Source organism: Pseudomonas sp. S1(2024) (assembly GCF_046557535.1).
Window position 1 is genome coordinate 1 of sequence record NZ_JBKGFP010000111.1, and the last position, 51,542, is coordinate 51,542.

The 51,542-nt window shown below is 61.8% G+C and carries 38 protein-coding genes and 1 riboswitch; of the genes, 25 read left to right on the forward strand and 13 right to left on the reverse strand.

Going from position 1 to position 51,542, the window contains the following annotated elements:
- Positions 1-35: 35 nt before the first annotated feature.
- The 5 genes from dbpA to ACLCGK_RS29085 all read right to left on the reverse strand — a co-directional run bounded on the left by dbpA (position 36) and on the right by ACLCGK_RS29085 (position 7,637).
- Entirely contained in the window at positions 36-1,373 is a 1,338-nt protein-coding gene (gene dbpA / locus ACLCGK_RS29065; protein ID WP_230396947.1) for an ATP-dependent RNA helicase DbpA, read from the reverse strand.
- Positions 1,374-1,485: 112 nt separating this feature from the next.
- On the reverse strand, positions 1,486-2,913 hold the full coding sequence (gene mdtD, locus ACLCGK_RS29070; RefSeq protein ID WP_182328874.1) for a multidrug transporter subunit MdtD: 1,428 nt from the start codon (positions 2,911-2,913) through the stop codon (positions 1,486-1,488).
- Between the two features lie 127 nt (positions 2,914-3,040).
- The gene (locus tag ACLCGK_RS29075; protein ID WP_410951873.1) at positions 3,041-4,360 is read right to left on the reverse strand and encodes a TldD/PmbA family protein; all 1,320 of its coding nucleotides are present in this window, start codon (positions 4,358-4,360) and stop codon (positions 3,041-3,043) included.
- Positions 4,360-5,802: a TldD/PmbA family protein gene (locus tag ACLCGK_RS29080; RefSeq protein WP_410951872.1), complete on the reverse strand. Its 1,443-nt coding sequence runs from the start codon at positions 5,800-5,802 to the stop codon at positions 4,360-4,362. Before ACLCGK_RS29080 ends, ACLCGK_RS29075 begins: the two co-directional genes overlap by 1 nt.
- A gap of 32 nt (positions 5,803-5,834) precedes the next feature.
- Positions 5,835-7,637: an acyl-CoA dehydrogenase gene (locus ACLCGK_RS29085; protein WP_410951871.1), complete on the reverse strand. Its 1,803-nt coding sequence runs from the start codon at positions 7,635-7,637 to the stop codon at positions 5,835-5,837.
- 373 nt (positions 7,638-8,010) lie between these two features.
- Between ACLCGK_RS29085 and ACLCGK_RS29090 the strand changes: the two genes are divergently transcribed.
- From ACLCGK_RS29090 to ACLCGK_RS29100, 3 genes are all read left to right on the forward strand, one after another.
- The gene (locus ACLCGK_RS29090; RefSeq protein WP_410952225.1) at positions 8,011-8,574 is read left to right on the forward strand and encodes a hypothetical protein; all 564 of its coding nucleotides are present in this window, start codon (positions 8,011-8,013) and stop codon (positions 8,572-8,574) included.
- Between the two features lie 105 nt (positions 8,575-8,679).
- On the forward strand, positions 8,680-9,117 hold the full coding sequence (locus ACLCGK_RS29095; RefSeq protein WP_039612463.1) for a hypothetical protein: 438 nt from the start codon (positions 8,680-8,682) through the stop codon (positions 9,115-9,117).
- Positions 9,118-9,385: 268 nt separating this feature from the next.
- Complete coding sequence (locus ACLCGK_RS29100) at positions 9,386-9,637, forward strand: DUF3077 domain-containing protein (protein WP_410952228.1); 252 nt, start codon at positions 9,386-9,388, stop codon at positions 9,635-9,637.
- A 101-nt stretch (positions 9,638-9,738) separates the two neighbouring features.
- Here ACLCGK_RS29100 and putA read toward each other — a convergent pair whose 3' ends face one another.
- Both putA and ACLCGK_RS29110 read right to left on the reverse strand, forming a co-directional pair.
- Positions 9,739-13,692 (reverse strand): trifunctional transcriptional regulator/proline dehydrogenase/L-glutamate gamma-semialdehyde dehydrogenase, encoded by a 3,954-nt coding sequence (putA, locus tag ACLCGK_RS29105; RefSeq protein WP_015272041.1) that lies wholly within the window; start codon positions 13,690-13,692, stop codon positions 9,739-9,741.
- A gap of 94 nt (positions 13,693-13,786) precedes the next feature.
- Entirely contained in the window at positions 13,787-13,975 is a 189-nt protein-coding gene (locus ACLCGK_RS29110; RefSeq protein WP_143493363.1) for a hypothetical protein, read from the reverse strand.
- 74 nt (positions 13,976-14,049) lie between these two features.
- Between ACLCGK_RS29110 and putP the strand changes: the two genes are divergently transcribed.
- The 9 genes from putP to ACLCGK_RS29155 all read left to right on the forward strand — a co-directional run bounded on the left by putP (position 14,050) and on the right by ACLCGK_RS29155 (position 24,912).
- Positions 14,050-15,528, forward strand: a complete 1,479-nt coding sequence (gene putP, locus ACLCGK_RS29115; RefSeq protein WP_410952226.1) for a sodium/proline symporter PutP — start codon at positions 14,050-14,052, stop codon at positions 15,526-15,528.
- A 185-nt stretch (positions 15,529-15,713) separates the two neighbouring features.
- Positions 15,714-16,550 (forward strand): 23S rRNA (adenine(2030)-N(6))-methyltransferase RlmJ, encoded by an 837-nt coding sequence (locus ACLCGK_RS29120; protein WP_410952227.1) that lies wholly within the window; start codon positions 15,714-15,716, stop codon positions 16,548-16,550.
- A 220-nt stretch (positions 16,551-16,770) separates the two neighbouring features.
- Positions 16,771-18,528, forward strand: coding sequence for a carbamoyltransferase (locus ACLCGK_RS29125; protein ID WP_247846638.1), 1,758 nt, complete (start codon positions 16,771-16,773; stop codon positions 18,526-18,528).
- The gene (locus tag ACLCGK_RS29130) at positions 18,512-19,642 is read left to right on the forward strand and encodes a glycosyltransferase (RefSeq protein WP_410952229.1); all 1,131 of its coding nucleotides are present in this window, start codon (positions 18,512-18,514) and stop codon (positions 19,640-19,642) included. The genes ACLCGK_RS29125 and ACLCGK_RS29130 overlap by 17 nt, the downstream gene beginning before the upstream one ends.
- Positions 19,642-20,538 (forward strand): antimicrobial resistance protein Mig-14, encoded by an 897-nt coding sequence (locus ACLCGK_RS29135; protein ID WP_410952230.1) that lies wholly within the window; start codon positions 19,642-19,644, stop codon positions 20,536-20,538. The genes ACLCGK_RS29130 and ACLCGK_RS29135 overlap by 1 nt, the downstream gene beginning before the upstream one ends.
- The gene (locus ACLCGK_RS29140; protein ID WP_410952231.1) at positions 20,535-21,938 is read left to right on the forward strand and encodes a PIG-L deacetylase family protein; all 1,404 of its coding nucleotides are present in this window, start codon (positions 20,535-20,537) and stop codon (positions 21,936-21,938) included. Before ACLCGK_RS29135 ends, ACLCGK_RS29140 begins: the two co-directional genes overlap by 4 nt.
- Positions 21,939-21,986: 48 nt before the next feature.
- Positions 21,987-22,943: a glycosyltransferase gene (locus ACLCGK_RS29145; protein ID WP_015272035.1), complete on the forward strand. Its 957-nt coding sequence runs from the start codon at positions 21,987-21,989 to the stop codon at positions 22,941-22,943.
- A 66-nt stretch (positions 22,944-23,009) separates the two neighbouring features.
- On the forward strand, positions 23,010-23,783 hold the full coding sequence (locus tag ACLCGK_RS29150; RefSeq protein ID WP_023663307.1) for a glycosyltransferase family 2 protein: 774 nt from the start codon (positions 23,010-23,012) through the stop codon (positions 23,781-23,783).
- Between the two features lie 37 nt (positions 23,784-23,820).
- A complete protein-coding gene (locus tag ACLCGK_RS29155) occupies positions 23,821-24,912 on the forward strand; it encodes a glycosyltransferase (RefSeq protein ID WP_013974476.1) in 1,092 nt (363 codons plus the stop codon).
- A gap of 3 nt (positions 24,913-24,915) precedes the next feature.
- On the opposite strand, the gene ACLCGK_RS29160 is transcribed toward ACLCGK_RS29155, so the two are convergent.
- Positions 24,916-25,521 (reverse strand): toluene tolerance protein, encoded by a 606-nt coding sequence (locus tag ACLCGK_RS29160; protein WP_410952232.1) that lies wholly within the window; start codon positions 25,519-25,521, stop codon positions 24,916-24,918.
- Between the two features lie 100 nt (positions 25,522-25,621).
- Between ACLCGK_RS29160 and ACLCGK_RS29165 the strand changes: the two genes are divergently transcribed.
- The 3 genes from ACLCGK_RS29165 to hldE all read left to right on the forward strand — a co-directional run bounded on the left by ACLCGK_RS29165 (position 25,622) and on the right by hldE (position 30,173).
- Positions 25,622-26,797, forward strand: coding sequence for an O-antigen ligase family protein (locus ACLCGK_RS29165; protein WP_410952233.1), 1,176 nt, complete (start codon positions 25,622-25,624; stop codon positions 26,795-26,797).
- 15 nt (positions 26,798-26,812) lie between these two features.
- A complete protein-coding gene (msbA, locus tag ACLCGK_RS29170; RefSeq protein WP_013974473.1) occupies positions 26,813-28,621 on the forward strand; it encodes a lipid A export permease/ATP-binding protein MsbA in 1,809 nt (602 codons plus the stop codon).
- A 130-nt stretch (positions 28,622-28,751) separates the two neighbouring features.
- Positions 28,752-30,173, forward strand: coding sequence for a bifunctional D-glycero-beta-D-manno-heptose-7-phosphate kinase/D-glycero-beta-D-manno-heptose 1-phosphate adenylyltransferase HldE (gene hldE / locus ACLCGK_RS29175; RefSeq protein WP_013974472.1), 1,422 nt, complete (start codon positions 28,752-28,754; stop codon positions 30,171-30,173).
- Between the two features lie 128 nt (positions 30,174-30,301).
- On the opposite strand, the gene ACLCGK_RS29180 is transcribed toward hldE, so the two are convergent.
- The 4 genes from ACLCGK_RS29180 to ACLCGK_RS29195 form a co-directional block, all read right to left on the reverse strand.
- Positions 30,302-31,270, reverse strand: a complete 969-nt coding sequence (locus ACLCGK_RS29180; protein ID WP_410952234.1) for a metal ABC transporter ATPase — start codon at positions 31,268-31,270, stop codon at positions 30,302-30,304.
- A 50-nt stretch (positions 31,271-31,320) separates the two neighbouring features.
- Positions 31,321-32,133, reverse strand: coding sequence for an aldo/keto reductase (locus ACLCGK_RS29185; protein WP_410952235.1), 813 nt, complete (start codon positions 32,131-32,133; stop codon positions 31,321-31,323).
- On the reverse strand, positions 32,130-33,305 hold the full coding sequence (locus ACLCGK_RS29190) for an NAD(P)/FAD-dependent oxidoreductase (protein WP_410952236.1): 1,176 nt from the start codon (positions 33,303-33,305) through the stop codon (positions 32,130-32,132). Before ACLCGK_RS29190 ends, ACLCGK_RS29185 begins: the two co-directional genes overlap by 4 nt.
- Before the next feature lie 161 nt (positions 33,306-33,466).
- Positions 33,467-33,799 carry a DMT family transporter gene (locus ACLCGK_RS29195; protein WP_008095055.1) on the reverse strand — a complete coding sequence of 111 codons (333 nt, stop codon included), beginning with the start codon at positions 33,797-33,799 and terminating at the stop codon, positions 33,467-33,469.
- 87 nt (positions 33,800-33,886) lie between these two features.
- Between ACLCGK_RS29195 and ACLCGK_RS29200 the strand changes: the two genes are divergently transcribed.
- The 9 genes from ACLCGK_RS29200 to ACLCGK_RS29240 all read left to right on the forward strand — a co-directional run bounded on the left by ACLCGK_RS29200 (position 33,887) and on the right by ACLCGK_RS29240 (position 47,661).
- Positions 33,887-34,777 carry a LysR family transcriptional regulator gene (locus ACLCGK_RS29200; RefSeq protein WP_013974467.1) on the forward strand — a complete coding sequence of 297 codons (891 nt, stop codon included), beginning with the start codon at positions 33,887-33,889 and terminating at the stop codon, positions 34,775-34,777.
- Between the two features lie 11 nt (positions 34,778-34,788).
- A complete protein-coding gene (gene waaA / locus ACLCGK_RS29205; protein ID WP_410952237.1) occupies positions 34,789-36,060 on the forward strand; it encodes a lipid IV(A) 3-deoxy-D-manno-octulosonic acid transferase in 1,272 nt (423 codons plus the stop codon).
- 238 nt (positions 36,061-36,298) lie between these two features.
- Positions 36,299-38,446: a type I secretion system permease/ATPase gene (locus tag ACLCGK_RS29210; RefSeq protein WP_410952238.1), complete on the forward strand. Its 2,148-nt coding sequence runs from the start codon at positions 36,299-36,301 to the stop codon at positions 38,444-38,446.
- Positions 38,443-39,861, forward strand: coding sequence for an HlyD family type I secretion periplasmic adaptor subunit (locus ACLCGK_RS29215; protein ID WP_410952239.1), 1,419 nt, complete (start codon positions 38,443-38,445; stop codon positions 39,859-39,861). The genes ACLCGK_RS29210 and ACLCGK_RS29215 overlap by 4 nt, the downstream gene beginning before the upstream one ends.
- 2 nt (positions 39,862-39,863) lie before the next feature.
- Positions 39,864-40,142, forward strand: a complete 279-nt coding sequence (locus ACLCGK_RS29220; RefSeq protein ID WP_410952240.1) for a hypothetical protein — start codon at positions 39,864-39,866, stop codon at positions 40,140-40,142.
- A 264-nt stretch (positions 40,143-40,406) separates the two neighbouring features.
- Entirely contained in the window at positions 40,407-41,210 is an 804-nt protein-coding gene (locus ACLCGK_RS29225) for a hypothetical protein (RefSeq protein WP_410952241.1), read from the forward strand.
- Positions 41,207-41,374, forward strand: a complete 168-nt coding sequence (locus tag ACLCGK_RS29230) for a hypothetical protein (RefSeq protein ID WP_232880758.1) — start codon at positions 41,207-41,209, stop codon at positions 41,372-41,374. Before ACLCGK_RS29225 ends, ACLCGK_RS29230 begins: the two co-directional genes overlap by 4 nt.
- A gap of 99 nt (positions 41,375-41,473) precedes the next feature.
- Positions 41,474-42,238, forward strand: coding sequence for a hypothetical protein (locus ACLCGK_RS29235; RefSeq protein ID WP_410952242.1), 765 nt, complete (start codon positions 41,474-41,476; stop codon positions 42,236-42,238).
- A gap of 671 nt (positions 42,239-42,909) precedes the next feature.
- Complete coding sequence (locus ACLCGK_RS29240; protein ID WP_410952258.1) at positions 42,910-47,661, forward strand: S8 family serine peptidase; 4,752 nt, start codon at positions 42,910-42,912, stop codon at positions 47,659-47,661.
- Positions 47,662-47,776: 115 nt separating this feature from the next.
- Here the strand turns inward: ACLCGK_RS29240 and ACLCGK_RS29245 are convergent, their stop codons facing one another.
- Positions 47,777-49,213 (reverse strand): TolC family outer membrane protein, encoded by a 1,437-nt coding sequence (locus ACLCGK_RS29245; RefSeq protein WP_003258125.1) that lies wholly within the window; start codon positions 49,211-49,213, stop codon positions 47,777-47,779.
- Positions 49,214-49,373: 160 nt separating this feature from the next.
- Positions 49,374-49,480, forward strand: a riboswitch (TPP riboswitch).
- Between the two features lie 153 nt (positions 49,481-49,633).
- Here ACLCGK_RS29245 and thiC point away from each other — a divergent pair.
- On the forward strand, positions 49,634-51,514 hold the full coding sequence (gene thiC, locus ACLCGK_RS29250; protein WP_015272025.1) for a phosphomethylpyrimidine synthase ThiC: 1,881 nt from the start codon (positions 49,634-49,636) through the stop codon (positions 51,512-51,514).
- The last annotated feature ends 28 nt before the right edge of the window (positions 51,515-51,542 follow it).

Here is a 51,542-nt window from a genome sequence, read left to right on the forward strand (position 1 = left end):
TCGCGAAAGGGCCGCAAAGCGGCCCCAAAATTAGGTCAGACGATGCGGACTTTCAGGGAGCGCCCCTTGATCTTGCCGCTGTTCAAGCGCTGCATGGCCTGCTTGGCCAGCGGCCGTTCGACGGCCACGAACGCCTGGAAATCGAAGATCGCAATCTTGCCCACCTGCTTGCCGGGGATGCCGGCATCACCGGTCAGCGCCCCGAGGATGTCACCCGGACGCAGCTTGTCCTTGCGCCCGGCGGCGATGCACAGGGTGCTCATAAGCGGCAGCAGCGGTTCGCCACCCTTGTGCTTCAGGCTGTCCAGCTGGTCCCAGCGCAGCGGGCTCTTCTGCAGGTCTTCGATGGCCTGGGCGCGGTGGCCTTCGGCCGGTGCCACCAGGCTGACCGCAATGCCTTTCTCGCCAGCACGGCCGGTGCGGCCGACACGGTGCACATGGATTTCCGCATCACGTGCCAGTTCGACGTTGATGACCATGTCCAGGCCATCGATGTCCAGGCCGCGGGCGGCCACATCGGTAGCCACCAGCACCGAGCTGCTGCGGTTGGCGAACATGGTCAGCACCTGGTCGCGGTCGCGCTGCTCCAGGTCGCCATGCAGGGCCTGGGCAACGATGCCCTTGGCGGTCAGGTGGGCGACCACATCCTCGCACTGCTGCTTGGTGAAGCAGAACGCCACGCAGGACTGCGGGCGGTAGTGGCCGAGCACGCGGGTGACCGCCTCGAGGCGCTGTTGCGGGTCGATCTCGATGAAGCGCTGCTCGATCTGATTGTCGGCATGCAGGCTCTCGACCTTGACCTGTTGCGGGTTGCGCATGAAGTCGGCGGCCAGTTGCTTGATGCCGGCCGGGTAGGTGGCCGAGAACAGCAGGGTCTGGCGGCGCGACGGGGTCTTGCCGATGATGCTGGCGATGGCATCGAAGAAGCCCATGTCGAGCATGCGGTCGGCCTCGTCCAGCACCAGGGTGTTCAGCCCGTCGAGCACCAGGGTGCCCTTGTCCAGGTGCTGCTGGATGCGCCCTGGGGTGCCGACGATGATGTGTGCGCCGTGCTCCAGCGAAGCGATCTGCGGGCCCAACGAAACGCCGCCGCACAGGGTCAGGATCTTGATGTTGTCCTCGGCGCGGGCCAGGCGGCGCAGCTCCTTGGCCACCTGGTCGGCGAGCTCGCGGGTAGGGCACAGCACCAGCGCCTGGCAACCGAAGTAGCGCGGGTTGATCGGGTTGAGCAGGCCGATGCCGAAGGCGGCGGTCTTGCCGCTGCCGGTCTTGGCCTGGGCGATCAGGTCCTGCCCCTTGAGGATGACCGGCAGGCTCTGGGCCTGGATCGGTGTCATCGAGGCATAGCCGAGGGCGTCCAGGTTGGCCAGCATGGCAGTGGACAGCGGCAAGGTGGCAAAGGCGGTGGATTCGGTGGTCACGAGGCGGGCCTGCGGTGCGAAGCGAAAAATGCCGCATAGTCTACCAGCCTCATGGCCATTCGCCCTACGACTCCATGTGTTCTTCCGGACGACGGGCACGCCTTCCGTCCGTCGGCGACAGCTGCAGGAATATCGCCGCCGCCAGCATGGCCATCACGCCGATGGTGACGAAGGTCAGCTGGAATGCACCCAAGGTGGTTTCTACACCGTCGGCGTTTCCGGCTGCGGTAAAGCCGCCGAGCAATGCCCCCGCACATGCCACGCCCAGGCTCAGGGCCAGCTGCGCGACCACCGACAGCAGGCTGTTGCCGCTGCTGGCGCTGGCGTCGTCGAGGTCGATCAGGGTCACCGTGTTCATCGCGGTGAACTGCATCGAGTTGACTGCCCCGAGCAGGCCCAGCTGAATCAGCAGCACGGCATAGGGCGTCTGCTCGTCGACCAGCCCGAGGCTGGCCAGCAGCAGGCCCAGCAGCAGGGTGTTGCCGGTGAGGATGATGCGGTAGCCAAAGCGTTCGATCAGTGGTCGGGCAATGGACTTGGCCAGCATCGCCGCAGCCGCCAGCGGGATCATGCTCATGCCGGCCTGGGCCGGCGAGTAGCCCAGCGCCACTTGCAGCAGCAACGGCACAAGGAACGGCAGCGCGCCGCTGCCCAGGCGGGCGAACAGGTTACCGAGAATACCGATGGCAAAGGTGCGCACGCGGAACAGGCTGGGTGAGAACAACGGCTCCGGGTCGCGCCCGGCGCGCAGCCAGTAGGCCGCCAGGCAGGCCATGCCGGCGAACAGCAGCAACATCACCCGCAGGTGCGGCAGGTGCAGTTCGCCCAGGCCTTCCATGGCGATGGTGATCAATACCATCGCTGCGCCAAACAGCAGGAACCCGGGGCCGTCGAACGTGGTGCGCTCGGCGCCGCGCAGGTCGGGGATGAACTTCCAAACGGCGTAGCAGCCGATCAGGCCGACCGGCAGGTTGAGCAGGAAGATCCAGTGCCAGCTCAGTATTTCCACCAACCAGCCGCCAACCGTAGGGCCCAGTAGCGGCCCGAGCAGGCCGGGGATGGTGATGAAGCTCATGATGCGCACCAGCTCGGTGCGCGGGTAGGCACGTAGGACTACCAAGCGCCCGACCGGCAGCATCAGCGCACCGCCCAGCCCTTGCACGACACGGGCAAAGATCAGGAACCCGAGGCTGTTGGCGGCGGCGCACAGCAGCGAGCCGAAGCTGAACAGCAGGATGGCGCTGAAGAAGATGCGCTTGGTGCCGAAGCGGTCGGCGATCCAGCCTGAGGCGGGGATCAGCAGGGCCACGGTGAGCATGTAGGCGATGATCACGCCCTGCATGCGCAGCGGGTCTTCGGCCAGCGACCGGGCCATGGCTGGCAGCGCGGTGTTGAGGATGGTGCCGTCCAGGGACTGCATGAAAAAGGCGATGGCCACCACCCAAGGGATCCAGCGGGCGGTGACAGGGTCCAGCGGGGTGCGTTCGGGCATGACTTCCTCGTTCGTCAGTGCCGGCCCTTTCGCGGGCACGCCCGCTCCCACAGGTATCGCACCGCATCCGATGATGGTGCAATACCTGTGGGAGCGGGCATGCCCGCGAAGAGGCCGGTAATGCCTATCACAGTGTCAGGGTCAGGCCTTTGACCAGTGCCCCCGGCAAATGACTCGACCCGGTACTGCGCTGTCCATAGGTACTGGTCGACAGAATCATCTCGCGCTCCTGCGTCAGGTCCTCCAGTTGGCTACCTAGCAAGCTGTACAGGCTGTCATCGAAGCGCATGGTGCTCACCGGGCCCTGGATCTGCCCGTTCTCCACCCAGAAGGTGGCGAAGCGGGTCAGCCCGGTCATGCGTGCCGCCGGCAGGTCGGAATAGTTCAGGTACCACAGGTTGCTGATGTACAGCCCGGTACCGAGCCGCTCCAGAATCTGCTCGCTCGGCAGGCTACCTGCTGCCAGGCTCAGCGCACACGGTGACTCGCAACTATCGGCGCCATTGGCCAGCAGCTCGAATTCGGCCGCACTGCGCGCACTGATCAATCGCTGCCGGGCCTCGCCTTGCTGGATCAACGGCACATCCAGGCGCGGCGAGCCTTCATCGGAAAATGCAGGGCTCAGCGAACCGCTGACCTGCTCGGTGAAACTCACCAGTGGGCTCAGCCGCGCATCGCCGTTGTACAGGCGCTGCAGGGCACTGTTGCCAGTGGCCAGGGCCTGTGCGGAAAAACCGCCCCAGCACAGCATGCCGGCTATTTCGTCCATGGCCGCCGGGGCCAGGTAGGCGCGGTAGCTGCCAGGCTTCAGCGTGACGGCAGGGCGGCCAAGGAAACCCAGCTGTTCCCGCGCCTGGCGCAGGCGTGCGGTGAAGTCGTCGGCGCTCCACACTTGCCCGGCATAATTGGCCTTCACCGCCTCGCCGTTTTCGTGGAACAGGCTCCAGTCGAAGTTGAAGCTGTTGGCCTGGTGCCAGCCGAAGGCCCCGAACGAGCTGGCGAAGCCCCGGCAGATGGGGCCGGCGGCGTAGATGCCGACAAGGTCCAGGTCGCCGGCTTCGCGCTCGAGCAAGGTCAGCACATCGCTCAGTTCGGGCAGCGGCTGCTCCTGCTGGCTGTGGCTGTGCCAGGCGCTTTCGTCCAGGCGCAGGTACGGATCGACCGCCAGCAGTGGCAAGGTCTGGCGCAGTTGCTCCAGGGCCGTGAACAGACGCTGGCTATCCAGTTGCGTGTCACCACTCAAGGTCACCTGTTGCTCTGCCTGGCGGCCATCGCGGATCAGCCGCAGTTGCGCGCCGGCCTGGTTCACGGTGCCGGCCTGGCGCACCTTGGCATGGTTGAAACGCACGAATTGCGATTGTTCGGCGCTGTAGCCGAGGGTGAACTGTTCGCCCGTCTGCAGGGCTTTGCGCACATCCCCGACCAGGGTTTCGAAAGCGTGTTTCATCAGGCGTCTCCTCCGAATACGTCGATCTGGCGGAACACGCAGGCCGGCGAGGCATGCCCCACCCGTACCACCTGGTTGGGTTCGCCCTTGCCGCAGTTGGGCGTGCCCAGCACCTGGAAGGTACTGCTGTCGCCGACCGCCGCCAGGTTGCGCCAGAACTGCGCGGAGATACCACGGTAGTTGGGGTTCTTGACGATGCCCTTGAGCTCGCCGTTTTCGATCAGTTGGCCCCATTCACAGCCGAACTGGAACTTGTTGCGAGCATCATCAATGGACCAGGAACGGTTGGTGCGCATCAGGATGCCGTGCTCGATGCCTTTCACCAGCTGATCCAGGCTCTGGTCGCCCGGCTCGATGTTGAGGTTGGCCATGCGGTCGATCGGCGCACGGTTCCAGCCGCAGGCACGGCTGTTAGCCACGCCGTCGAGGCCGGAGCGGAACTGCGACAGCGCACCACCCAGCGGGCGCAGCAGCAGGCCATCGCGGATCAGGAACTGCTTGCTGGCCTGGGTGCCGTCATCATCGAAGCTGTAGCTGGCCAGCTCTTCGCCGATGGTCGGGTCGAAGGTCACGTTGAGCAGCGCGGAGCCGTACTGCAGGTGGCCGAAGTCATCGGCTTTGACGAAGCTGGTGCCTGCGTAGTTGCGTTCGTCGCCGAGAATGCGGTCCATCTCCAGCGGGTGGCCGATGGATTCGTGAATCTGCAGCATCATCTGGTCCGGCATCAACAGCAGGTCGCGCGGGCCGCTGGGGGTGTTCGGCGCCAGCAGCAGTTGCAGCGCCTCGTCGGCCACCCGGCGGGCAGCACCGACCAGGCCGCAGCGCTCGATGACCTCGAAGCCGCCCTGCTGGCCGAAGTTGTCGCGGCCCAGGCTGCGGCTCTGGCTGTCCTGGCCGTCGCTGGCGGTCACCCCCAGGCCCGGGAACAGGAAGCGCTGGGCGTGGCGTAGCTCGGCGCCGACCGAGTTCAGGTAGGTCTGCTCGACCAGGCTCAGGCCCAGGCTGGCCTGCCAGTCCACCAGGCGGCTGTCCTTGGGCACGCTGGCCGATTCGGCAGCGAGCAGGCCAAGGCAGTCGGCAAGGTTGGGCACGGGTTGGTCGAAGTTGGGCGAAATGTGGTCGTGGCGTGCGCTGGTCACCGGTTGCTCGCGCAGGTCCAGCAGGTTGTATCGGGCGATCTGCCGGGCCAGCGCCTCGGCCCGCTCCAGGGCGCGCTGCAGGCCGGCCTGGGACAGGTCGGCGGTGGCGGCATAGGCTTCCACGCCATTCACACGCACGGTGAGCATGGCGCCCTCGTCCTGGCTGAAGAAGGGTGGTTCCGCGACGTTGCGGCGAACCGACAGCGCCTGGTGCGACTGTTTCACATGGCGCAGGGAAAACAGCTCGGCCGTACTGCGCAGCGTGGCAAAGCGCTGGCGCAGCAGGGCGCTGGTATCGAACATGTGGAAGCCTCCGTGTACACGGTGGCTCCCCCTTAGAACCACTCGTCCTGCATGGCGAGGCAAGTGTCGTCGCGCGCCTCGAGCAATGCCAGCTCATTATGGCAGCCAGGTACCTCCCAGGTCAGGAAATAACGCGCTGCCTGCAGCTTGCCGAGGTAGAAGTCGCGGTCGGTGGGTTTGCCCTTGAGCAGGCCGAGTTCGGCATGGATCGCCTGTTCCAGCCAGCGCCAGCCAATCACGCAGTGGCCGAAGGCCTTGAGGTAGAGGGCCGAGTTGGCCAGGGCGCCGGCGACTTTGCCCTCGGCCAGGTCACCCAGCAACGCCAGCGTCACACCTTGCAGGCGGTTGACCAGTTGCTCCAGCGGCTGGCGCAGTGGGTCGAGGTTCGCATGGTGGCTGGCGCGCTCGCCGGTGGCAGCGATCGACCGGATCAACTGCTTGAGGCCGGCGCCATTGTTCTGCGCCAGCTTGCGGCCCAGCAGGTCGAGCGACTGGATGCCCTCGGTGCCTTCATGGATCGGGTTCAGGCGGTTGTCGCGGTAGTACTGTTCAACCGGGTACTCGCGGGTGTAGCCGTGGCCCCCGAGGATCTGGATCGCCAGTTCATTGGCCTTGAGGCAGAACGTCGAGGGCCAGGATTTGACGATCGGGGTCAGCAGGTCGAGCAGCTCCTGCGCCTGCTTGCGGGCGCTGTCGTCGCTGGCAGTCTGGGTGTCGTCGAACAGGCGCGCGGCATACAGGCCTAGGTCGAAGGCGCCCTCTACGTAGGCCTTCTGTGCCAGCAGCATGCGTTTCACATCGCTGTGCTCGATGATCGGCACTGCGGGGCTGTGCGGGTCTTTGTTGTCCGGCAACCGACCCTGCGGGCGCTGACGGGCGTATTCCAGCGAATACAGGTAGCCGGCGTAACCGAGCATCACTGCGCCCATGCCGACACCGATGCGTGCCTCGTTCATCATCTGGAACATGCAGGCCAGGCCCTGGTGCGGCTGGCCGACCAGATAGCCGACGCACTGGCCGTTGTCGCCGAAATTCAGCGCGGTGGAGGTGGTGCCGCGCCAGCCCATCTTGTGGAACAACCCGGCCAGCAGCACATCGTTGCGCGGGCCACGGCTGCCATCTTCGCTGACCAGATACTTGGGCACGATGAACAGCGAGATGCCCTTCACGCCGGGCGGAGCATCCGGAAGCTTGGCCAGAACCATATGCACGATGTTCTCCGACAGCTCGTGATCTCCGCCGGAAATGAAAATCTTGTTGCCCTTGAGCCGGTAGCTGCCGTCACCGGCAGGCTCGGCGCGGGTACGGATATCGGCCAGTGAAGAGCCCGCATGGGGTTCGGTCAGGGCCATGGTGCCGAAGTAGCGGCCTTCGATCATCGGTTGCAGGAACAGGCGCTTCTGTTCATCGCTACCGAAGCTCTCGATCAGGTTGGCCGCGCCCATGGTCAGGAACGGGTAGGCCGTGGTGCCAGCGTTGGCCGCCTGGAAGTGGGCGAAGCAGGCCTGCGAAACCAGGCTCGGCAGCTGCATGCCGCCGGCTTCGAAGTCGCGGTTGGCGTTGAGAAAGCCGGCTTTGAGAAAGACGTCGACGGCGGGTTTCACTTCGGGGATCAGTTCGGCGCGGCCATCCACGTAGCGCGGCTCGTTTTCGTCGGCCTTGCGGTTGTGCGGGGCGAAAAATTTCTCTGCGATGGTGCGGGCAGTTGATAGCGCCGCATCGAAGGTTTCGCGGCTGTGCTCGGCGAAGCGCGGGCGCTGAGTCAGGGCCTCGGCGTCGAGGACTTCGTAGAGTTCGAAGGCGAGGTTGCGGGGGCTGAGCAGGGTCTCGGGCATGGTCGCGGTCCAGAGGCGGGATGCTGCGAGTGTAGGAGGGTGGTGGGGTGGGGGACAGGTTAATAGGTTTGGGTGATATGGGTTGAGAACTCCGGGATGCCTGGTGGTTGGTCGAACAGATCACGCGGGGTGGGGGCAGTTGTTGTTTTGCCTGTTCGGGCCCTTTCGCGGGTAAACCCGCTCCCACAAGTACTGCGCAGCCCCAGCCATCAACGCTGCACCTGTAGGAGCGGGTTTACCCGCGAAAGGGCCGGAGCAGGCGCAGGAAAATGTAGAGACGTTTCCCACAAGTCAGAGTGGAACTGGACTACTGCGGATCGAATGCCATTTGGCCTTGAATGTGTGCTTTGGTGTTCGCAATGAGGCTTTTCTGATGAGTGATGTCCACAAGAACGACTTGACTGATTTCGAGGGCAAGCAACTTCCCTTCTTCGTAGTCTCGCCCCTGAAGTTTGGCGTAATGACCTTCTTCACCCTTGGTTTTTACTGGCTGTATTGCTTTTATCAGAGCTGGAAGCTGCATGGAGTGAGGACAGGAGAAAAGGTCAGCCCATTCTGGCGAAGCGCTTTTGCAGTGTTCTTCATCTACCCGTTATTGAAAAGGGTGAATGATCATATTCGCGAGTCAGGCAGAACCTACCCTTGGTCCATTCTGGGGCTCGCGCTGGGCTACTACGGTATGTGTGCTGCCTGGGTGGCTGCCAGTGTGATTCTGGATGATCAGTTGTGGGCGGCGTATTTTGCGGGTGTAGTCATTCAAGCAGCTTGGTTGGTCATTCTGGTGCCCATGCAGAAAGGCGCCAATTTCAGCGCGGGGGATGAGGCAGGAGTGGCCAACAGCCGTTTCACGCTGGCCAATTGGTTGTGGATGCTGCTGGCTGCCGTAATTACAGCAGCGCAGCTGTTTGCTTTGATCGCACTTTCGTCCATGGCTTGAGCAGCGTCGCAGCAGAATTTGCCGGGGCCGCTTTGCGGCCCTTTCGCGGCGAAAGGCCGCCCCTGCGAAGCTCGGTATTCCGGCGCGGTTCGAAGAGGGAGCATATTGAAGAACTCGAACTTGAGCTGGCATGCGATCGCTTTCCTGTTTTGGGGAGGCATGGACGCGTTCTACATCTGCCTTTATGTTTTCCGCAGTACGGAGCGAGGTGCCATACCTTTCTGGACGGATTTCAAGGACGCATTGAGCAACATGCAGATCTGGGGAGGAGGGCTAGAGCTAATCGTCTGGCTAGGCCTGATTCTGCAGCTTTCGTTGATAGCGACCTGCGGGTTGTTTCTAATGCGTTGCCGGTTGGCTGTCTATTTGGCGATGGTGCAGATCCCCTTTCGCATCTTTTTTATCGTTCCGTCGATATCCATAATCCTGTTGTTGCCGATGCTGGCTTCCAGTATCAGTAACTCGGTGTGGATTGGGCTGATGCTGACTTCGGAGGCTGGGAAAGGCTGGTGCCTATTGTGGCTCTGGCGAAAGCGCGGGTAACGGTGTGCGCCGGGTTTTTTGGATTTTTCTACCGGTCTGTCAACCCATGCACAGCTGCCACCCTCTTGTTTGACAGCAGGTGGTGATAGTTCCTGATCCACCCCTGAACGCAGATTCACTCGAAGATCCTAATCTAGGTCGCGAACTTCGCACTGAGGCTTAATGATGTGTCGCCTGAGCCGGCCCTTTCGCGGGCATGCCCGCTCCCACCGGTACGGTGCAAGTCATGAAGCTTGTGGTGATCCTGTGGGAGCGGGCGCGCCCGCGAATAGGCCCGGCCAGGCACTCGAGAATTATCAGGGGATTGAACAATGACAACAGAAGACACCCAATCCGCATCGAGCCTGGCATCCCGTGCAGGGACGCCCGTGAGCAGTCGTCGGAGTTGATGGGTTATGTCCGCGAATTGACCATTACCGGGCTGATGGATGAGAAGCCGATGATGATCTGGGCTGCCCATTACCTGAGTGCGATGGCCAAGGCACTGATGGATGATGCTGAGTTGGGGATGAAGCAGTGAGGGTTTGGCTTCAGGTTGAATGAACACCTGTCAGCCCAACCCCAGCCCCCATAAAAAAAGGAGAGCCGAAGCTCTCCTTTTTTCGTTAACAACCCTCAACCTCAGCCAATGGTCATCAGGCTGGCATTACCACCGGCAGCAGCAGTGTTCACACTCACTGCCCGCTCGATCACCAGGCGCTCCAGCGCAATCTGGTGGTCGCCGCTGGACAGCCCGTGCACACCCACGATCGCCCCGGCACGCTTGGCCACCTGCTGGCACACGCCGCGCAGCTGGTCCGAGTCGCCATGGTGGATCACGGCGTCGAACGCCACTTCATCCTTGTTCCAGTCCGCCACCAATTTGACCTTGGCCTGCAACTCTCGCGGCAGGCGGGCACGCAGGGCCTTGCCCGGCTCGCCATCCGCCCATACCGCCGAGCTGCCAACGGCCAGCACTGCGGCGAACTGCGCCAGCAGGTCAGCTTCGTTGTCGGCCAGGCACAGCACGTGCTCACGCGGCAGGATGGTGTAGCTGTTGCGCTCGCCGGTCGGGCCTGGCAACAGGCGGGCGATGCCGCTCTGCGACTGGCTGGCGAACTGGCTGCACAGCGTGGCAAGGTCGGTCAGCTGGTTGCTCTCAGCCCATGCCTTCAGGCCGTGCAGCGGCTTGATCAGCTGTTCGTGCAGGGCGCGGTCAGGCTTGCCTTCGCCGTCCTGCTGCTGGAAGTGGCGGCCAATCGCGTCGGCCGGGCGGGTCGACAGCAGGCGGTACAGGTACAGCGGGCCGCCGGCTTTCGGGCCGGTGCCGGACAGGCCTTCACCACCGAACGGCTGCACACCCACCACTGCACCGACGATGTTGCGGTTGACGTACATGTTGCCGGCGTTGGCGGTTTCCACCACCTTGGCGATGGTCTCGTCGATGCGGGTGTGCACGCCGAGGGTCAGGCCGTAGCCGGAGTTGTTGATCTGCTCGATCAGCTGGTCCAGGTTGCGACGGTTGTAGCGCACCACGTGCAGCACCGGGCCGAAGATTTCACGCTTGAGCTCGTCAAAGCTTTCCAGCTCGATCAGGGTCGGCATGACGAAGGTGCCGCGCTTGAGCTCCGCAGCATCGGCAATGGCCACCTGGTAGACCGAGCGACCTTTCTCGCGCATGCCCTGGATGTGCTTCTCGATGCCGGCTTTGGCTTCGGCGTCGATCACCGGGCCAATGTCCACGGCCAGGCGGTCCGGGCAGCCCAGGCGACTTTCGGCCATGGCACCCTTGAGCATTTCGATCACGCGGTCGGCGGAGTCTTCCTGCAGGCACAGCACGCGCAGTGCCGAGCAACGCTGGCCGGCGCTGTCGAAGGCCGAGGACACCACATCGATCACCACCTGCTCGGTCAGTGCCGAGGAGTCGACGATCATCGCGTTCTGGCCGCCGGTTTCGGCGATCAGCGGGATCGGGCGGCCCTGGTTGTCCAGGCGGCCGGCGACGTTGCGCTGCAGCAGGCGGGCCACTTCAGTGGAACCGGTGAACATCACGCCCTTGACGCGCTCGTCACCCACCAGGCCGGCACCGACGGTTTCACCGCGGCCAGGCAGCAGCTGCAGCACGCCTTCAGGAATGCCGGCTTCCAGCAGCAGGCGCACGGCCTGGGCAGCGATCAGCGGGGTTTGCTCGGCCGGCTTGGCCAGTACGGGGTTGCCGGCGGCGAGCGCTGCGGCTACCTGGCCGGTGAAGATCGCCAGCGGGAAGTTCCACGGGCTGATGCACACCACCGGGCCCAGCGGGCGGTGGGCGTCGTTGCTGAAGTCGTTGCGTGCCTGCACCGCGTAGTAGCGCAGGAAGTCCACGGCTTCACGCACTTCGGCGATGGCGTTGGCGAAGGTCTTGCCGGCTTCGCGGATGAGCAGGCCCATCAGCGGCTGGATTTCGGCCTCCATCAGGTCGGCGGTGCGCTCCAGAATGGCGGCGCGTTCGGCCGGCGGGGTGGCCTGCCAGATCGGAGCGGCATTCAGTGCGCACTGGATGGCGTTGTCGACGTCGGCGACCGTGGCTTCCTGAACATGGCCGACCACGTCGCGGTGGTCCGCCGGGTTCAGGACCGGTGCGGCGGTGCCTTCGCTGGCTGCGCAGGCCAGCAGTGGCGTGGCTTTCCAGTCGTTGTGGGCGGTGGCCAGCATGGCGCAGGACAGCGACGCCAGGCGGTGTTCGTTGGCCATGTCGATGCCGGCCGAGTTGGCCCGCTCGCTGCCATACAGTTCACGCGGCAGCGGGATGCGTGGGTGCGGCAGGCCGATGCTGCCTTCCTGGGTGCCCATGCGCTCGATGCTGGCGACCGGGTCGGCGACCAGTTCCTGGATGGAGATCGAGTGGTCGGCGATGCGGTTGACGAACGAGGTGTTGGCGCCGTTTTCCAGCAGGCGACGCACCAGGTAGGCCAGCAGCGTTTCGTGGGTGCCGACCGGTGCATAGACGCGGCACGGACGGTTCAGCTTGCCTTCGGAAATCTTGCCGACCACCTGCTCGTACAGTGGCTCGCCCATGCCGTGCAGGCACTGGAACTCGTACTGGCCCGGGTAATAGTTCTGACCGGCAATGTGGTAGATGGCCGACAGGGTGTGGGCGTTGTGGGTGGCGAACTGCGGGTAGATGGCTTCTGGCACGGCCAGCAGCTTGCGGGCGCAGGCGACGTAGGACACGTCGGTGTACACCTTGCGGGTGTAGACCGGGTAGCCTTCCAGGCCTTCGACCTGGGCGCGCTTGATTTCGCTGTCCCAGTAGGCGCCTTTCACCAGGCGGATCATCAGGCGGTGGCGGCTGCGCTTGGCCAGGTCGATGACATAGTCGATCACATACGGGCAGCGCTTCTGGTAGGCCTGGATAACGAAGCCGATACCGTTCCAGCCGGCCAGCGAAGGCTCGAAGCACAGGCGCTCGAGCAGGTCGAGCGACAGCTCCAGGCGGTCGGCTTCTTCGGCGTCGATGTTCAGGCCGATGTCGTACTGCTTGGCCAGCAGGGTCAACGACAGCAGGCGCGGGTACAGCTCTTCCATCACGCGCTCGTACTGGGCGCGGCTGTAGCGCGGGTGCAGCGCCGACAGCTTGATCGAGATGCCCGGGCCTTCATAGATGCCACGGCCATGGGAGGCCTTGCCGATCGAGTGGATGGCCTGTTCGTAGGACGCCAGGTACTTCTGTGCGTCGTGCTCGGTCAGTGCGGCTTCGCCGAGCATGTCGTAGGAATAGCGGAAGCCCTTGGACTCGAAGCGGCTGGCATTGGCCAGGGCTTCGGCGATGGTTTCGCCGGTGACGAACTGCTCGCCCATCAGGCGCATGGCCATGTCGACGCCCTTGCGGATCATCGGCTCGCCGCTCTTGCCGATGATGCGGGTGAGCGAGGAGGTGAGGCCGGATTCGTTGTGGGTGGACACCAGCTTGCCGGTCAGCAGCAGGCCCCAGGTGGCGGCGTTGACGAACAGCGACGGGCTGTTGCCCAGGTGCGGCTGCCAGTTGCCGGTGCTGATCTTGTCGCGGATCAGCGCGTCACGGGTGCCCTTGTCGGGGATGCGCAGCAGGGCTTCGGCCAGGCACATCAGTGCCACGCCTTCCTGGGACGACAGCGAGAATTCCTGCAGCAGGCCCTGAACGATGCCGGCACGACCGCCAGCGCTCTTCTGGTTACGCAGTTTTTCGGCGATGCCGGCGGCCATCTTGTTGGTCGCTTCGGCCAGCGGGGCGCTCAGGCGCGCCTGCTCCAGCAGCATCGGTACCACTTCCTGTTCGGGGCGGCGGTAGGCGGCGGTGATCGCCGAGCGCAGCACCGACTGCGGCAGGATGCTCTCGGCGAACTCGAGGAAGCACTGGTGGCTGTGGTCGGGTTGGACCTCACCGGCGTCGTCGGCCAGGTTGCTGGCATGGCCGTTGAGTTCGGTCAGGGTGGCACCACCCTCGAGCTTCTCCAGGTAGTTGAAGATCGCTTGCTTGATCAACCAGTGCGGGGTGCGGTCAATCGACTGCGCAGCTGCCTTGAGTCGCTCACGGGTCGGGTCATCGAGTTTGACCCCAAGGGTGGTCGTCGCCATTTCTTATCCTCGTTATTGCCACGGTTGTGGCCTAAGCTGGCGCCAAGAGTAGCTGTAGGACAATTCGGGTGCAACCAGGTGCAACCCGAATTTTTCATGGAAAAGGTGCAACTCGTCCGACCGTCATTTCCATGCCCGGAAAAGGGTCGTTTTCGGTGCGTTTTATTCTGAAAAGCGGGGGTGTTGCTCCCAAAAGGAGCAAAAAATCAGATTTGTCTGAAAATGCACGAGAAGGTGCAACTTGCAAATGAAAAATGGTTGCACCCGCTTTGCGTTGTTGCATAGGATTCGCCGCCTGGGTGCAACCGCCATGGCTGCGGTTGTGCATGACATAAAAACAAACGCCAGGGCACACGCATGGGCAATCCACTAACGATCACTTTCGTGGTCTATATCGCGGCAATGGTGCTGATCGGCTTCGCCGCCTATCGCTCCACCAATAACCTTTCCGACTACATCCTCGGCGGTCGCAGCCTGGGTAGCGTGGTCACCGCGCTTTCCGCCGGCGCTTCCGACATGAGCGGCTGGCTGCTGATGGGCCTGCCGGGTGCCATCTACTTCTCAGGCTTGTCCGAAGCCTGGATTGCCATCGGCCTGACCGTCGGCGCCTACCTGAACTGGCTGTTCGTCGCTGGTCGTCTGCGCGTGCAGACCGAGCACAACGGCGATGCACTGACCCTGCCGGACTACTTCTCCAGCCGCTTCGAAGACAGCAGCGGCGTGCTGCGGATCATCTCGGCCATCGTGATCCTGGTGTTCTTCACCATCTACTGCGCCTCCGGTATCGTTGCCGGTGCCCGTCTGTTCGAGAGCACCTTCGGCATGCCGTACGAAACCGCCCTGTGGGCCGGTGCCGCCGCGACCATCGCCTACACCTTCGTCGGTGGTTTCCTGGCGGTGAGCTGGACCGATACCGTGCAGGCTTCGCTGATGATCTTTGCGCTGATCCTCACCCCGGTGATCGTGCTGATCTCCACCGGCGGCTTCGATACCACCTTCGCTGCCATCGATGCGGTCAACCCGGCCAACTTCGACATGCTCAAGGGCGCCACCTTCATCGGCATCATCTCGCTGATGGGCTGGGGTCTGGGCTACTTCGGTCAGCCGCACATCCTGGCGCGTTTCATGGCCGCCGACTCGGTGAAGTCGATCGCCAACGCCCGCCGTATCTCCATGACCTGGATGATCCTGTGCCTGGCCGGTACCTGCGCCGTGGGCTTCTTCGGCATCGCCTACTTCTCGGCGCACCCTGATCTGGCGGGCCCGGTCACCGAGAACCACGAGCGTGTGTTCATCGAGCTGGCCAAGATCCTGTTCAACCCATGGATCGCCGGTGTACTGCTGTCGGCCATCCTGGCGGCGGTGATGAGTACCCTGAGCTGCCAGCTGCTGGTGTGCTCCAGCGCCCTGACCGAAGACTTCTACAAGTCCTTCCTGCGCAAGAACGCTTCGCAGGTCGAGCTGGTGTGGGTCGGCCGGCTGATGGTGCTGGCCGTCGCCCTGATCGCCATCGCCATGGCCTCCAACCCGGAAAACCGCGTGCTGGGCCTGGTGGCTTACGCCTGGGCCGGCTTCGGTGCTGCCTTTGGTCCGGTGGTGCTGATTTCGGTACTGTGGAAAGGCATGACCCGTAACGGCGCACTGGCCGGTATCGTGGTGGGCGCACTGACCGTGATCCTGTGGAAGAACTTCGACACCCTCGGGCTGTACGAAATCATCCCGGGCTTCCTGTTCGCCAGCATTGCCATCTTCGTGGTGAGCAAGCTGGGCAGCCCGTCGCAGGCAATGGTCAAGCGGTTCGAGACTGCTGATGCGGCGTATCACGCTGACAAGTAATACCGTCTGATTCGGTGTTGCCTTCTTCGCGGGCTTGCCCGCTCCCACAGATGCTCCACAGGGTCTGAGATCTGTGCAGGCCCTGTGGTGGCGGGTTTACCCGCGAAGATGCCGTCGCCGATCAGCAGCCAGGCCTGACTCCGCCTGCAAGGCAAGGTAAACTTGCCACCCCCGCAGGAGTTGCCATGAACTATCGTCACGCCTTCCACGCCGGCAACCACGCCGACGTCCTCAAACATATCGTGCTGACCCGCCTCATCGCCCTGATGTCGCGCAAGGAGCAGCCGTTCGCCTATATCGATACCCATGCAGGGCTCGGCCTTTACGACCTGCAGGGCGACCAGGCAACCCGCACCGGCGAGTACCTGGAAGGTGTCGCCCGCCTGTGGAATCGCGATGACCTGCCGGCCATGGCTGACGACTATTTGCGAATCATCAAGCGTCTGAATGCCGATGGCGAGCTGCGCTACTACCCCGGTTCGCCCGAGCTGGCTCGCCGTCTGATGCGCCAGCAGGACCGCGCCCTGCTCAACGAGAAGCATCCTGAAGACGGGCCGCTGCTCAAAGAGAACATGAAGAAAGACCCGCGCGTGTTCGTGCACCTGGGCGAAGGCTGGCATGTGCCGCGGGCCTTGCTGCCGGTGCAGGAAAAGCGCGCGATCATGTTGATCGACCCGCCGTTCGAACAGGCTGACGAGCTAAAGCGCTGCACTACCGCCATGAAAGAGGCGATCGGCCGCATGCGCCAGACTGTCGCGGCCATCTGGTACCCGATAAAGGACCAGCGCTCGCTGACCCGCTTCTACCAGGACCTGACCAGCACCGGCGCACCGAAACTGCTGCGGGTCGAGTTGTATGTGCACCACCAGGACAGCCCGCAGGGGCTCAACGGCTCCGGTCTGGCCATCGCCAACCCGCCGTGGGGGTTGGAAGAAGAGCTCAAGGAGCTGCTGCCATGGCTGGCCAAAGAGCTGGCACAAACCGCCGACAGCTTCCGCATGGACTGGCTGATCGCTGAATAATATTGCTTGCCTGTACCGGCCCCATCGCCGGCAAGCCAGCTCCCACAGGTACAGCGCGGGCCTCAAGGTCGGCGGTGTACCTGTGGGAGCTGGCTTGCCGGCGATGAGGCCAGTACAGGTTGCCGCGTTGCGCACATGTTTGCGTTATAATCCCGCCCTTTAGCCGCCACCCGCCCAAGAGGCCGCTGGCGCATTTCTACCGAATGAAGAGGCTAATCCCTTGGCATTGACGATTCTTGGCCTGTCCGGCGCCCTTAGCCATGACCCTTCCGCGGCCTTGTACATTGACGGCAAACTGATTGCCGCCGCCGAAGAAGAGCGCTTCGTGCGTGACAAGCATGCGAAGAACCGCATGCCCTACGAGTCGGCGAAGTTCTGCCTGGAACAGGCTGGCATCAAGCCATCCGACGTCGACGTGGTAGCCATCCCGTTCGCCCCGATCAGCCTGTTCGGCAAGGCGCGCTGGCACTATGCCAAGCGCTACTGGTACGCCCCGGATCGCGCCCTCGACGCTATTCTGATGGGCAACCGTCGCTACAAACGCTACCGCAAGAAGATCGTCTGGTGCCTGGAGCAACTGGGCTTCGACCCGAAAAAGGTCAAGATCGAGCCGGTTGAGCACCACCTGGCCCATGCCTCCAGTGCCTACCACTGCTCGGGGTTCAAGGAAAAAACCGCAATCCTCGGCATCGACGGTAAGGGCGAATACGCCACCACCTTCTTTGGCTACGGCGAAAACGGCAAGATCCACAAGATCAAGGAATTCTTCGACCCGGACTCGCTGGGCGGCCTGTACGGCGCAATCACCGAGTTCCTCGGCTTCGAGATGCTCGATGGCGAGTTCAAGGTCATGGGCATGGCGCCGTATGGTGACGCCAGCAAGTACGACTTCTCGCGTCTGGCCAGCTTCGAAAACGGCGAACTGGTGATCAACACCGAATACGCCAACGTCATTGGCCTGCGCCGCTATAAAGAGAAGGGCAAGGGCTTCTACTTCTCGCCGAAGCTGATCGAGTGGCTGGGCCCCAAGCGCGAAGGCGACATCGCCGACGAGCCGTACATCCATTACGCGGCCAGCATGCAGGCGCTGTTCGAAAAGATCGCCCTGCAGATGATCGACCACTACCTGGGCGACGTGCTGCGTGAAACCGGCAAGCTGGCCTTTGCCGGCGGTTGCGCGCTGAACGTCAAGCTCAACCAGAAGATCATTGCCCGCCCAGACCTGAAAGAGCTGTTCGTTCAGCCGGCTTCCGGTGACGCCGGTACCGCCGTGGGTGCTGCCGCCTACGTTTCCCACGCCCGTGGCGTACCGGTCGAGAAGATGGAACACGTCTACCTCGGCCCTTCGTACTCCAACGAAGACGTGATCGCTGCCTGTGCCCGTCACCCGAACGCACCGAAGTGGCGCAAGCTCGACGACATGCCGCAGCGCATCGCCAAAATCATGGTCGACGGCAACCCGGTGGCCTGGTTCCAGGGCCGCATGGAGTTCGGCCCTCGTGCCCTGGGCGGCCGTTCGATCATTGGTTGCCCGAGCGTGCCGGGCGTAGCCGACCGCATCAACGAGCAGATCAAGTTCCGCGAACGCTGGAGACCTTTCTGCCCGTCGATGCTCGACACCGTCGCCCCGCAAATGATCAAGGTCGACCACCCGGCGCCGTTCATGACCTTCACCTTCGAAGTGGCTGAAGAGTGGAAGACCCGCGTGCCGGAAGTGGTCCACGAGGACGGCACTTCGCGTGCCCAGGTGCTCAAGCGCGAGTACAACCCGCGCTACTACGACATGATGAAGGCACTGGAAGAACTGACCGGCAACGGCGTGTCGCTGAACACCTCGTTGAACCGCCGTGGTGAACCGATGATCTGCTCGCCGACCGACGCCCTGAACATGTTCTTCGGCTCGGACCTGCAGTACCTGATCATGGAAGACATCCTGGTTGTGAAGGACGGCGCGGCCCCGTATGACCAGCCGCTCTGAACCGCGCATCCTGCAGTTCTGCCATGGCTATGACGGGCCGTTCCTGGACTGCGCCCGTCAATACGCCAGCCTGTTCCAGGGGCGTGGCTACCAGGTCACCACGGTGTTCCTCACCGGCGCCGCCGACCCGCTGGTAGCGGCAGGCTGCGCCTCGGACGAGGTGCTGTTCCTGGAGTTCAGCTCCAAGGCCGTGCGCGGCCTGAAACTCGGCGCCATCCGTGCATTGCGGCGGATCGCGGCCGAGCGCAATTTTGCCTTTTGCATTGCCCATCGCTTCAAACCGATCTACGTGGCGTTGCTGGGCACCGGCTTGCCGGTGATCGGCGTGCACCATGCTTTCGGTGACTACGAGCGCAAGGGGCGACGCATCTTCGCCAACCTGTTCAGCAAACGCCTGAGCTTGCTGGGCGTGTCGGACGCAGTGCGTGACGACATGCGCCGCTGTCTGCCGCAGTGGCCGGCAGAGCGTATCCAGACCTTGTACAACCGCATCGACATCGACGCCCTGCAAGCGGCCTTGGTGCCACGCGCCGAGGCCCGTCAGGCCTTGGGGCTGGACGCACAGGCGTGGATTGTCGGTAACGTCGGGCGCCTGCACCCGGACAAGGACCAGGCCACCCTGCTGCGTGGCTTTGCCGAAGCGCTACCGGGGCTGCCGGCTGGCGCCCGCTTGGCAATCATGGGCAAGGGCCGCCTGGAAGCCAGGCTCAAGGCACTGGCCGCCGAGCTGGGCATTGCCGGGCAAGTGGACTTCCTTGGCCAGGTGCCGGATGCGCGCCGTTACTTCCAGGCGTTCGACGTATTCGCCCTGAGCTCCGACCATGAGCCGTTCGGCATGGTCCTGCTCGAAGCCATGGTCGCCGGTGTGCCGGTACTGGCCACGGCCTGTGGTGGTGCCCGCGAAGTGGTGGAGGGTGTTGGCGTGCTGTTCCCTCTGGGCGATGCGGGGCAATTGGCCCAGGGCCTGAAACACATGGCTGTGCTCGATGGGCAGCAACGCCAGGCCTGTGCCGAGCACATGCTGCAGCGCCTGCGTGAACGCTTTTCCGACCAGGCGGTGCGCGAAGCATTCTGGCAACTGCCGCAAGTCCGCGCGTTGGTGGGGCAGGCCTGATGCTCAACCGTATCCAGGCCTTCCGCGAACGCGGTTGGCAAGTTATCGACGCCAAGGCCTATGCCGAGGCATGGGCCCGGTTTGGTGGCAGTGTCGCCACCCATCCCCAGGTGGTCGAGCAGCTGGCGGACCTGGCGCAGATCCCTGTGCGTTACCTGGGCTGGCACCAGGCCGGCGAGCTGAAAGCCGCCATTCCTACCTGGGGGCGCCACCTTGCGCTGTCCAAGGACGTGCTCAAGCGTGCCGGCAAAAAGGCCCTATTCGATCTGGGCAACGCCGAGATCATCCTGCCGGCGGCGGCCGACGCCGCTGCACCGTTGCGCCATGCCGCGCGCTACCTGTCCGAACTGAACCTGGGCCGCTTCAGCGGCCTCAAGGCGCAGAAGGAACAGCTGGCCATGGCCCGCGCCCATGAAGACCTGTCGAAGAAGTTCCGCTACAACCAGCGCCGCGAACTGCGCCTGCTGGAAGAGGCGGGCGGTGTGGTGCGCCCGATCGGCGACTTCAGCGCGCAGGAAATCGCCAGCATGTACTGCGACCTGTTCCAGCGCCGCTGGGGCTTCCCTGCGACCGGTGCCGAGCGCATGGCCGAAGTGCTGGAACGCCTGCGTGAGTTGCTGATCGGCTCGGTGCTGCTGCTGGACGGCAAGCCGATTGCCATCCAGCTGGTATACCGTGTCGAAGCGCCGGAATGGATCAGCGTCGAGTACATCAATGGCGGTGTCGACCCTGAAACCAAGGCCTTCAGCCCCGGCAGCGTGCTGAGCTTCCTCAATACCCAGGCCGCCTGGGAAGACGCCCGTGCACGCAACAAGCCGCTGCGGTTCTCGTTCGGCCGTGCCGACCGCGAGTACAAGGACCGCTGGTGCAACCCCGTACCGGTGTATCAGGCGTGAGTCGCAAGCAGCAGTTGCTCAAGCGCCACCGGCGCAACAAGCGCCTGGGCCTGTTGGCGGGCCTGATCGCGCTGGTGGCCATAGGTGCGTTCAGCTGGTGGTGGTTGCCACTGCTGCTGTTGCCGCTGTTATGGGCGGCTCACGAGGCCTGGTTTTCCGACCACCTGTTCTACGCGCCAGGCGAGGACTACGCCTACGACTTCGGCGAGCAGACCCGGGAGGCTCCTGCCAGCCTGAGCGGCGGCTTGCTCAAGGCTGAGTGCGTGCTGCAGGGCAACGAAACCCTGGTCCTCGAGCTGCGGGTAAAAAGCAGCTGGCTGGGGCGCTTCCTCGACCCGCAGGTCGAGCTGGTGGCTGGCGAGCAGGCCGACCGGCAAACCTTCGAGCGCGGCGTCGATGGCGTGCGCTTCCTCAACCTCACCGGCCTCGCCGCACCTCTACAGGCTGGCGCGTTGCGCGTGCGTGGCCGGCATTGCCGGCTGGCGGGCCAGCCGCGCTTGTGGATAACCCCGGCGGTCGAGCTGCAACGGCGCCGGGTGATGGTGATCGCGCCACATGCCGATGATGCCGAGCTGGCCGCTTACGGCCTTTACAGCCAGGCCGACGAAACCTGGGTAGTGACCCTGACCGCTGGTGAAATCGAGGCCGAGCACTATCAGCAGATGGGCTTGGCAAAGGCCGAGGCCGCGCGCCTGAAGGGCCGCCTGAGGGCCTGGGATAGTGTCGCCGTGCCACGCTGGGCCGGTGTGGCGGAATCGCGTTGCGTGCAGCTGGGCTACTTCTGTCTGCAACTACCTGCCATGCAGGCTGCGCCAGACCAGCCGGCCGCTTCTCGCGAGGCCGACCTCGCCGACATTCGCGTATTCCGCCGATTCAACCCGTTCCCGCTGCCGGCCGATGGCGATGGCGCGCCGACCTGGCGCAACCTGCTCGCCGACCTGCGGGCCTTGCTGGAAATGGCCAGGCCAGAGGTGCTGGTGATGCCGCACCCGCAGCTCGACCCGCACCCCGACCACATCTGTGCCCAGGCAGCGGTGCTGGAAGCCTTGCAAGGCCTGGCCTGGCAGCCGCAAACCCTGCTGTGCTACGCCAACCACCTGCATGACAACGACCGCTGGCCGATGGGCGACAGTGGTGATGGCGTGGCCCTGCCGCCACAGCTGGACGCTGTCCAGGCCTGGGCTCCTTGCAGCCTGGTACTGGACCTTGCGACCCAGCGCGACAAGGCCATGGCCCTGGGCATGATGCACGACCTGCAGCCGCCAGCACCGTTCAAACGCCGCCTGCGCCGCTTGTTGCAGCGCTGGTTGGCCGGGCGGCACCTGTCGCCTTACGGCGAGAACGAATTCTTTCGCAAGGCTGTGCGCCGACATGAACTGTTCTGGCGGCGTGAGCTGTAGCCGCGCCCCATGGTTGACCGCGATGGCGCAGAGCGCCCAAGGAACCCAATGAAAGTCCTATTTCTGGTGCAGAAGGAACAGCGGGCGATTCTCGACCGTCTGTACGATGGCGTCGCGGCCAACTGCGAGTGCGACCTGCGCTGGCTGACCAGCGAAGACCAGCGCAATCTGCGCCGCTATTTCAAGCGCGAAGTGCAGGTCGAGCGCTATGACCGCATTGTCTTCTTCCTGCGTTTCAAGCAGGAAATCCGTCAGGCGGCATTCATCCGTACCGTGCCGAACCTGGTCATACTCGAGCACGATGCCTACCAGAACTACATCCCGTGCAAGTACACAGGCAAGTTCAGCGCCCATTACCGCAAGTTGCCCTGGGCGCGAGTGATCAGCTCAGGCTACATGGTCAGCGAGCGCCTGCGTCAGGAAGGTTTCGACGCCGTGTTCGTGCCCAAGGGCTACGACGAGCAATTGCTGGCCGACCAGGGGCGTGAGCGCGACATCGAGCTGGCCTTCGTCGGCAGCACCAACAGCGTGGCCTACAGCGGCCGCAAGGCATTGCTGGACGAGTTGGGTCGGGTCGAGAACCTGGTGGTGACCCGTACCAAGTCGGGTGAAGATTACTGCAACACACTCAACCGGATCCGCTTCTTCGTCAGTGCCGACGTTGGCATGGGCGAATACATGATCAAGAACTTCGAAGCCATGGCCTGCGGCTGTGTGTTGCTGGCGTATGACCAAGGCGAGGAAGAGAACCGCGCGCTGGGCCTGCAGGACATGCACAACGTAGTGTTCTATGACAGCATCCCGACCCTTCAGGAGAAGCTCCGCCGTTTGCGTGCGGACCCTGAACTGGCCCGGCAGATTGCAGAAAATGGCCGCCACCTGGCGGTTTCCCGTTTCAGTTTCGGGGCAGTTGGACGTAGCATCGTCGACCACATGCGCCCGGCGCTCAGGCCCCATCCGCCGTTGTCTGCATGGCAGCGGCTGCGCCTGAAGCTGGGCATCTAACATTAGAACTTTCGCGCCTACGGAGCGGGCGTTGAAAGTCGATAGTCGCAATGCGGAGGGAGTCCGGTGCGCTTTTCAAATGAGAGTGACGTCACGCTCGTCGTGACCAGTTGTGGGCGGTTCGATCTGCTCAAAGACACCCTTGAGAGTTTCGATCGCTACAATACCGCGCCCATTCGCGAAGTGTTCATCACCGAAGATTCCGGTGACGATGCCGTGCATGCCGCTGTGCCTGAGCACTGGAAACCGCACTGCAAGGTGTTCGTAAACCGGCCCAAGTTGGGGCAGTTGCCGTCTATCGACCTGGCCTACAGCCATGTCAAGACGCCCTACATCTTTCACTGCGAGGACGACTGGCACTTCTATCGCCAGGGCTTCGTCGAGGACTCTCGGGCCATCCTGGAGGCCAGCCCCGACCTGTTGCAGGTGTGGCTGCGCAGCCATGCCCATGACCTGGCCATCCACAGCCCGTACATCCACCTGGGGGATCGCCGGTTGATCGCCGGTGTGCCTTGCTACCCGCTGCTGTCCGATAAGGCCGAGTGGCAGGCATTTTCGCTCAACCCCGGGTTGCGCCGTTTGAGCGATTACCAGCGTTGCGCGCCATTTGCCGCCTATGCTGGAGAGAAGGCACTTTCCCGACGCTATGCTGAGTTAAATCTGACAGCGGTCACCTTGGAGGGTGATGCAGTATTGCACACTGGATTTGGTAATCACGTGACCTTGCCCATCGAAGTGGAACGCAAGGCCAAACGTCGTAAGCGTGATCGGATAAAGTTGGCATTGACGCTGGTGGCGGGTGCCGTGATTGGCATGGGAATCACCATTTTTGTTCAATGAAGTCGCTGTCCCACCTTACGTGAGCGGGAGAGGGCCCATGAACATCGTCAATATGATGTGGGCGGGTGGATCGCCGTACATGTCCATCCACAAGGTGCATCGGCAGATTCTGTCACATGCGGGTGCCGATGCCCGGATCAGTAATTGGCTGCTGCTGGGTAGCGGACTCTGCTGTGGGCTTGGTTCGACCCGGGAGTGGCATATGCCGTCACGGGCGCTGAAAGGGCGGCACTTCTGGCGCCTGTTGCGCCCATGGTTGCGAATGCGTTTGCGCAAGGCTCTGAAAGAGGCACAGGCTGAAGTCGTGCTGATCGACGGTGTCGGTGTGGCGCGGTTGGTGTTGCCATTGATGCATCAAGTTCCGCAAGTACGTGCCAAGGTGCTGTTCCATGGCAAGACGCGTCTGAGTGCCAGTGATGTTCGCCTGCTGCGTATGTTTCCGGTCGAGCGGCTGAGTATTGCCGCCGTTTCACAGACACTTGCCACGTCACTCGAACACGACCTGGGCAGGCCGGTGCAGACCTTGCGCATGGCCCTTGACCCGCTGGCTTTCGCCGAACCGTTGTTGAGCAGGGATGCGGCCAGGCAAGCCCTGCAGCTGCCACAGGTAACAGGGGTGATGCTGGGCGCGGTCGGGCGACTGGTGGAAAGCAAAGGTTTCGAGATGCTGATCGAGGCGTTCGCCAAGGCCTGTGTGCGGCAGTCGGACCTGCAGTTGGCAATCATCGGCGAAGGCCCTCTGCGTGAGGTGCTGCAAGCCCGTATCGACGCGCTGGGCCTGGCCGGGCGCGTTCACCTGAGTGGTCACCGCGATGACCTGCAGCGACTGTATCGGGCATTCGACTGGCTATTGGTGCCTTCGCGTTCTGAAGGCCTTGGGCTGGTGGTGCAGGAGGCGGTCATGGCCGACGTGCCGGTGGTATGCAGCGACCTGCAGGTGTTCCGCGAGCAGTTGCAGGACACCGGTGGCTACCTGCCCGTTGCCGATGAAAATGCCTGGGCCGAGGCGATCGAGCGTTGCTCGGTTATAGGTGCCCCGGCGGTAGCAGCCCGGCAGCGCCAGGCGCTGGCCCCGGAGCAGGCCTGGCAGGCGTTCTGCAACGGCTCGCAGAGCCTTTTGCGCAGCTGACGCTCAGCGCTCGAGCAAAGCTGCCTCGAAGGCGGCAAGGGGGAAGCGGTCGCCCAGGTTCTCCCGCTCGATATAGCGCACCATATGCTGCACATTGCGCCGAATCATGCGCGCCGACAGTGGTGGGCGCAGGAAGCGCATGTCGGCCACGTCGATCAGGCCCAACTGCTGGTCGGGTGTGACCACCACATTACCCAGGTGCAACGAGCGGAAATACACGCCGCTGCGGTGCAGCTGGCGGATCAGTTCGATCAGGCGTGGCAGATAGGTATCCCAGCTGAAACCCTCATCGCGCGACATCTGCAGCAAGGTACGCCCAGGCAGCGGGCGGTACAGTACGGCAGTTCGTCCCGGTAGCTCGAGCTTATGCTGGCTGATCACCTCCAGAGTGGGGATGCCCAGTTGTGCAAGGCGCGCGGCGTTGTCGACAAAGCGCTGCGAGTACGGGCGCAGCAGTGCAGATGAAATCAGCCGCTTCCTACGAAAAACCTTGAGGAAATTACCATCCGCGAGCAGGTAGACTTTGGCGCCATGGCTATCTGCCTCAAGCACCTGTGCGCCTTGTGTCAGCTGATCGAAGTCGACCTGGGGGAGCCGGGAGCATTGCATGAATAGAGCCTTGTCGTCGGGCGAACAGAATGACCGGCAATAATGCCGAAAATAATGTTGTAGCACCATTGGATGGTGCTTTGATTCATCGGGGGAAAGGATGTTGTATCAAAAAAGCTGGGCGCGAGCCTGGTTGGGATTTGGTCTGGTCTGGTTCCTGGCTGCGATTGCCCTGGCACCGAGCAACAAGGTCTATCAGCAAGGGCTGGTGCTGTTCCTGTGGTTGCCGACCCTGGCAATGGCGTGGTCCGCAAGGCACGTAATAATGCAGGCCTGGCGGCGTCAGCCGGCCTTGTGGGGAAGTGTGTTGCTGTTGCTGGTATGGAGTGGGCTCAGCCTGGTCTGGTCGGCCGCAGAAAACCCGGGGCGCGAGGCCAAGCGCCTGCTCTACATCCTGGTATTCCTGCTGGCGTTCCCGCTGCTGGGCCAGCTTGGCCAAGCCCGCGTTCGTCAGCTGTTGCAGGCCGGCAGCGCTTTGCTGGCCGTTGCCGCGCTGATCTCGATAGTCCATTTCTACGGCGTGCTGGGCATGCCTTTGCTGGCCCGCCTGGAGGGCATTGGCGAGATATCGCACCCGATTCTGGGCGCCTATGTCATCGGTTCAGCCGTGCTTTTCCTGCTTTACGAGCCGCCGCGGCAACGTGGCCTGCAGTTGCTGTGGCTGGTAGCGCTGGTGTGCCTGGGGTTGTTTGTCATGCTCAGCCAGAGCCGTGGGGCAGTCCTGGCCCTGGTGCTCACCGTGATCCTGGCCCCGTTGTGGTTCCGTGACCGCCACAGCCGGGTTTTTGCCGTCCTGGCGGCCATTGCCACCGGCCTGGCCTTCTATCTCGTTTACGACCTTATCGCCCAGCGCGGTTCGTCCTACCGGCCGGAAATCTTCCATGCCGTGGCCGACATGATTGCCGCACATCCCTGGACCGGCCTTGGCCTGGGCGCTGCCTACGACGTGAATGCAGTGGGCATGCACTTCGACCATACCCACAACATGTTCACCCACATCGCAGTGGAGATGGGCCTGCCCGGCATGCTGCTGTGGGTCATGGTGTGGCTGTACACCCTGGGCGAAATCGTCCGCGCACGTGGCACATTGTTCGGCAAGATCCTGCTCGGTTTCTGGGTGTACTCCACCCTGGCCATGCAGTTCGATGCCGCCAGCCTCACTGGTACGCCCCGTGCCGAATGGTTCATCAGCTGGCTGCCCGTGGGCCTGGCCATGTTGCTGCCATGGGGGAGTGCCGAAAATGATGCCTGTGGTAAAATTTCCGGTTCAACCTGAACAGCGAGCTTGATAATGGCCGAAACACCGCGACCGGCGGAACACACCTCCAGCCTGAAGATCTACTTCCGGCTGCTGAGCTATGTGAAACCCTATGTCGGCATTTTCCTGCTGAGCATCATCGGTTTCGTGATCTTTGCCTCGACCCAGCCGATGCTGGCCGGGATCCTGAAGTATTTCGTAGATGGGTTGAGCAACCCCGAAGCGGTGTTGTTCCCAAACGTTCCTTACCTGCGCGACCTGCAACTGCTGCAGGCGGTGCCGCTGCTGATTATCCTGATCGCCGCGTGGCAGGGTCTGGGCTCGTTCCTCGGCAACTACTTCCTGGCCAAGGTTTCCCTGTGCCTGGTGCACGACCTGCGTGTGGAACTGTTCAACAAGCTGCTGGTGCTGCCTAACCGCTACTTCGACAACCACAACTCCGGGCACCTGATCTCGCGCATCACCTTCAACGTGACCATGGTCACTGGTGCTGCGACCGATGCGATCAAGGTGGTGATCCGCGAAGGCCTGACCGTGGTGTTCCTGTTTGGTTACCTGCTGTGGATGAACTGGCACCTGACCCTCGTTATGGTCGCCATCCTGCCGGTAATCGCGGTGATGGTCAGCGTCGCCAGCAAGAAATTCCGCAAGCAGAGCAAAAAAATCCAGGTAGCCATGGGCGACGTCACCCATGTCGCCTCGGAAACCATCCAGGGCTACCGCGTGGTGCGCAGCTTCGGCGGCGAGGCCTACGAGGAGCAGCGTTTCGGCAAGGCCAGCCAGAGCAATACCGACAAGCAGTTGCACATGACCAAGACCGGCTCGCTGTACACGCCGATGCTGCAGCTGGTGATCTACACCGCCATGGCCGCGCTGATGTTCCTGGTGCTGTTCCTGCGCGGTGATTCCACTGCCGGTGATCTGGTGGCTTACATCACCGCCGCCGGCCTGTTGCCCAAGCCGATACGTCAGCTTTCGGAAGTCAGCTCGACCATCCAGAAGGGCCTGGCCGGCGCCGAAAGCATCTTCGAGCAACTGGACGAAGAGCCTGAAGTGGATACCGGTACCGTCGAGAAGGAGCGGGTGGAAGGGCGCCTGGAAGTGCGCAACCTCAGCTTCACCTACCCGGGTACCGAGCGTGAGGTGCTGAGCGATATCAGCTTCGTAGCCGAGCCAGGGCAGATGATTGCACTGGTCGGCCGCTCCGGCAGTGGCAAGTCTACGCTTGCAGCGCTGATACCGCGCTTCTATCACCACGACCAGGGGCAGATCCTGCTCGATGGCGTGGAGATCGAGAACTATCGCCTGCGCAACCTGCGTCGCCACGTTTCGCAGGTGACCCAGCATGTCACCCTGTTCAACGATACCGTGGCCAACAACATCGCCTATGGCGACCTGGCCGGCGCCCCGCGCGCCGACATCGAAGCCGCTGCGGCCGATGCCTATGCCAAGGAGTTCGTCGACCGGCTGCCGAAAGGCTTCGATACCGAAGTGGGTGAGAACGGCGTACTGCTCTCCGGCGGCCAGCGCCAGCGCCTGGCGATTGCCCGGGCACTGCTGAAGAATGCGCCGCTGCTGATCCTCGACGAAGCCACCTCGGCGCTGGATACCGAGTCCGAGCGGCATATCCAGGCTGCCCTGGACCATGTGATGCAGGGCCGTACCACGCTGGTGATCGCCCACCGTCTGTCGACCATCGAGAAAGCTGACCAGATCCTGGTCATGGACCAGGGGCGCCTGGTCGAGCGCGGCACCCATGCCGAGCTGCTTGCGGCCAATGGCCATTATGCCCGCCTGCATGCCATGGGCCTGGATGAGCCGGCCAAGGCCGATATCACCTGACCCCTCGCTGATCGGGGCCATCGCGGCCCCGATTGTCACGGGAATTTTCCTGGGGTGATCTGGCCATAAAGCCGTCGTCTACCCTGTGCTAATATCCTGTCCCTGTTCATTATTTCCATATGGGTTGCCCATGAAGTTGTCCATGCCGCGTTTCGATCAAGCCCCGGTACTGGTGGTCGGCGATGTCATGCTCGACCGCTACTGGCATGGCGGTACTTCACGTATCTCGCCTGAAGCGCCAGTCCCGGTGGTCAAGGTCGATCAGATCGAGGATCGCCCCGGCGGCGCGGCCAACGTTGCCTTGAACATCGCCGCCCTGGGTGCACCGGCTTCGCTGATTGGCGTCACCGGCCAGGATGAGGCCGCCGACAGCCTGGCCAACAGCCTGCAAGCTGCAGGCGTGCGCTCGGTGTTCCAGCGCATTGCGCACCAGCCGACCATCGTCAAGCTGCGGGTAATGAGCCGTCACCAGCAGTTGCTGCGCATCGATTTCGAAGAGCCATTCGCTACCGACCCGCTGTCGCTGGGTGCGGAGGTCGACAGCCTGCTCGAGGGCGTCAAGGTGCTGGTCCTGTCCGACTACGGCAAGGGCGCACTGAAAAACCACCAGAGCCTGATCCAGGCCGCGCGGGCCAAGGGCATTCCGGTGCTGGCCGACCCCAAGGGCAAGGATTTTTCCATCTACCGTGGCGCCAGCCTGATCACTCCCAACCTCAGCGAGTTCGAGACCATCGTCGGCCGTTGCGCCGATGAGGCCGAGCTGGTAGCCAAGGGCTTGCAGCTGCTGCAGGACCTGGACCTGGGCGCCTTGCTGGTGACACGTGGCGAGCACGGCATGACCCTGCTGCGCAGCGGCCAGCCGGCCCTGCACCTACCGGCGCGGGCGCGTGAAGTGTTCGATGTGACCGGTGCCGGTGATACCGTCATCTCCACTCTCGCCGCGGCCATCGCTGCCGGCGAGGACCTGCCCCACGCGGTGGCCCTGGCCAATCTGGCAGCGGGCATCGTGGTCGGAAAGCTGGGTACGGCTGCGATCAGCGCCCCCGAGCTGCGCCGGGCGATCCAGCGTGAGGAAGGCTCCGAGCGCGGCGTGCTGGGCCTGGAGCAACTGCTGCTGGCCATCGACGACGCGCGGGCGCACAAAGAGAAGATCGTCTTCACCAATGGTTGCTTCGACATCCTGCATGCCGGGCATGTCACTTACCTGGAACAGGCGCGGGCCCAAGGCGATCGCCTGATCGTCGCGGTCAATGACGATGCCTCGGTCAGCCGCCTGAAAGGGCCGGGCCGGCCGATCAACAGCGTCGACCGGCGCATGGCCGTACTGGCCGGGTTGGGGGCAGTGGATTGGGTCATCAGCTTCCCCGAGGGCACGCCGGAGAACCTGCTGAGCCAGGTCAAGCCGGACGTGCTGGTCAAGGGTGGCGACTATGGCATCGACCAGGTGGTGGGTGCCGATATCGTCAAGGCCTATGGCGGTACCGTGAAGGTGCTGGGGCTGGTCGAGAACAGCTCGACCACGGCGATCGTCGAGAAGATTCGCAAGAACTGATGCTTTGGGGCTGCTGTGCAGCCCTTCGCGGGCGTGCCCGCTCCCACAAGTACGGCGCAGGCTTGAGGATTACACCGCTCCTGTGGGAGCGGGCATGCCCGCGAAGGGCCGCCTGGCGGCCCCAATCATCATTTATGCAGCGAAGTACGCGCCCGCTCCAGCAGCGCTAGCGCCTTGTCGCCAAACCGCTGCAGGTGCGATGCCCGCACCGGCTTGTTCTCCACCAACCCCTGCTGCTTCACCCAATCCTTCCAGCGCACCCGCTCGTCCGTGACCACCCAGCCATCCTGCCGGGCAAAACTTTCGGCCAGGTACAGCCCGCGCGTGCTTGCCGGCACCAGTTCGTCCTTCTTCACGGTATACAGCTCAGCCAGTGGCTGGCCGTCCTTCAATGGCATCAGGTACAGGTCTGGTCGTTTGCGATTTAGCCGCGCCACCAGTTGGTCGCCCTCCAGCCGCTCATCAACGTGGAACAGGCTGAGCTTCTTGGCGTCCCGTGGTACCTGCAGGCGCATATCGTAGATCAGTTGCAGCGAGGCGGTGGGCAAGTGCACATACGCGCGTGGCCGCTCCAGCAGCATCAGCTTGCCGCAGTGCACCGGGCGCGCGGCACCGGACTCCGGGGCCAGCACGAAGTGCGGCGTTTCGCGGTAATGCAGGGCAGCAGCGTAGGGAATCGGCAGCCAGGTGTCATTGAAGCGCCCGCCCAGCCAGCCTTCCGGGGTTTCCAGCAAGCATTCCTCGGCCACTTCCTGCACGGCCGTGTGCAATGGCAGGTTCAGCTCCTGCGCCGGCACATAGCCGGAAATCAGTTTCAGCACCACATCGCCACGGTCTTGCCGGCGCTGACGTACCAGCACCCAGTAATCGCGGTTCTGCCAATGCAGGGTCAGCCGTACCGACACGCCAAGGTTGGCCAGTTCGATCACGAAGCGCTGCACGTCGGGCAGCTGGATAGCCTTGCGTCGTTGTTGGATCTGGGCAAAATTCAGCGGCATCCCGATGCTCTGGTAGATCAGACCTTCGGGCGTGGCCTCGACATGTAGCGGTAGTGTCTTGAAGTTGCTCGGGTTCTTGCGGATCAGCGTTCGCGCCACGAGGCTCCTCCTTGCGTCGGGTCAGTCCAGGCCCATGGGCCTGGGGCAACTCAATGCTGGCCCAGAATACGGGCGACGGTGGCCACGTTGTGGGCCAGGTGCAACGGATTGATGGTGCCGACGATAGCACTGCTCACGCCCGGGTGGGCGAACAGCAGCTCGAAACTGGCTTGTACCGGGTCAACGCCCGGGGCAAGGCAGATATGCCCACTGGCCAGTGCCTTCTTCACCAGGATGGCCTTGCCGTGTTCGGCAGCGTAGTCCAGCACCGGGCGTTCTGCCTGTTCGTTGAGGTTGTAGGTGACCATGGCGCAGTCGCCTTGCTCCAGTGCCTTCAGGCCGCCGGCGACGGTCTTGCCAGACAGGCCGAAGCCGAGGATCTTGCCCTCCTGCTTGAGCTCGGCAAGGGTCTGGTAAACCTCCTGCTGTTCGAGGATCGCCAGGTCGTTGCCGTCCGAATGCACCAGCACCAATTCGATGCGGTCGGTTTCCAGGCGGCGCAGGCTTCGCTCCACCGAGCGGCGGGTATGGGCGGCGCTGAAATCGAAGTGCGATTGGCCGTTGTCGAACTCTTCGCCAACCTTGCTGACGATCACCCATTCATCGCGCTGGCCGCGCAGTAGCGGGCCCAGGCGTTCTTCGCTGCGGCCGTAGGCTGGGGCGGTGTCGATCAGGTTGATACCCAGCTCGTGGGCCTGGGCCAGCAGCAGGCGGGCTTCGTCGTCGCCGGGGATGGTGAAACCGGTAGGGTACTTGACGCCCTGATCGCGGCCCAGCTTGACCGTGCCCAGGCCCAGCGGCGAAACCTTTAAACCGGTGCTGCCCAAGGGGCGATGGAAGTCGTGCAGGGTCGGCAGGCTCATGGCAGCAGTTGCTCCCAGGCCGGTACGCCCAGCGGTGGGCGTGGCAGGTCAGCCAGGTCGGCCTGCGCCTGTGGGCGGATACCGTCGCGCTCCAGGTGGCTGATGACCCGGTCGCTGAAGTCCGGTGCCAGGGCCAGCTTGGTCGGCCAGCCCACCAGCAGGCGTTGCTGGTCGGCGAGGAAGGCGTTGTCCGGGCGTACCAGGCCCGATTGCGCCGGTTCCGCTCGGTCGACCCGCAGGGTGGCCCAGCGCACTTGGCTCTGGTCGACCCATGGCAGCAGGCTGGCGATTTCTTTCTGTGCCGCGGCGATTTGCGCAGCCGGCTCGCGGGCAACGCCGTCGGCTTCGGCCAGGTCGCCACCCAGGTACCAGACCCACTGGCCATCGGCGGCCGGGTGGGTGGTCACCGTCACCCGTGGCTTCGGCCCGCCGCCCAGGCAATGGGCATAAAGCGGTTTAAGGTTGGTACCCTTGGCCATCACCATATGCAGCGGGCGTGTCTGCATGGCTGGCTGGTTCAGGCCCAGGGCATGCAGCAGCTGCTCGGTGCCGGCGCCGGCGCTGAGCACGATACGCTGTGCGCGGATGTCGCGCTCGTCGACGCGCAGGCCAACCAGGTCTTCGCCCTCGCGCAGCGGCTCGATGTGCTCACCGGCCAGCAGGCTGTCGCCTGCCAGCTCAGCCAGGTTGGCCAGCAGGCTGGGCACGTCGATGACCAGCTCGGCCAGGCGATAGACCTTGCCCTTGAAGGCGCGGTCCTGCAGCGCGGGCGGTAGTTGCTCGCCCTTCACCTGGTCGACCCGGCCGCGCACGGCCTTGCTGGCGAAGAAACTGGTGAGATTGCCGGCCAGGGTGCCAGGCGACCACAGGTAATGGGCGTCGGACAGCAGGCGAGTGCGGGTCAGGTCCAGCTCGCCGCTGCCGCTCAGCGCTTCGCGCCAGCGTCGCGGCATGTCGGCGATGGCTTCCGAAGCGCCGGTGAGGGCGCCATGCAGGGCGTACTTGGTGCCGCCATGGATGATGCCCTGAGACTTGATGGTCTGCTCGCCGCCAAGGCTGGCGCGTTCCACCAGTACTGTCGAGTAGCCCAGCCGGCGCAGGCGGGCATTGAGCCAGAGGCCTGCGACCCCTGCGCCGACGATCAGTACGTCAGTGGAAATGGCGGATGGCATGGCGGTACCTCGAAGACTGGGACAGCTGGCAAGTATACAGGGTATACCTGTGATGGCCCTATCGCCGGCAAGCCAGCTCCCACAGGGATGGCGTTGACCCTGCGGCCTGTATCAACTCTGTGGGAGCTGGCTTGCCGGCGATAAGGCCCGTACAGGCTGCCTCAATGCCCAGCCGTCTTCGAAAACAGCTGAATCACCACCACCCCACCCACAATCATGGCCATCCCCAGCATCGCTGGCACATCCAGCTTCTGCCCATAGATCACCAGCGCTGCCACACTGATCAGCACAATCCCCAGCCCCGACCAGATGGCATAGGCGATCCCCACCGGAATGCTGCGCACCACCAGGGTCAGCATCCAGAAAGCAATGCCGTAACCAACCACCATCAGCAGCAACGGCAAGGGCGTACTCAAGCCTTTCACCGCTTTCATGGAAGCGGTGGCGATGACTTCGGCGCAGATGGCGATGGCGAGGTAGGTGTAGGCATTCATGGCGAGATCCTCCGTTAGCTGGCCGCAGATTCTAGTCCCACCCCGAATGGGGTAAAGTCATTACCTATCACTATGCGAGATAGGTCGATGGCCGAGCACTGGAACCTTGAACAGTTGCGTACTTTCCTGCGCGTTGCAGAACTGCGCTCGTTCTCTGCCGTGGCCCGCGAGCAGCGCAAGGCCCAGTCGGCAATCAGCAGCGCGATCGCCCTGCTCGAAACCGACCTGGGGGTAACCTTGTTCGAGCGCAGCAGTGGCCGGCAACCCAAGCTGACCGAGAACGGCAGCGCCCTGTTGGAAGATGCCCGCGAACTGTTGCGCCAGTGCGAGCGTCTGGATGGCCGTGCGTTGGCGCTGATGCGCGGGCAGGAGGCCTTGTTGCGGGTCGCCCAGGACGAAGCCATGCCCTATCAGCCGGTCATTGACAGCCTCGACGAACTGGCCAGCCGCTACCCGTTCCTGGAGGTGCAGCTGGCCAGCGGTGCCCAGGGCGATGTGGCGCGCAAGCTGGTGGAGCGGCGCGCCGATCTTGGACTGTTCTTCCACCACGAGAGCATCCCGGCTTCGCTGGAGCGGCGCGCCTTGGGTAGCGTCGAAATGGTCACGGTATGCGCGGTCGGTCACCCGCTCGCCGGCGAAGGCCGGGTTACCCGGCAGCAACTGGCGCGCCACCGACAATTGCTGATTGCCCCGCAGCAAAGCGGCTACCCCGGCGGCGAAGCGATCAGCCCGCAGGTATGGCGCGCCGACAGCTTCTACGCCATGGCCGAACTGCTGATGCGTGGCCTGGGCTGGGCCTGGCTGCCGCGGCACGTGGTGCAGTACCCGACCTATCAGGCGCACATGGTCGAACTGGACAGCGAGTGGCGGCCACCGGCCTTGGTGGTGGAACTGGCCTGGCGCCGCGACGAGCCGCTGGGGCCTGCTGCGCAGTGGCTGGCCGAGCGCTTTGCGGTGCACCTGCGCGCGATCGGGTAAACTCCGCGGCCATGAACAGAACTCTCTATACCTTGTTGTTTCACCTGGGCCTGCCGCTGGTTGCGCTGCGCCTTTATCTGCGCGCGCGCAAGGCGCCGGCCTATGGTCAACGCATTGGCGAGCGCTTTGCTTTCAGGCTGCCGCCCATGCGCCGGGGCGGCATCTGGGTGCACGCGGTATCGGTGGGCGAGAGCATTGCGGCGGCACCGATGGTGCGCGCCTTGCTCAAGGCCTACCCGGAAATGCCAATCACGCTTACCTGCATGACCCCGACCGGTTCAGAGCGCATTCGCGCCATGTTCGCCGACGAACCTCGCGTGCAGCATTGCTACCTGCCCTACGACCTGCCTTGGGCGGCAGGGCGCTTTCTCGACCATGTGCGGCCGAAGCTGGGCATCATCATGGAAACCGAGCTGTGGCCCAACCACATCCACCAGTGTGCGAAGCGCGGCATTCCGGTAGCGCTGGCCAACGCACGCTTGTCTGAGCGCTCGGCCCGTGGCTATGGGCGCTTTGCCGGGCTGACCCGGCCGATGCTGGCCGAGATGAGCCTGATTGCCGTGCAGACCGAAACCGAGGCCCAGCGCTTCCGTGACCTGGGTGCGCGTCCGGAGTGCGTGCAGGTCACCGGTTCGATCAAGTTCGACCTGAAGATCGATGAGCAACTGTTGCCGCGTGCCAAGGCATTGCGTGAACAGTGGGGGGCTGCACAGCGCCCGGTGTGGATCGCGGCCAGTACACATGAAGGCGAGGATGCGCTGATCCTGCAGGCGCACCGGCAGTTGCTGCAGGTGCATGGTGATGCCTTGCTGATCCTGGTGCCGCGCCACCCGGAGCGCTTCGCAGCGGTGCATGCGCTGTGCAGCGAACAGTTCACCACCGCGCGCCGCTCTGCCGGCACGCCGGTCGATGCGCAGACTCGCGTATTGCTCGGCGATACCATGGGCGAACTGCTGTTCCTCTATGCCCTGGCCGACATTGCCTTCGTCGGTGGCAGCCTGGTGGCGACCGGCGGGCACAACCCGCTGGAGCCCGCGGCGCTGGCCTTGCCGGTACTGATGGGGCCGCATGTGTTCAACTTCCTTGAAATCAGCGCGATGCTGCGCGAGGCGGGGGCGTTGCAGCAGGTGGATGATGCCGACGGGCTGGCCGAAGCAGTGCGGCGGCTGGTCGAGTTGCCGCAGGATGCACAGCGCATGGGCGAGGCGGGCAGGGCGGTAATGCGGGCCAATCAAGGGGCTTTGCAGCGGTTGCTCGATGGGCTGGGTGCCTTGATCCGTTGATTTCCGACATATCCACTCAAATGCCCATTCTAGAGTGGATATGATTAATTTTAGTCATTCTTTCCTACGACGCTAGGTATAACTTCCTACATTGAATTTTTCGTCAATAGGAAATTTCCTACGAATATTGCTTTAAAGTCAGAAGTGTCCCACGCATCTGTCGGAGCCTTGTAGGACGCTTGTCCTATTGCTTCAGGCTAGTATCACCTCATATTCAGTTTTTATATGAGGTGGCGTGGTGCCTGATTTGACTTATGGGTGTAATACCAGCGCTATTGAAAGTGGGCTGGTCTGTCTGATCACGCTGGCGCGTTATCATGATATAGCTGTCTCTGCCGAGCAGTTGCAGCACGACCATGCACCAGCGGGTGAGCGATTCTCGACTGGCGCAATACTCCGGGCATTTCAGCAACTAGGTCTCAAGGCCAAGCATCGCAGCATCGATCCGAATCGGCTTAAGCATGCGCCATTGCCTGCCATAGCCGTGGATACGCGTGGTGAGTATTTCATCATCGCTCGCGCGGAAGGTGAGCAGGTTCTGGTGCAAGACCCAGATTCCCGTGCACCACAAGCACTGACCTTGGCAGAACTTGCCATGCGCTGGTCGGGAGAACTCATTCTGGTTCGCTCCGATGCCCAGTTGCCGCATGGGCTGTCGCGTTTCGATCTGACCTGGTTCATTCCAGCCGTGGTGAAGTACAGGCGGCTATTTGGCGAAGTGCTTGTTGTCTCCTTGGTCATTCAGATATTGGCGTTGCTGACACCTCTGTTCTTCCAAGTGGTAATGGACAAAGTACTGGTGCATCGTGGGTTGACCACACTGGATGTTATCGCCCTGGGCTTGTTGGTCGTGGTTCTATTTGAAACATTGCTGAGTGGTTTGCGTACTTATGTGGCAGCTCATACAGCGTCAAGGATTGATGTCGAACTAGGTGCAAGACTGTTCAGGCACTTGGTCGATCTTCCCGCCGCCTACTTTCAGGCCAGGCGAGTCGGTGACTCGGTTGCCCGAGTACGCGAACTGGAGAACATCAGAAGTTTCCTGACCAACAACAGTATCACGCTGTTGCTGGATGTAGTGTTCACGGTGGTCTTCATCGCTGTCATGTTCCTTTATAGCGGCTGGTTGACGTTGGTGGTCGTCGGCTCATTGCCTTTATATTTTCTCGTATCCCTGGTCGTTACCCCACTGCTGCGGGCGCGGATCGATCAGAGTTTCCAGCGCGGCGCCGAGAATCAAGCATTTCTGGTGGAGGCGGTGAACGGCATCGATACGCTGAAGTCGATGGCCGTGGAACCGCAGATTACCCGGCGCTGGAACAATCAGTTGGCAGCTTATGTATCGGCCAGCTTCAAGACCCAGAGCCTTTCCAACCTCGCGAATGAGAGCGTAGGCCTGATCGGCAAGCTGGTCACGGTCGCCACGTTGTGGCTGGGGGCTCGCCTGGTCATCGACGGCGAACTCACGGTGGGCGAACTGATCGCCTTCAACATGCTGGCAGGGCGCGTCTCGCAACCCATTATCCGGCTGGCTCAACTCTGGACCAGCTTCCAGCAGACAGGCGTATCGATTCAACGCCTGGGCGACATTCTCAACACCCGTACCGAGGTCAACCAGGGCAAGGGTACGGTGCTGCCAGCACTAGCCGGGCAGATCGAGCTCGATCGTGTGTGTTTTCGCTACCGGCCGGACGGGGGGGAAGTCGTGCGCGATGTCAGCCTGAAGATTGCTGCCGGAGAAGTGGTTGGCATTGTAGGTCGCTCGGGGTCAGGCAAGAGCACGCTGACACGCCTGATCCAGAGGTTGTACTCACCCGAGCGGGGGCGGGTATTGCTCGACGGTGCTGACTTGGCGGTAGCCGATGTGGCTTCACTGCGTCGGCATATCGGTGTGGTGCTGCAGGAGAACGTGCTATTTCGGCGCACCGTGCGGGAGAACATCGCCCTTGGCAACCCGGCGGCACCGCTTGAAGAGGTCATCGCCGCAGCGACGCTGGCGGGGGCCCACGAGTTCATCCTCGAATTGCCGGATGGCTATGAAACCTTGGTCGGCGAGCACGGTGCCAGCCTGTCAGGTGGCCAGCGACAGCGCATTGCCATCGCCCGGGCGCTGTTCGGCAACCCACGCATCCTGATTTTCGACGAGGCCACCAGCGCGCTGGACTATGAGTCCGAACGGATCATCCAGCAGAACATGGCGCGGATCTGCGCGCAGCGCACGGTGATCATAATTGCCCACCGGCTTTCGGCTGTACGTCACGCCGACCGTATCGTGGTCATGGAGCGCGGGCAGATCATCGAGCAAGGGCCTCATGACGAGTTGGTGGGCAAGCCACAAGGCACCTACGCCTATCTGTATCGGCTGCAACTTGGGGCTGCCGTATGAGCACGGCCTTCAAGGAGCTTTTCGAGCGCTATCGAGAAGCGTGGCGAGGGGCCTGGAGACAGCGCCGACGCATGGATGGCCCCATCCGTGAGCCGGATGAGCTGGCCTTTTTGCCTGCGGCACTGTCCCTGCAGGAAACACCAGTACATCCCTTGCCGCGCTACCTGCAGTGGAGCCTGCTGACGTTCATCGGGCTGGCGCTTGTCTGGGCTTGCATCGGTGAGATCGACGTCGTTGCCAGTGCCGAGGGCAAGATCGTACCCAGCGGCAGGAGCAAGCTGATCCAGGCCAGCGAGGTCGCGGTGGTGCAGGCGATCCATGTCGTCGATGGCCAGGCAGTGCGCAAAGGCGATGCGTTGGTCGAGCTGGAAGGGCAGTTGACCGAGGCCGATGTAAAGCGCTTGGGCAGCGAACTGCTGGCGGCGCGGATCGACCAGGCACGAGCCAGCACACTGCTGAGTGCGCTGGACGGCGATGACGCGCCTGCTTCCCTGGCACCACTGATACCGCAGGCCACGGCCGCGCAGCAGGCAAACGCGCAACGCTGGCTGGAAGGGCAGTACCTCGAGCTTCAGGCCACGTTGGAGCAGGCTGATGCCGAAATCGGTCAACGCGCTGCCGAAATCCGTTCTGCCCAGGGCCGGGCTGACGCGCTCCGGCAACTGCTGGTTATCACCCGCCAACTGACGGCGGATTACAAGCTTTTGTTCAGTGAATCGGCCGTGGCCAAGCACACCTACCTGGAAAAGGAACAGGCCCGCCTGGAGCAAGAGCGCGAACTGGCACTCCAGCGCTCACGCATCGACGAACTGAACGCTGCACGGCTTGCCGCTCAGCACCGTCGAAGCGGTGCCATTGCCCAGCTGCGCAGAGCCATGCTCGATCTTCACGGTGATGCGCAGCGGCGCATTGCAACCCTTGAACAGGAATTGAACAAGGCCGAGCAGCGCCATCGCCTCAAGGTTCTGACATCACCCGTTGACGGTACCGTCCAGCAATTGGCCATCCATACCCAAGGTGGTGTGGTTACACCCGCGCAGACATTGATGGTCATTGTGCCAACGGGCCAGCCGGTGGAAGTGGAAGTGAAAGTCGAGAACAAGGATATCGGCTTTGTGTATCCGGGGCAGCCGGTGGAAGTGAAAGTCGAGACGTTCACGTTTACCAAGTACGGGGTTGTGCCTGGTGTAGTTCAGAGCATTTCACATGACGCCATTGAGGACGAGCGGCGGGGCTTGGTCTATAGCGCTCGGGTCCAATTGGGTAAGGAAACGTTGCGCATAGGGGAAAAGGATATGCCGTTGACAGCGGGAATGTCTGTGCGTGCGGAAGTAATTGTAGATAGGCGGAAAGTTATAAGTTATTTCCTGAGCCCGCTGCAGCGGCATATGAATGAAAGTCTAGTGGAGCGATAAAAATGAGTTCGGAGCGAGCGCAAAAAAAAGGCGGCTGGATAATGCTATACGAGATTGTATGGAATGCACTTAGAGTTAGTGCGGCAGTCGCTTTATGTGTTCCTGCTGGTTGTGCGGGGCTGGCTTTCGGATATGTCATGCTCAGTGGAAAACCAAGGCCAATTGCACCATATGATGACAGGCAAAGTATTGTGAAGATCGAATGTGGGTGGGATAAGCTAGATAAATGGAATGAAATAGCTTTGCAATCCAAGAATTTCTTGAAGTCTAATGAAAAATAGGGAGGTGTGACGAGGCTAAGCCATTCTGATATAGAACTTGCGAGGGTCTTGCTGAAAAATGAAGGCCTGTCGGCGATGTACCCTGCGCAGTAATTTTGGCTGCTATAGCAGGTTTTCATGGTGTTGGACTCATGGGTTCAGATACTTTCGGAGCTAGGGGCAGGATATCCGTGCTGTGCGAAAGAAATTTCGAAGTCGCTTATGATTTGTCTGAAGCTCAGTTGGCCTAGTGCCTGATATAGGTAGGCTGGCTCTAGGGGGGTAATGGTTACGTTCAAATATTTTTTGTTTTTTTTGAAGGTGCTGCTCGGGAGGCTGAGTGCGATTGGCAATTTTTTTGGTCGTGTGTTGTGGCGCCTCAGCAAGCTATTGTTATTTCTAAGTATCGTCTGGCTGTTGGTTGCCGTTGCTACTACCTCGACTTGGGCACCCAAGAAATTCACTGCCTCTAGTCCAATGGTATGTGGAAAGATCTCAGGTGTTGTTTATGAGCTTCCTAGGAGATATGTAATCTATTGGCCGGAATATGAAGGTGAAAGTTCCTGGGAGCCGGGTTTCGTAAACAACAAAAAAGGCTGTGGTGCAAATTTGGTCTCGCTCTATATGGCAATGAGTTGGCCGGAGATGCAGCCTGTCCCTTACGGTGAGGCAACATCTTTCAGTTTTGGTGGCGTGACCGTTGCCGTCGAGCCCTGGGTTCATGGGGCGACCGGGTTAGAAAAGAGACTCAAAAGTTATCTTCGGGCAACCCCGATAACGGCGTTTGAACAGGCAGGTTACGAACCAAACATTGGAATGACATATGTAGAGGGTGTCAGTAGAGTTTTTCCTGGAGATAAGCAGGACTTTTTCTGGCTGGAAAAGGATGGGCGCATGCAATACATAGTTTATTGTGTAAGGGCGTATGATGAAGATAATTCTTACTGCGATTTGAAGTTTGTGCTTTCTGGTGGGGATGCTCTTGTGAGTGTTAAGTTTCTGCGGGGTAAGCTAGGGGAGTGGAGGAGTATGGTAAATAGAGTTGAGGAATTTCTAAAGCGAAGTGTAAAACAAGGAGAAGGTAAATGATCAGGCTCGAGGTTGCAGATATTGAAGAGGCGAGTGTCGCTCTAGAGGGTAAGGGGCTGTCAGCGATTTACGACCTGTTGGCTGCAAATGGAGATAAATATGCAGAGCTCGCTCAGGGGGGCGTAGGAGATGAAGAGTTGCCACTTGCTGCGGGTATGACATAGCGGGCGGAGGTCGTTGTAGATAGGCGCAGAATTATAAGTTACTTCCTGGGCCCCATGCGGTGGCATATGCAAGAAAGCTTGAAGGAGCGCTGAGTGATTATGAGGAAACTGTTCTTTCGGTTTTGCCTGTGGGCTTGGAATTTTCTAAGAGTTTGTGCTGCTGTACTCTTATTGATTCCCGTGGTCGTGATGATAAGTGTGGCCTGGAAAAGTGAGCCGTGGAAGAAAAGGGAGAGGATAGCCGTTGATCCTATAGTATGTGGGAAAATATCAGGGAAGGTATACGAATTTTCAAGGTTGTATTTTCCGTTCTGGCCAGAGTACGAAGGAAAAAGCTCTTTTGATCCTGATTTTGTCAATAACAAAAAAGGCTGTGACGCAAGTCTTGTATCTGTTTTTTTATCAATGACCTGGCCGGGACTTGCTCCGGCGGACGATAGCTTGGTGTTTAGGCAGGGCTTGGAGCATGAAGGGTTATTGGTCGCTGTGGCCCCGATAACTGCAAGAGAGGGAGATTTACGACTTAAGCTCGAATTTCTTCTGCGGAAGAGCCCTGCAGAAACAATAACGGTTGCTGAATACGATGAGTCATACAGCCTCTATCGCGTAGAGGCGCGTGACGCTGTCTTTGAAAATCACAAGAAGCTTATCTACTGGGAAGGCGAGCTCGATGATATGACTTCTGTGGGGTATTGCGACTGGCGGCCAAAAATACCGAATTACTATTCATGCGAAATGACTTTCGTGGTGTTCGGGGACGTACTGGTCAAGGTGATAATGCGCCCTGACAAGTTGGGGCAATGGTTGAAGGTTAGACGCTCAGTGGAAGAGTTTTTAATTGCTAGTATAAAGCGAGGTGAATAATGTCTGGGTTGACCAAGGAAGATTTAGAAAAGGCGCGTAATATCTTGGATTCCAAAGGTGTTGGCGATATGTATGATTACATGGCTATGAAGGGGGATCGATATGCGATACTTGCCAACGGCGTTGCTAAGGGTAACTCCATAGCAGGGTTGGCTGCTATAAATTTCATGAGGAGAACTGAAGCAGATGCCGGGCGTCCCATGAGTGAAGCAGATGTAGAGCAAGTAAGGTTGGAGATGGGAAAGGCTTATCTGGAACTTCAAGAGCGCAGGGTGAGCGAAGGGAGGGCTGGTGGTGATCCAGATCATATGGAAGTTTGGACATTTCACAGTAAGGTTTTTGAGGGTCTAGGCAGATCGAAAGATGCCTGGACTCTGAATGCTGTATTTGAATTAACCTATCCGGAGCGGCGTGAGTCATATTGGAAAGAGGTACTTGACGCGGCGGGAAGCCCTGTTAGTGAGCTATGGTTGTCAATTCGAACTGATAGTATCATGGCTAACACTACTGCAATGGCTCCGGATGATTTACGTCCCCTGGCCAAGTATTGGAAATCCCGTATTGACTCGCCGGGGGCCATCGCATCGTTTCTTTATTCGATAAGCGAGGTTACGGGAAATGGCTTGGCCAGTGCGATATCCGAACTCATAAGTACTGAAAAAGTAGAACCTATGGATTCATCCTTGGATATCGAAATTACCCCCGCAACTGAATCCCGTCGCGACCTCCAAGGCCAAGATGACATCCGCAACGACGTCTCCAGCGGCTACGTCAACCGCCGCCTGACCCACAGCATCGCTTTCACCGACAGCACCCTCGACAACACCGACTTCACCTCCGCCCAGTTGGGCAGCTTGACCACCGGGGGTATCCGCCCCGGCGAGATCCAGCTCGACCCCAACGTGCGGCCGAACCAGCACCTCGCCCAGTTCTATCGGGAGGGTAGCGAACAGCCGGACTTCAGCCTGCGTAACGCAGTGGTGCTCAACGGGCTGGCGGCGATGACCACGGTGAACACCTTCGTCGACCCTCTGTTACTCGATCTGAGCGGGCAAGGTGTGGGCTTGGCCGGTATCGAGGACGGCGTGCTGTTCGATGTCGATAACAGCGGTACGTTACGTCGTACAGGCTGGGCAGATCGTGTGACCGGGATGCTGGTACATGACAACGGCACCGGGCAGGTGAGCAACATCAGCCAACTGTTTTCCGAATACTACGGAGGCAAAGCCGGTAGTGATGGCAGTTCCGGCGAAACACCGTTCAAAGATGGCTTCGCCGCCCTGGCAAGCGTGGACGCCAACGCCGATGGCAGTATCAACGTTGAAGATGCTGTCTGGGCACAATTGAAGGTGTGGGTCGATGGCAACCACGACGGGCGTGCCGATGCCGGAGAATTGAAGGCATTGCAGGAGCATGGCATCAGCCAAATCAAGCTCGGTCAGGTCGAGCCGGTGGGGGAAGCACGTCAGGGTAACCAGGTCATCTCCCGCAGTGCATTCACCGTCAATGGCGAGGACCGGGAAGTACTGGCGGTGAGGTTCCTCGCCGATACCGTCGGCAATCGGATCGAGGCCCAGGGGGATGGTACGGTACTGACTTCATCAAGTGGGCCCACTTCCCGGCGGGCTTATATCAGCCAGAGTCCTCAAGGCAGCACTCTGGACGCCGCTGCGCTCGGCGTGGACACGCTGTACGGCGCCGCAGGCGATGATGTCTTGACCGCAGCCCCGGGTGGCAGCTGGCTGGTCGGCGGCGCTGGTAGCAATACCTATCACGGCGGGGCGGGCGATGATGTATTCGTGATCAGCGCCAGTGACGATTGGGCGAACATGCACGGCAATGGCGGGCGTGACACGGCGCTGATCGTGGGGGAGCAGGGCGTTGGGCTGAACATGGCCAAGGCCGGGTTGACCATCGCGCAAGGAGGGCGGGGTAGGGACATCATCGCCAGCGGCGGTCAACGCGGAGTTTTCATCAAGGGCGGCTCGGGCGATAGCTTGCTGATCGGTGGCGGTGGCAACGATGTGCTCGTCGGTGGCAGCGGCCGCAACGACATCATTGGTGGTACCGGCAAGTCCGTTATCTACGCAGGCCCAAATGGTGATCGCATCCAGGCCTCGGCGGGCGGCAGCATTATTTACGCTGGTGGTGGCGCGGATCGGATTACGGGTGGGGCGGCCGATGACGTGATCGAAGCCGGTCGGGGCGATGCCACGATCGATGGAGGCGCGGGAACCAACTTGGTCAGCTTGCATGGTGCACACGACGAGTACCTGATCACGCGTACCGAATCGGGTCACCAGATCACCGACACCGTGGCGGGGCGAGACGGCCGCCTGACCGTGAGCAACATCCAGAAGCTCAGCTTCGCCGATATTGCCGCTATCGATCTTCTCGGCGCGGGCGCCATGCCAATCGGCGACAGGCTGTTGCCTGAGCAACTGGCTACCTTCACCACCACTGACATCGCGCTGATAGTCCCTGCGACGGCGCTGCTGGCCAACGACCAGCCATTCAACAGCAGTGGGCCGTTGCGCATCGCGTCGGTCAGTGCTGGGAAGGGCGCTACAGTGCGGCTGAACGAGCAGGGTGATGTAGAGGTCACGCCGTTGCCTGGCCATGACGGTGATGTCAGTTTCCGCTACGACCTGGTCGATGCGGCCGGCAACGCCTCCATAAGTGTTACCGAGGTGGGCAGCGGTGCATCGGCGCCCTTGCGCGCGACGGTAACGTTGCGCCATGAGCAATCGCCTGGTGACCCGCTCTCTGGGCGGCAGTGGTATCTGGACGAGATCGATGTCGCGCCAGTATGGCGTGACTTCACGGGCAAGGGCGTGAGGATCGGGCAGTTCGAGCCTGGCGGTGAATTTGCCGTCGCGCCGGAAATCTTCGATATCGAGCACCCCGATCTCAAGCCGAATATCGACCCCATCTGGCTGCAAACCCAACGTACCAATGGCACGCTGGCTGCCCTGGCGTCCAATCATGCCACCCAAGTGGCGGGTGTCATGGTTGGAGCGCGCAATGATCAAGGGGGAATCGGCATTGCATACGATGCGACGATCGGCGGGCACTACCTGGCCAACAAAGGCGACGACCTGACCAACCTGGGGCAAATGGTCAACTACGACATTGCCAACAACAGTTGGGGGTTCAAAAAGGACTTCGCATTGGGGAATGTACCGGAAGGCAAGGTCGATACCGCTCTGGCGCTCGCTTTCAGTACTACGCTTGCGGCCACCAATGGTCGTGGCGGGCTTGGCACCATCGTCGTCGCCTCTGGCGGCAACCAGCGCGACAAAGGTGGTAGTGCGCAGGGCTCGCTGACCAACAACAACCGTCACGCCATAGAAGTAGCGGCCATCAATGCAAAGGCAGACCTCTCGGTGCTGCAAGCTGCCACTGCACCCTTTTCCAACCCAGGTTCCAGCTTGCTGGTCGCTGCACCAGGCAGCCATGTGTTGTCCACTGGCGTCAGCCTTGAAGCGGAGCGCGGTGCATCGGTGGGCAGCGCCTATAGCACGACCCAGGGCACCAGTTTCGCTGCGCCGATTGTATCAGGCGTGGTGGCGTTGATGCTGCAGGCCAATCCGGGGCTCGGTTATCGGGATGTCCAGCAGATCCTCGCACTGTCTGCGCGCAAGGTGGATGACGCATCCACCCAATGGGCCTACAACGCAGGGCGCAACTGGAATGGCGGTGGCATGCACACCAGTCACGACTACGGTTTTGGTATGGTCGACGCCCGTGCGGCTGTGCGTCTTGCCGAGTCATGGGGTAGCCAGGCGACCAAGGCCAATGAACGGGTGCTGACCGCTGCCAGTGAGCCGCTTGCCCACCAGGTTGCGGCGGGGCAGGTCGCGACTTTGTCCTTGACCCTGCCGGCTGATGTGCTGGTGGAGCATGTGGAGGTCGATATCCATTCGATGGTGGGCCGTCTTGGTGACATGACGCTCACGCTGGTGTCGCCTGGCGGCACGCGAAGCGTGCTGCTCGATCGCACGGGCAAGGCACCGGGCTCCGGTGATGACGATCTGGGCGATTCGCGCTCAGGAGCGTTCAAATATGGGTTCATGTCGACCCATCATCGCGCAGAGCGCTCAGCGGGGGAGTGGAAGCTCGAGGTGCGCAATGCCGATGCTGGTTTGCCGTTGACACTCGATCGCTGGACGTTGCGCCTAGTTGGCAGCCCCGGCACCATCGATGATACTTATTACTTCACCGATGACTATGCGAACCTGGTGGCAGAAAACGCCGGGCGAGCGCTGCTTGACGACGCAATCAGCGGCACCGCTGGCGGGCGTAATACGTTGAATGCGGCTGCGGTAAGTCGCAGTATTTCGGTGGATTTGGCCAGCGGCAGTGCCAATATCGCCGGAGTGGCGCTGACCATAGCCTCTGGTTCGGTGCAGAACCTCATCAGTGGCGACGGCGACGATACCTTGATCGCTGGGCCCACCGGGGCATTACTGGATGGTGGCCGTGGATACAACCTGCTCAAGGGCGGGGAGGGTACTGACCGCTATGTTATCCACAGGCGTGCAGCCGGAAACGATGTACTCGAGCAATTCGAAACTTCGCGTGAAGTGATCGATCTGGTCGGTTTTGGTGGTTTAGGGTTTGCTGACCTGCAGATGCGACAGGACGGCAATGCGGCTGTGCTAGACCTTGGCGATGGGCAGAAGCTGACGCTTGCGGGCAAACCGATCGCCGAACTGCAGCCAGCGAACTTCCGCTTCCTTGACGCATTCACTGCTGCGCCAGGTTACTTCGAGGGCAGCCCTGAAGTGCAGGCGCCCCCGCCTGTCAACGCGAATGTTCTGCTTACCGGTGGTGCAGATGGCGTGTCGCTTACAAGCGACGAATCGGGGCAGTTGGTGGCTTCTCTGGCAGGCACGATCTATGCCCCGCCAACGGTTGCGCCCAGCGTGTTCCTGGTGACAAAACAAGAAGGCGTGAGCGATTACAGGAACACCTTGCGGGGGTTCCGGCACGGTATCGACAAGATTGACCTCAGCCAGGTAGGCATCAGTCGCTTCGAGGATCTGCAGGTCAGCAAAGTCGAGCGCTTCATGCTCAATGACTTTGCGCAGATTCATGGTGTGGCCGTTGATACCCAGGCAGTGCCGGGGCAGGAAGGTATCGTGAATATACTGTACCTGGATGCGCTCGAAGTTGCGCAAGTGACAGCGGAGGACTTCATCTTTGCGCAGCCGGCAATAGTCACCTCTGAAATGGTTGCCATGCCTGAGGCCTTGGCCCTTTCAGCGGGGGCATCTCTGTTTGCTGTCGAGCACTCGCTGCCGAGCCTGGGAAATCTTGTTGATGCAATGGCTGCGTTCGCCCCTGAGCCGGCTGGCTCTGCGCTGATCGGGGATATGTCGGTTCAACGCATCGACTCGACGATTGCCGTAGCAGCCTAGTCGCTGTCCTGTAGCGGCTGGAGTGATATTTGATGGCCCTATCGCCGGCACGCCAACTCCCCCAGGTTACCCCGCGGTGGGAGCGGGCTTGCCCGCGACTGGTCCAACACCTATCTCAAGGCCTGCGCTCGAAGTTCTTCGCCGCTGCAGCCGCCAGGTCCGGCGGCAGGAAGTCCTTGTCCGGGTTGTAGTCTGGCTTCAGGTACCGCTTGAGGTCCTGCAGGTCCTGCGGGCTCAAGGTGCCGGCTGCCTGCTTGAGGCTCAGGTTGTCGAGGATGTAGTCATAGCGGCTGTTGTTATAGTCGCGCACCGAGGTGTAGAGCTGACGCTGGGCGTCAAGCACGTCGACGATATTGCGGGTACCCACCTGGTAGCCGATCTCGGTGGCTTCCAGCGCGCTCTGGTTGGAGATGATCGACTGCTTGCGCGCCTGCACCTGTTCCACGTCGGTATTCACTGCGCGGTGCAGGTTGCGGGTGTTTTCCACCACCTGGCGGCGCAGGCTTTCACGCTGCTGCTCGGTCTGGCTCAGGCGCTGGTAGGCCTCGCGCACCTGCGAACTGGTCAGGCCGCCGCTGTAGATCGGGATGTTCAACTGCAGGCCGATGCTGGTCTGCTCGACGTCGCCGCTATAGCGCGTAACGGGGGCCGGCGCGGGATTGGTGAAACCGAAGTTGTCGTTGTCACCCTTCTGGTACTTGGCAACTGCGTCCAGGGTCGGCGCGTGGCCGGCCTTGCGCTGGCGCAGGGTTTCCTCGGCAGCGACGACCGCGTGGTTGGTGGCCAGCAGGTTGAGGTTCTGGCGCCCGGCGGTTTCGACCCAGGCCTTGGCGTCGTTGGGCGTAGGCACCTGCACTGGCAAGGTATGGACCACGCCTTGAATCGATGTGTATTCCCGGTTGGTCAGGGTCACCAGGGCCTCGAAGGCATCCTGTACCTGGCGCTCGGCAATGATTCGGTTGGCCCGCGCTGTATCGTAGCTGGCCTGGGATTGCAGCACGTCGGTCTTGTCGGAGAGGCCGACGTCGAATCGTTCGTTGGACTGGTCCAGCTGGCGCTTGAAGGCCGCTTCCTCGGCCTTGGTCGCGGCCAGGTTGTCCTGGGCACGGAGCACGGCGAAGTAATTCTGCGCGGTTTGCAGGATCAGGTTCTGCTCGGTCGCCGACAGCTCCAGCGCCGCCTGTTCGTTGACCGCTTCGGCTGCCTGCAACTGGAACCAGCGATCAGCGCGGAATATAGGTTGCGCCAGGGTTGCGCTCCAGGTGTTGCCGCTGCGGTTGCTGGTGGCCGATGGTTCGTCCAGCTTGGTGCGGGTGTTCAGCATTTCGGCACCGGCCGACAGGTTAGGCAGCAACCCGGCGCGAGCCTGCGGTACCACTTCGCGGCGGGCGCCGTAATCGGCGCGGGCCGCAGCCAGGTCAGCGTTGTTGTCGACCGCCTCCTGATAGACGCTGACCAGGTCGGTTTTCACTGTAGTGGGCACGTCCGCTGCCCAGACCACTCCGTTGGACGCACAAGACACGGCTATTGCCAGTGAGAGTTTGCGCAGCATAGAGGCAATCCTTGTACGAAATTTAATTACTGAACTGTTGAGTATCGAGCGACGGGCCAGTGTAGTGCCATGCGCACCCGGCAACAATCGCTCGGGGTGCCTTTCATCATCCGCGCATTTACCTGCTTGGCTTTGCCGACCACTCCAGTCTAGACTGCGCATGTTCTTGTCGGGGTGCCTTGAAGCAAAGGCTGAGATCGCAAAGTTGCGGATCCCGTTGAACCTGATCAGGTTAGCGCCTGCGTAGGGAACAAGATTGCTCGCCTTCCCGGGGAGCCTCTTGTGCCAGGTCCGGGAATGTCACAGCTGCATGCAGCTTCAGGCACCCCAAATCCGGCACTGCACCCATCAAGGGTGCGTCCGCGCCTTTCAGGTTCACCCCGACATTCCACTGCTAGGAAGCCGTCTGGAGAGCCTGTGATGACCAAACAAGAAAAAGCGATCAACCTCAGCGAATCGGCACAAGTCGATCAGCAGTCCGTGCAACCATTCCCGCGTTCGCGCAAGGTGTATGTCGAAGGTTCGCGCCCGGACATCCGCGTGCCCATGCGTGAAATCAGCCTGGACGACACCCCGACCGATTTCGGTGGCGAGTCCAATGCCCCGGTGCTGGTCTACGATACTTCCGGCCCGTACACCGACCCCAACGTTGTCATCGACGTGCGCAAGGGCCTGGCCGATGTGCGTTCGGCGTGGATCGAGGCACGCGGTGACACCGAGCGCCTGGCCGGCCTGAGCTCCGACTTCGGCCAGCAGCGCCTGAACGATGCCGAACTGGCCAAGCTGCGTTTCGCCCACGTGCGCAACCCGCGCCGTGCCAAGGCTGGTGCCAACGTCTCGCAGATGCACTATGCCCGCCAAGGCATCATCACTGCCGAGATGGAGTACGTGGCCATCCGCGAAAACATGAAGCTGCAAGAGGCACGTGCCGCTGGTCTGCTCGACGAGCAGCACGCCGGCCACAGCTTCGGGGCCAACATCCCGAAAGAAATCACCCCTGAGTTCGTCCGCCAGGAAATTGCCCGTGGCCGCGCGATCATCCCTGCCAACATCAACCACCCGGAAGTGGAACCGATGATCATCGGCCGCAACTTCCTGGTGAAGATCAACGGCAACATCGGCAATAGCGCGCTGGGTTCCTCGATCGAGGAAGAAGTGGCCAAGCTGACCTGGGGCATCCGCTGGGGTTCGGACACGGTCATGGACCTGTCCACCGGCAAGCACATTCACGAAACCCGTGAGTGGATCATCCGCAACTCGCCGGTGCCGATTGGTACCGTACCGATCTACCAGGCCCTGGAAAAAGTCAACGGCGTGGCCGAGGACCTGACCTGGGAGCTGTTCCGCGACACCCTGATCGAGCAGGCCGAGCAGGGCGTGGACTACTTCACCATCCATGCCGGCGTACTGCTGCGTTATGTGCCGCTGACTGCCAAGCGTGTCACCGGTATCGTCAGCCGTGGTGGCTCGATCATGGCCAAGTGGTGCCTGGCACACCACAAGGAAAACTTCCTGTACACCCACTTCGAAGAAATCTGCGAAATCATGAAGGCCTACGACGTCAGCTTCTCGCTGGGCGACGGCCTGCGTCCCGGCTCGATTGCCGACGCCAACGATGCCGCGCAGTTCGGTGAACTGGAGACCCTCGGCGAGCTGACCAAGATCGCCTGGAAGCACGACGTGCAGTGCATGATCGAAGGACCCGGCCACGTGCCGATGCAACTGATCAAGGAGAACATGGACAAGCAGTTGGAATGCTGCGACGAGGCGCCGTTCTACACCCTCGGCCCGCTGACCACCGATATCGCTCCTGGCTACGATCACATCACCTCGGGCATTGGTGCGGCTATGATCGGCTGGTTCGGTTGCGCGATGCTCTGCTACGTCACGCCCAAGGAACACCTGGGCCTACCAAACAAGGATGACGTGAAGACCGGCATCATCACCTACAAGATCGCCGCTCATGCCGCCGACCTCGCCAAGGGCCACCCGGGTGCGCAGATCCGTGACAACGCCTTGTCCAAGGCACGCTTCGAGTTCCGTTGGGAAGACCAGTTCAACCTCGGCCTGGACCCGGACACTGCCCGTGCCTACCACGACGAGACCCTGCCTAAGGAATCGGCCAAGGTCGCGCACTTCTGCTCGATGTGCGGGCCGAAGTTCTGCTCGATGAAGATCACCCAGGAAGTGCGTGAATACGCCGCCAAGATCGAAACCGTGGATGTGACGGTCGAGCAAGGCATGCGTGAGCAGGCCGAGCGGTTCCGCCAGGAAGGCAGCCAGCTGTATCACAAAGTCTAAGTCGCAGCGCTGACCCCTGTAGGGGCGG

Excerpts from the sequence above, each read along its gene's own strand:
- mdtD (WP_182328874.1), bottom strand. The coding sequence starts at position 2,913 with ATGCCCGAACGCACCCCGCTGGACCCTGTCACCGCCCGCTGGATCCCT.
- ACLCGK_RS29160 (WP_410952232.1), bottom strand. The coding sequence starts at position 25,521 with ATGCAATGCTCCCGGCTCCCCCAGGTCGACTTCGATCAGCTGACACAA.
- thiC (WP_015272025.1), top strand. The coding sequence starts at position 49,634 with ATGACCAAACAAGAAAAAGCGATCAACCTCAGCGAATCGGCACAAGTC.
- ACLCGK_RS29120 (WP_410952227.1), top strand. The coding sequence starts at position 15,714 with ATGAACTATCGTCACGCCTTCCACGCCGGCAACCACGCCGACGTCCTC.
- hldE (WP_013974472.1), top strand. The coding sequence starts at position 28,752 with ATGAAGTTGTCCATGCCGCGTTTCGATCAAGCCCCGGTACTGGTGGTC.
- ACLCGK_RS29165 (WP_410952233.1), top strand. The coding sequence starts at position 25,622 with ATGTTGTATCAAAAAAGCTGGGCGCGAGCCTGGTTGGGATTTGGTCTG.
- ACLCGK_RS29145 (WP_015272035.1), top strand. The coding sequence starts at position 21,987 with ATGAAAGTCCTATTTCTGGTGCAGAAGGAACAGCGGGCGATTCTCGAC.
- ACLCGK_RS29245 (WP_003258125.1), bottom strand. The coding sequence starts at position 49,213 with ATGCTGCGCAAACTCTCACTGGCAATAGCCGTGTCTTGTGCGTCCAAC.
- waaA (WP_410952237.1), top strand. The coding sequence starts at position 34,789 with ATGAACAGAACTCTCTATACCTTGTTGTTTCACCTGGGCCTGCCGCTG.
- ACLCGK_RS29090 (WP_410952225.1), top strand. The coding sequence starts at position 8,011 with ATGAGTGATGTCCACAAGAACGACTTGACTGATTTCGAGGGCAAGCAA.
- msbA (WP_013974473.1), top strand. The coding sequence starts at position 26,813 with ATGGCCGAAACACCGCGACCGGCGGAACACACCTCCAGCCTGAAGATC.
- dbpA (WP_230396947.1), bottom strand. The coding sequence starts at position 1,373 with ATGCTGGCCAACCTGGACGCCCTCGGCTATGCCTCGATGACACCGATC.
- ACLCGK_RS29135 (WP_410952230.1), top strand. The coding sequence starts at position 19,642 with ATGCTCAACCGTATCCAGGCCTTCCGCGAACGCGGTTGGCAAGTTATC.
- ACLCGK_RS29080 (WP_410951872.1), bottom strand. The coding sequence starts at position 5,802 with ATGTTCGATACCAGCGCCCTGCTGCGCCAGCGCTTTGCCACGCTGCGC.
- ACLCGK_RS29215 (WP_410952239.1), top strand. The coding sequence starts at position 38,443 with ATGAGCACGGCCTTCAAGGAGCTTTTCGAGCGCTATCGAGAAGCGTGG.
- ACLCGK_RS29195 (WP_008095055.1), bottom strand. The coding sequence starts at position 33,799 with ATGAATGCCTACACCTACCTCGCCATCGCCATCTGCGCCGAAGTCATC.
- ACLCGK_RS29130 (WP_410952229.1), top strand. The coding sequence starts at position 18,512 with ATGACCAGCCGCTCTGAACCGCGCATCCTGCAGTTCTGCCATGGCTAT.
- ACLCGK_RS29155 (WP_013974476.1), top strand. The coding sequence starts at position 23,821 with ATGAACATCGTCAATATGATGTGGGCGGGTGGATCGCCGTACATGTCC.
- ACLCGK_RS29185 (WP_410952235.1), bottom strand. The coding sequence starts at position 32,133 with ATGAGCCTGCCGACCCTGCACGACTTCCATCGCCCCTTGGGCAGCACC.
- ACLCGK_RS29220 (WP_410952240.1), top strand. The coding sequence starts at position 39,864 with ATGAGTTCGGAGCGAGCGCAAAAAAAAGGCGGCTGGATAATGCTATAC.
- ACLCGK_RS29075 (WP_410951873.1), bottom strand. The coding sequence starts at position 4,360 with ATGAAACACGCTTTCGAAACCCTGGTCGGGGATGTGCGCAAAGCCCTG.
- ACLCGK_RS29235 (WP_410952242.1), top strand. The coding sequence starts at position 41,474 with ATGAGGAAACTGTTCTTTCGGTTTTGCCTGTGGGCTTGGAATTTTCTA.
- ACLCGK_RS29240 (WP_410952258.1), top strand. The coding sequence starts at position 42,910 with ATGGATTCATCCTTGGATATCGAAATTACCCCCGCAACTGAATCCCGT.
- putP (WP_410952226.1), top strand. The coding sequence starts at position 14,050 with ATGGGCAATCCACTAACGATCACTTTCGTGGTCTATATCGCGGCAATG.
- ACLCGK_RS29225 (WP_410952241.1), top strand. The coding sequence starts at position 40,407 with ATGGTTACGTTCAAATATTTTTTGTTTTTTTTGAAGGTGCTGCTCGGG.
- putA (WP_015272041.1), bottom strand. The coding sequence starts at position 13,692 with ATGGCGACGACCACCCTTGGGGTCAAACTCGATGACCCGACCCGTGAG.
- ACLCGK_RS29190 (WP_410952236.1), bottom strand. The coding sequence starts at position 33,305 with ATGCCATCCGCCATTTCCACTGACGTACTGATCGTCGGCGCAGGGGTC.
- ACLCGK_RS29085 (WP_410951871.1), bottom strand. The coding sequence starts at position 7,637 with ATGCCCGAGACCCTGCTCAGCCCCCGCAACCTCGCCTTCGAACTCTAC.
- ACLCGK_RS29110 (WP_143493363.1), bottom strand. The coding sequence starts at position 13,975 with ATGCAACAACGCAAAGCGGGTGCAACCATTTTTCATTTGCAAGTTGCA.
- ACLCGK_RS29200 (WP_013974467.1), top strand. The coding sequence starts at position 33,887 with ATGGCCGAGCACTGGAACCTTGAACAGTTGCGTACTTTCCTGCGCGTT.
- ACLCGK_RS29230 (WP_232880758.1), top strand. The coding sequence starts at position 41,207 with ATGATCAGGCTCGAGGTTGCAGATATTGAAGAGGCGAGTGTCGCTCTA.